This window comes from Rhizobium sp. NZLR11 (assembly GCF_019685115.1).
Classification (GTDB): Bacteria; Pseudomonadota; Alphaproteobacteria; order Rhizobiales; family Rhizobiaceae; genus Rhizobium.
This window is the reverse complement of record NZ_JABDWD010000010.1, coordinates 110,939-168,486: the sequence shown is the minus strand read 5'-3', so window position 1 is coordinate 168,486 and position 57,548 is coordinate 110,939. Positions and strand designations below refer to the sequence as shown.

The window sequence follows — 57,548 nt, the reverse complement described above, 5'->3', positions numbered from 1 at the left end:
AAGGTTTTGTCGGCGCCATGCGCACGCCGACGGCAGCGTCGAACGGCCGCTATACGCAGGGCCAGGCTTGGCTCGCGCCCGGCGGCCCGAGTGCCAAGTTCGGGCTGCCCGAGGATACATTCTGGCTGACGGGGCATGACGGGCAGAGCATGGCGATCGTGCCGTCCGCCAATCTGGTCGTCATCCGGCTCGGGCTGACGCCGAGCCGGCTCGGTTATCAGCCGCAGACGCTTCTCAAGGCGGTCCTGGCGACCTTGCCGCAACCGGGAGAGCCACAACAGCAGGCGGGATCGCAACGGCCAGCGCAGCCGCAGCCATAGGCGGCCTTCGTCGTTTCAGTCGTTCTATTGCTTAATAGTTGCCCTGGGCGATGTCGGTCATGCCCTTGCGCTTGGCGTCGTAATAATAGCCGCGCGCATAGAGGCGCACGGCATCGTCTTCCTTGCTGTCGGAGACGAGCCAGGCGCCGCGCAGATATTTCGCGGCATATTTGATGTTGGTCTCGGCATCGAAAAGACCGCCGGGGGCGCCGTCATACCCCATGGATTTGGCGGTGTTGTACTTGATCTGCATGAGGCCGAAATAGCCGCGCTTGTTGTAGGCCTTGGCGTTGTAGCGGCTCTCGCGATGGACGATGCGGTGGAGCAGCGTCTCGGGAATTTCGTAGAGCTTCGAATATTTCTGAATGAGCTTGGTAACGAAGCTCTTTTCGACGGTCGGCGCATCGTCCTTGTCGTCGTCGCTAAACATCGGCGGCGCCGTCGGCGGATCGATCGGCCCGGATTCATCGAACCCGTAGTCCATGCTGGAACGCGGCGTCGTGTCGACTGCGGCAAGTGCCGCAAGCGCGCCGTTCTGCGGTGTCGCGGCAAAGGCAAGCTGCGTCGTCGGCTGCGCAGGGGATCCTGGACGCGGCGTCGGCACCACCGACTGGATCGCCGTCATTTCGGGCGTCAGCGGAATTTGCGCATAGGCTGCCGGCTGTATGGCGAGGTCGGCAGGCTGAGAGGCTGTCACGGTCGGCATCGCCGTCGCGGTCAGGGAAGGGGATGCCTGGGGAAGGGTGGCGCCGGCGACTGCCTGACCGGCTGTGCCTTCGGCTGTCGGAATCGCAGCAAGCGTGGCGTATTCACCGGGTTTAGGCATCGGCACAACGGTCTGGGCGGCTGTCAGTTCGGCCTGAGATGTGTATTCGACGCTGGCGCATCCCGTCATCACGCCGCAGAGTATCGTCGAAACGACAAGACTGCGTTTCAGGCCGGACAATCCGATCGCTACCATTCCGCCACTTTCGTGAAATCGCGCCGCCCCGGCAGCGTATAAAAGTTACTAAAAACCTTAAGCCCTGGTGACCCCATTAACCTATTTGTGACATTCCGGCAACCACGCAATGTTACTAGGCTGCAATACGGCGATACCCGGCCGTTACGGCGCCTGCAGCGATGAGCAGCGTGCCGCCGGTACGGTTTACGGCGCGCTGGATGCTCGCCTTGCGAATCAGTCCGCGCGCGGTATGGGCGAGAAACGCATAGGTGGAAGCGTTGAGGATCGCCAGTACGAGGAATGTGGCCTCCATGATCGCCATCTGACCGACGAAAGGCAGGGCCGGATTGAGGAATTGCGGCACGAAGGCGACGAAGAAGATAATGCTCTTCGGATTGAGGGCGGTGACGACATAGGCGTGGAGGAAGATCTTGAGCGACTTCTCTTCCGGCAGATTGTCGTTGTCGGCAACCGGTTCGCCGATGATGGGAGCCCGCCAGAGCTTGATTCCCAGCCAGATCAGGTAGGCGCCGCCGATCCACTTCAGGACGGTGAAAAGGGTGGCGGAGGCGGCCAGGACGGCGCCGAGACCAAAGAGAGACGCCGTCATCGCGGTGAAGTCACCCAGCGCCACGCCGCTCACCGTTGCAAACGCAGTCCTGCGGCCATGACCGAGCGCATAGGAAACGACGAGCAGTATCGTCGGCCCCGGTATGGCCAGCATAATGGCGGATGCGGCCGCAAAAGCGAGCCAAGCTTCAAGTGACATGGTGTCTCCTCCCTATTCCTCGGGAACAAGCAAAGACATCATATTAACCATCCGTCAATCACGCTTCTTTGTATTTCTGACCTATATTGTCCATGACTTCGGCAAACCATGCCGTCGAAAGGTCAAAAGCCTTGCCGCCCTTGATGCGCGGAAATTCTATAGTGCGCAATTTACCGTTCTGCGCTTCATCATGGCCGGTGACGCCGGAGACTTTGTTGAGCGCGCTTTCGACGGCGAGATCGACCATGCTTTGGATCAGCCGGAGATCGTCGCCGTTGGCCGGCGCCGATCGGGCGAAGTAGCCTGATTTCTGCACGAGCGAACGTTCGGCGTTCAACAGGCTGGCGAACTGCTTCTGGAACCAGGCGCCGACATTGATCGTGTCGATCTTCACATGGCCGAAGGCGTCGCGCTTGACGGTCTCGCCGGCGGCTTCGCGCTCCGTGACGATGGCGTCGAGGCAGGCGCCTTCGGAGACGAAGACCGTGGCGTGGCCGTTGCGGTCCATGCTCTCCTTCAGGCGGGCAGCCTCGGCGTCGAGGTCGAAGGCCATCTCAGGCAGGTAGACGGCGTCGATGCTCTTCAGATGTGCGTTCATCATCAGTCCGTCGACATACTGATTGCGGCTGGTGCGCTGGAGATAGGCGCGGGCGGTAGCGGCCGTCAGCCAGCCGCAATGGCGGCCCATGACCTCGTGGATGACGAGGGTGCGGGGGGCGGCCGTCTGTTCGTTGCCGACATTGTCGAAGAAATGCGCGCCGACTTCGGCGGCCGTCCAGGCGCCGAGCGACTGGCGGATAGGCACGACGTCGTTGTCGACAGTCTTCGGCAGGCCGACGACGGTGAGGTTGTAACCGTTGGCGGCGAGATAGGCGGCAAGGTCGGCGGCCGTGGTGTTGGTGTCGTCGCCGCCGATCGTGTGGAGAATGGTGATACCATCATTGGCGAGGCGTTCGGCGGCAATCCGCAGCGGGTTCTCACCTTCCTTGACCAAGCCGCGCTTGACGCAATCGGCGGCGTTGGTGAGCTTGACGCGGCTGTTGCCGATCGGCGAGCCGCCGTAGCGATGCAGCAGCGGCGCCTTTTCGCGCATTTCGCGGGTGATCTCGATGCTGTCGCCGAGCAGTACGCCCTGGTAGCCGGACTTGTAGGCGACGATATCGAGGTCGGGGGCGATGTCGCTGTAGCGTTCGATGAGGCCGCCGACGGCGGAGGAGAGACAGGGCGCAAGGCCTCCGGCGGTCAGCATTGCAACTTTCTGCTTGGCCATGATCCCTCCTATGGCGTTTCGGTGCGGCGGCATCAGCTATAGGCGTCGCATCAAAGTCGATTCAAGCGATGCGCTTAGCTCATTGTTTTTATGCACGTCGTCATCCCGGAACCGCTGCACTTCCGGGCGAAATGCATGAGCGCATGGATGCGGCAGGGAAAGGAGCCTGTAAAGTAAAGAATTTACGAAATAGCGCCTTTCTGCCGCGTAGTGACCGGAAGAACTGATATAATCGTTTCAGGCTGGTTCTGACTGCCGAGAACAGTTGTGGAAATTGCCGGCGAGGCGCGCACCGTAGCGGAAGTGCCGAGTGCACGAGAATCCTTTGCTGCAGTGCGACAATTACAAAATCGTGAAAACTGTGTTCGGCCCTACGACCAATAGCCGCCTTGCAAAGGCTACGATTCTTTGGTCAAGCTGTTTGCATATAAGCCTATAATCATGCGAGAGATTTCGATGTCCTTCTGGGAAAAACTGTTGAATGCCATTGGCAATACCGCGGGCAATGCGCTGTCTGCGGTGGTCGAGGCTATCCGAACAGTTTTCGAAGGCGATCCCGAGACCCGGCGCAAAGTGGCTTTCTCCGTGGCGATCATCGCGCTGTCAGCCAAGATGGCCAAGGCCGACGGCATCGTCAGCGAGAAGGAGGTCGAAGCCTTCCGCGAAATCTTCGAATTCCCACAGGATCAGGCAAAGAACGTCGCCAGGCTTTACAACCTTGCACGCCAGGACGTCGCTGGCTACGAGGCCTATGCCGAACGGCTCTCGACGCTCTGCGTCACCTGCGCGGCCAATTGCACCGTGCTGGAAGACGTGCTCGACGGCCTCTTCCACATCGCCAAGGCCGATGGGCTGATCCACGAGAAGGAACTGAATTTCCTCAGCCATATCGGTGAGATCTTCCAGACGAGCGAGACCCGCTTCGAGCAGATCGCCGCACGCCATGTCTCGTCCGGCCGCGATCCCTATAAGGTGCTCGGCGTCTCGCCGTCGGATGATTTCCCGACCATCCGCCGCCGCTACCATGGCCTCGTCAGCGAACATCATCCCGACCGGCTGATCTCGCGCGGCGTGCCCAAGGAATTCCACGTGATCGCCAACGAACGCATGGCGGCGCTGAATGCAGCCTATGCGGCGATCGAGAAGGAACGCCGTGCCGCATGACCTCGTTCGAGGCCGACTGCCGCAGCGCCCGCGTGCAGCCTTCGCCAAACCACGGCGAGCGGACGGACGGGCGCCGTCCAGACATGGTCCTGTTGCACTATACCGGCATGCCAACGGCAGATGGCGCGCTCGACTGGCTCTGTCGCGTCGAAAGCCAGGTTTCCAGCCACTATTTCGTGCATGAGAACGGTGAGGTGGTGCAGCTCGTACCGGAGGCGCGGCGTGCCTGGCACGCTGGAAAGAGCAGTTGGCAGGGCGAGACGGATATCAATTCGCTGTCGATCGGTATCGAGATCGCCAATGCCGGCCATCCCGGCGGGCTTCCCGATTATCCGAATGAGCAGATCACCGCGGTGATCGAATTGTGTCGCGACTGTGTCAAACGTTGGTCGATCGCGCCGGAACGGGTCCTCGGGCACTCCGATGTAGCCCCGATCCGCAAGGTTGATCCGGGCGAAAAATTCCCCTGGGCCGAACTTCACCGGGCGGGCATCGGGCACTGGGTCGAGCCGGCAACGATCACCGGCGGACGCTTCTTCCAGCGGGGTGACGCCGGCCAGCCTGTCGAAGCACTGCAGTCGATGCTGTCTCTCTATGGCTACAGCACTGAAATCACAGGTCAATTTTCCGAAAAGACGGCAGGTGACGTGGAAGCCTTCCAACGCCATTTTCGTCCCGAACGGGTGGACGGCATCGCCGATTTCTCGACAATCGATACGCTGCACCGGCTGCTGTCGGCGCTGCCGCGTTATTCCTGAGCGGAAGAGCCGGACATCAGGGCGGATTTCTCGCGACCGGCGGGAAAACCACCTCGCCACATCATTTCCCTATTATCTCCTCATTGCGATGGTCTAAGAACGCCCGCTGAACAGCGCTCGCGGCCTTTCCAAGTGTAACGATGAGCGCCAAATGAAACGATAAGAATTGCTGCGGAACACGGTCAATCCTTGATCGCGTATAACCGGATGACGGCGAGGCGCGCAGTCCTGCAATTCTATGGGTCGGAGTGAATAGACTACATGAAGAATATGATTGTTGGTGCTGCGGCATGCGTTGGCATGCTGCTGGCGGGATATAGTTTTGCCTTGGCGGGGGATGACTGGGGTGCCAGGGCCGAAACCATCTCGTTGAAAACCGTCGATCGCCAGAGCGGTTACGCCATGCCGGATTTTTCCACGAGCACTCCCTATGCCGTGCTGATCAATAAATATGCCGCCGAATACAACGTGCCCGTCGCGCTCGCCCAGGCTGTCGTGCGTGTCGAGAGCAATTTCAATCCGAATGCCCGCGGCAGCGCCGGCGAAGTCGGCCTGATGCAGATCAAGCCGGCAACGGCGCGGATGATGGGTTACTCCGGTACCAAGAAAGGCCTGTTCGATCCGGAGACCAACATCAAATACGGGATGAAATATCTGGCGGCCGCCCATCAGCTCGGTGGCGGGCAGACCTGCAACACTATCCTGAAATACAATGCCGGCCATGCCGCTACCCGCATGAACCCGGTATCCAAGACCTATTGCGGCAAGGTGCTGGCGATGCTCGATTGAGCTTCGCCAGACGGGTCGGGAGAAATTTCTTTCCGGCATTTTTGCGATATGAATCAGGACGCTCGCCGTGATATCCCCACCTGAAACGAGGTGGGCTACCTCGATACGAGGTTAGATATGGCAGTCGATTTCAGGTTCATCATCATCGGACGCGGCATGATGGGTGCCGCTGCCGCACGACACCTCTCGTCGATGGCCGACGGCATTGCATTGATCGGCCCGCGCGAGCCGGAGCAACGCAACGCCCACGAGGGGATATTCGCCAGCCATTACGACGAAGCGCGCATCACCCGCACCTTCGACGGCAATCTGGCCTGGGGAAGTTTCGCCGCCCGGGCGCTCGACCGCTACGGCGAGATCGAGGCAAGGAGCGGCATTTCCTTCTATTCGGAGGTCGGCTGCCTCTTCACCGGTCCGACGGTGAAGGATGAGCGGGACTACATCAACCGGGCGCTGACTGTCAGCCGGACGCTTGGCAGCGATATCGAGACCATCGCGCCGTCGGAACTTCGCCAACGTTTTTCCTACCTTGCCGTCGATCCTGATTTCACGGGATATTTCGAGCGCAAGCGCGCCGGGCACATCAACCCGCGGGCACTGGTGCGGGCGCAGACGAGGCTTGCCGAACAGGGCGGTGTTGCGCTGATCGAGGCAACTGCGACATCGGTGCGCGATGCCGGTTCGCATGTCGAGGTGACGGTCGGCGACAGACGCTACAGCGCCGAGCGCGTGTTGGTCGCTGCCGGCGGTTTCAGCAATTTCCATGCCCTGCTGCCGCGTCCTGTCGACACCAGAGTCCTGGCGCGCACGGTCGCCTTCTACGAGATCGGCGAGCGCGAGATGGCGACCTTCGGTGATATGCCGTCGACGATCGTGCTCGGCGACCGGGAGGAGGACCACATCTATATCCTGCCGCCGGTGCGTTATCCCGACGGCAAGACCTATCTGAAGCTCGGTGGCGACACCGAGGCACTTTCCTTCGACAGGTTGGAGGATGTCGGCGCGTGGTTCCGTTCAGACGGCAATGCTGCCGAGCGCGATAATCTCTCAGCCATCGCCCTGCAACTGATGCCGGAGCTTGCCAGCTGCCCGGTCACTTCGGCGCCCTGCGTGGCGAATTTCACACCGACCGGTTATCCCTATGCCGGATATACCCAGTCGCCGCGCATCGCGGTGCTCACCGGCGGCAATTTCGTCGCGGCCAAATCCTCCGACGAACTTGGGCGGCTGGGAGCGGTGCTTCTTACGGAAGGGCAACTTGGCGACGCGGATTTCGGCAGTGAACTCACGCCGGTCTTCGTTTGAGGAGAAATGCGATGACAATCGATTTCAAATACATCGTCGTTGGGCGCGGGCTAATGGGGGCTGCGGCGGCGCGGCATCTGGCGCGCCAAGCGGACGGTGTTGCGGTGATCGGCCCGGACGAACCTGATGATCGCAAGGCGCATCAGGGCGTTTTCGCCAGCCATTACGATGAAGGGCGCATCACCCGCACCATCGATCCTGACCGCAACTGGGCGCTGCTCGCCAACCGCTCGATCGGTCGCTATGGCGAGATCGCCCGCGACAGCGGCATCGACTTTTATCGCGAGGCCGGCTGCGTCGTTGTCGCGCTTGATCGAAGCGATTATCTCGAAAAGACCCGGCAGGCTGCCGTTTTGCTGGACGTCGAAACCAGCCTTCTCGACGCGGCCGGGCTGAAGGCCGCCTTTCCCTTCTTCGCCTTCCCCGATGGCGCCGCCGGCGTCTTCGAGGCGAGAGGGGCCGGGCATATCAGCCCGCGCAAGCTGGTGAAGGCGCAGTCGCTGCTGGCTGAAAGGGCAGGCGCTGCCGTCATTTGCGACCATGTCGTCTCGATCCGCAGCGAGGGCGGATCGGCTGTCGTCGAGACTGCAGGCGGCCGGACCTATCGCGGTGAAAAGGTGCTGCTGGCTGCGGGCGGATTTTCTATTGCCGAGAATCTGTTGCCGAAGCCCGTTGCCATGACGGTTTATGGTCGGACCGTCACGCTTTTCGAAGTGAGCGAGACCGACGCGGCGCGCCTTGCGACCATGCCGTCGCTCATTCTAAATGTGCCCGGCCTCCATATCTATCTGCTGCCGCCGATCCGCTATCCCGACGGCAAACTCTACCTGAAGATCGGCGGTGATCCCGACGATTTGGCACTCGGCGACGAGGCGGCGATGCGGGCCTGGTTCAAAACAGAAGGGCGCGACAGCGTGGGGGCACACCTCAAGCGCATCGTTGAAGGTCTCGTGCCCGACTTGGTGCCGCTCTCGATTTCGACGGCCGCCTGCGTCGTGTCGCAGACGGCGAGTGGTTACCCGATGATCGGCTATACCTCATCGCCAGAAATCGCGGTGGCGACGGGCTGTGCTGGCACGTCGGCCAAGAGTTCGGACGAAATCGGCCGGCTTGGGGCCGAGCTGCTTTTGGCAGGCGGAATCAGCGAACAAGGCTACTCCACGGATTTCACACCGCAATTTCGCTAAATAAATTTTGATTTCGGTGGCAATTGCCCTCTCTCTCGTTTATGGGAGCCCTGCCAGTTGGCTGGGCAGCCGCGCTTTATCAATGCCGAAAGGCGGTAGGGTGAGGAAAGTCCGGGCTCCACGGAAACACGGTGCCGGATAACGTCCGGCGAGGGCGACCTCAGGGAAAGTGCCACAGAAAGCAAACCGCCTGTCATGACAGGTAAGGGTGAAAGGGTGGGGTAAGAGCCCACCGCATCTCCGGCAACGGAAATGGCACGGTAAACCCCACCGGGAGCAAGACCGAATAGGGATGACGTGGCAGGCCGAAAGGCCTTCCGGCCGGTTTCCAGGCCAGCCATCCGGGTGGGTTGCGCGAGGCAGCGTGCGAGCGCTGTCCCAGAGGAATGGCTGCCACGTTCCGGTTCACGCCGGAGCCATACAGAACCCGGCTTACAGGCCAACTGGCGATTAACTTTTGTGGCGCGATCAAGCCGCAATTTCAAGAATCACTTCCAGATAAGTTGCTGAAACTGAAAGTTTTCAAGTGGATGCTCATGCAATCCGCCGGGCGAAAATTCTTTTTGCGAAAGCACGGTTGCGCGCCATCGTGAGAGGGTGATCCTAACCCTTTGTTAAACTTAACGGCTTATAAATTTTTGATCATGCGTCCACTGCAAAATGGGCGCATCCCATTGACGCCCATATGGTCCCATGCTATCCCAAATGCGCACTGCACCGGGGCAATCATCTGCCCATTCATCGCAAAGCAAAGGCGTCTTCCTTTCCGGAAGCGTCGGAGGGGTTTTTGCTCATCCGGCTTGCGAAGCTGTGTCTGATATCGGGAGTTTCGGGCGTCTTCTGGTCCGGATCCCTGCGGGAACGGATGTTTCGTGTGATGAGCCGCTTCCTTTCGAGTGCGACCAACAGGATCGATGCCAAAGGCAGGGTTTCCGTGCCTTCCGCGTTCCGTTCCGTGCTGGCGCAGCGCAATGTTCAGGAGCTCTATTGCTTCCAGGACTTTGTGTTTCCGGCGATCAGCGTCGGCGGTCCGGATCTTCTCGAAAGATTCGAACGGCGGATTGCTGCGGAGGATCCGTTTTCGCCGGATGCGAACGAGATGTCGCTTCTCATTCATGGAGGCGGGGTCTTCATGAAGCTCGACGCCGAGGGACGGCTGATGGTCACGGATTTCATTCGCGGCTTTACCGGCATCTCGGACGAAGTGACCTTCGTCGGTCGGGCGGACTATTTTCAGCTCTGGCAGCCGCAGGCTTTTGTGGCTGCGCAGGTGCAGGCACGAGGGGAGCGCAAGCTGGCGGGCAAGCGTTCCTGAAAGAACGAGGGAACGGAATGGTGGCGAATCCTGGCGGAGGTTCAACTGATGCCGGTGGCGGACCGGTTCGTCACATTCCTGTCCTTCTCGATGAAGTGCTTTCAGCGCTGGCGCCCACGCCCGGCAAGCTCATTCTCGACGGTACCTTCGGTGCGGGCGGTTACAGCTCGGCCATCCTTGCTGCCGGCGCCGAGGTGATCGCGCTCGACCGCGATCCAACGGCGATTGCCGCTGGCCAGGCAATGGTCGCCGCCCATGGTGACCGTCTCAAGCTCGTTCATTCGCAATTCTCACATCTTGCCGATCATGTGCCGCAAGGCGGACTTGACGGCGTCGTGCTCGATATCGGCGTTTCCTCCATGCAGATCGATGAGGCCGAGCGCGGTTTCTCCTTTCAGAAGAATGGACCGCTCGACATGCGCATGTCGGCGACAGGCGTTTCGGCCGCCGATGTCGTCAATCGCGCCAAAGTCGCCGATCTCATCCGCATTTTCCATTTTCTCGGCGAGGAAAGCCAGTCGCCGCGCATCGCGCATGCAATCGAGAAGCGCCGCGAGGAAAAGCCGTTCGAGACGACGCGCGATCTTGCAGGTCTCATCGAGCTCGTCACTCCACGTAAGATGAAGGACAAGATCCATCCGGCAACGCGCGTCTTCCAAGCCTTGCGCATCTTCGTCAACGATGAGCTCGGCGAACTGGCGCAGGCACTGTTTGCGGCGGAAGCAGCGCTGAAGCCGGGCGGGAGGCTCGTCGTCGTCACCTTTCATTCGCTCGAAGACCGCATCGTCAAAAAATTCTTCTCCGATCGTGCCGGCAAGGCGGCGGGGTCGCGGCATCTGCCTGTCGCGCATGAGCGGGCGGCAACCTTTGCGGCGATCGGCAAGCCGATGGTTTCGGCAAGCGATGCGGAGGCGGAGATCAATCCGCGCGCCCGCTCCGCCAAACTGCGCGCCGGACTGAGGACGGAGGCTGCGGCCGAGGCCGCGGATATGTCGCTCTTTGGGTTTCCCAATCTCGCCAGTCTCGGAAAGCTTGGAGGTTGACATGTTGAAAACGTTCGATCTCGTGCTCATCGGCGTCATGACGGCCACCGCCGCCGTCACCTATACGATCAAGCATCGCGCCGAATTGAAGCTCGAGGAGGTTCATCGCCTCGAAGCGGAGATCAAGCTCGAAGAGGACACCATCGACCTTCTCAAGGCCGACTGGGCGCTGCAATCGCAGCCGAACCGTCTTGAACGGTTGGTCAAGGCCTATGATGACGAATTGCAGCTGCAGCCGACGCAATCGACGGCGCTGGTGCATGCCAAAGAATTGCCGATGTTGAAGTCTGAGGTTCCGGTGCCCGACGTGACGGAGGCCAAGGCCAGCGCGAAAAGCGCGACCGAGCCCAGCGCCAAGGGCGCGACCGAGGCCAACGCCAAGAGCGTTACCGAGGCCGGCGCCAAAGGCGCGGCTCTTGCCGGGGCGACCGTCACGACGAAGGCGCGGCCTGTTCCAAAGCCCGCGCCGCGCGTCGAGCCGGAAGATGATGCAGATGAGATCGAAACGGGGTCGGTGGAATAATGTCGTTTCTTTCCCGCATCATGGTCTTGAAGAGCCAGGCGCATTTTTCTGCCGGCGTCTATAATCGGTTCGGCGGTCCTTCCCCTGCCGGCCTGGCGATCGAGGGCTCCCGCAAGAAGAAATCAGGGCAGGCTAAAAGCCGCGTCGGCCTGCTGATCCTCGGCTTCATGGGTGTCTACGTCATTATCGGCGGCCGTCTTGTCGAATATGCAATGAAGGATCAGGAGGTCGTCTCCAGCATCCTGCCGCCCGATCGGCTGATGGCCTCGCGCCCCGACATTCTCGACCGCAACGGCGAAGTGCTGGCGACCGACATCCGCACCGTCTCGCTGTTTGCCGAGCCCAACAAGATCGTCGATGCCGACGAGGCGGTCGAGAAGCTTGCGACGGTGCTGCCCGAACTCGACGTCAGGGACACCTATAAAAAGCTCTCGGCGAAGACCTCGCATTTCGCCTGGTTGCGCCGGCAGCTGACGCCGAAGCAGCAGAGCCAGATCCTGGCCCTCGGCATTCCCGGCATCGGCTTCCGGCCGGAGAAGCGCCGGTTCTATCCGGGCGGCTCTACCGCCGCGCACATCCTCGGCTACGTTAACATCGACAATCGTGGCGTTGCCGGGATGGAGAAATATATCGACGACCAGGGGCTCGCCGACCTCGCCTCGGTCGGCATGACCAGCGACCAGCCTCTCGAGCCGGTGCGGCTTTCGATCGACCTGCGCGTCCAGAACATCGTCCGGGACGCGGTCGTCAACGCCGTCAACAACTTCCAGTCCAAGGGCGCCGGTGCCGCTGTTATCGACGTGCATACCGGGGAAGTGCTGGCGATGGCCTCGGCGCCGGATTTCGATCCGAACGATCCGCAGCAAGGGGCCAAGGAGGGTTGGCTCAACCGGATGACCAACGGCACCTTCGAAATGGGATCGACTTTCAAGACCTTTTCGCTGGCGATGGCGCTCGACAGCGGCAAGGTCAAGATGACCGACAGTTTCGATGCCAGCAAATCGATCTATATCGGCGGCTTCACCATCCACGATTTCCATGGGCAGCGCCGCTGGCTGACCGTGCCTGAGATTTTCCAGTATTCGTCGAATATCGGCACGGCGCGCGTCATCGACATTGTCGGCATCGACGCGCAGAAGGATTATCTGACCAAATTCGGCCTCTTGACGAAGATGCAGACCGAACTGCCTGAGGTGAAGATGCCGAGCCAGCCGCGCGTCTGGAAGAAGATCAATTCTATCACGATTTCCTTCGGCCATGGCGTCTCGACGACGGCGCTGCAGACAGGCGTGGCGGCGGCCGCCCTCGTTAACGGCGGCAAGCTGATCGAGCCGACATTCCTGCCGCGCAGCCGCGAACAGGCCGATGAGATCGCCACGCAGGTGATCAAGAAGACGACCAGCGACGAGATCCGCTATCTCCTCGATTTCAACGGATACAAGGGATCGGGCCGCGTCGCCCGCGTGCCGGGCTTTGCCGTCGGCAGCAAGACCGGCACGGCCGACAAGGTGGTGAACGGTCGTTATTCGGCGACGCTGAACTTCAATTCCTTCATTGCCGCATTCCCGATCAACGATCCGAGATATGCCGTGATCACCTTCTGCGATGAGCCGAAAACCGGCGAGAAGGCCTATGGCGGAACGATCTCCGCCGGTACCGCAGGCCCGATCGCCCGCGAGATCATCAGCCGTGCGGCCCCCATTCTCGGCATCGAGCCGAAATTCGGGGAGGGCGGATCGGCCTTGCTGGTGTCTTATTGAGTGTGAATGAATATCGGCGCCGATTCGCGAGGGGTGAACCGGTTTCAAGAGAGAAAAGTGCATTCGATGAAATTGCGAGACCTGGCCGGAGATCAGTTTCCGGAACTTGAAGCACAGCTCGAAGGCCCGGCAGGCTTGCTTGACATCTCAGGCCTGTCTTCGGACAGCCGCCATGTGGCGCCGGGCAATGCCTTCGTCGCGGTTGCCGGCACCAAGGCGGACGGCGCGGGCTTCATCGCGGATGCCGCCGGCCGGGGCGCTGCCGTCGCGATCGCCTCCCAAGCCATCGATGCCTCCATCCCGGTGCTTGCGGTCAAAGAGCCTCGCCGTTTCCTTTCGATCGCCGCTTCGCGCTTCTTCGCCAGGCAGCCCGAGACCATAGTCGCCGTCACCGGCACGGCGGGCAAAACTTCCGTCGCCTCCTTCACACGGCAGATCTGGGCGCATGCGGGTCATGCTGCGGCAATGATCGGTACGACCGGCGTCGTCTCGCCGACGCGCAACGAATATGGTTCGCTGACGACGCCCGATCCGGTGTCGCTGCACAAGCTCTTGGCCGAACTTGCCGATGAAGGTGTCACGCATGCGGCGATGGAGGCTTCCAGCCACGGCCTCGACCAATGCCGGCTCGACGGCGCTAGGCTTGCGGCGGCCGCCTTCACCAATCTCGGCCGCGACCACATGGATTATCATCCGACCGTTGAAGAATATATGGCCGCCAAGATGCGGCTTTTCGATGTGCTGCTGCCGAAGGGGTCGCCGGCGGTGATCTTCGCCGATGATCTGTGGTCGGCGCAGGCGATCAAGGCTGCGACCGATGCCGGTCACGACGTCCGCACTGTCGGGCGCAAGGGCGATTACCTCGCCTTGAAACGCGTCGAGCACTTCCGCCACAAGCAGACCGCCGAGATCCATATCGACGGCGAGATCTTCGAGGTGGACATTCCGCTGGCCGGCGATTTTCAGGTCGCCAACGCGCTGGTCGCGGCCGGGCTTGCCATGTCGACCGGCGTTGCGGCGAAGGTTGCGATGGCCGCGCTCGAAAAACTCATCGGTGCGTCCGGCCGTCTCGAACTGGTCGGCCATACGAAAGATGGCGCGCTCGCCTATGTCGACTACGCCCACAAGCCGGATGCGCTGGAAAACGTGCTAGGCTCGGTCAGACCCTTCACCACGGGCCGCGTCGTCGTTGTCTTCGGCTGTGGCGGCGACCGTGATCGCGGCAAACGGCCGATCATGGGCGAAATCGCCTGCCGACTTGCCGACGTCGTCATCGTCACCGACGATAATCCGCGCTCGGAGGAGCCGGCCTCGATTCGGGCGGAGATCATGGCGGCAGCACCCGGCGCCTCGGAAATCGCCGATCGCGCCACGGCGATCCGCGAGGCGGTTGGCATGTTGAGATCCGGCGATACGCTGATCGTCGCCGGCAAGGGGCATGAGGAAGGGCAGACGATCGGCAGCGTTACCCTGCCGTTTTCCGATCATGCGGAGGTGCGCAAGGCCTTGGAGGAACCGCAATCTTGAGCTGGCTCTGGACGACCGAAGATATGATCGCAGCAATGGCGGGGCGCCCCTTCGGCACTCCGCCCGAAGGCATCACCGGCATTTCCATCGACAGCCGCTCGATCACTCCGGGCGAAGCCTTCTTCGCGATCAAGGGTGACCGTGTCGACGGTCATGACTACGCATCGATGGCGACGGCAAACGGCGCCTCCCTTCTTGTCGTCAGCGAGGCGAGACTTCCGGCCATGGGCCGCCTGACGGTGCCGATGATCGTCGTGGAGCACGTGCTCGCAGCACTCGGCCGGCTCGGCCTTGCTTCGCGCGAGCGCTCTAAGGCCCGGATCATCGCGGTGACGGGATCTGTGGGAAAGACGACCACCAAGGAGATGCTGCGGCACGTGCTGTCGCCCTCCGGCAAGGTGCATGCTTCCGTCGCCTCCTTCAACAATCATTGGGGTGTGCCGCTGACGCTGGCGCGCATGCCTGAGGATACGGATTACGGCGTCTTCGAAGTCGGAATGAACCATCCCGGTGAGATCCGGCCGCTGGTAGCGATGATCCGTCCCGATGTCGCCATCGTCACCACAATCGCGCCGGCGCATCTCGGCAATTTCAAGAACATCAAGGAAATCGCTGCCGCCAAAGCCGAGATCTTCGAGGGGCTCGAACCGGGCGGCCATGTCGTGCTCAACCGCGACAATGACCAGTTCAATTTCCTCGACCGCACGGCGCAGTCGCTCGGCGTCGAGCATATCCATTCCTTCGGCCAGCATGCCAAGGCCGAATTCCGGCTGGCGGAATTCAACGGCTCGGACGAGAACTCGACGCTGTGGCTGACGATCGGCGGTGAGACGCTGGAGGTCGCGATCGGCGCGCCCGGCCGCCATATCGCCGAGAATGCTCTCGCAGCGCTCGGCGTCGTCAGGATCGTCGGCGCCGACATGGAAAAGGCGATCGAAGCGCTCACGACTCTGAGGCCTGAAAAGGGCAGAGGCAAGCGCCACCGGCTTTCGGTCGGCAGCGGCCGCTTCACGCTGATCGACGAGAGCTACAATGCCAATCCGGCTTCGATGCGCGCGGCGATCGCACTGCTGGCGGCTTCCGAGCCGACCGGCGGCGGACGCCGTATCGCCGTGCTCGGCGACATGCTGGAGATGGGGGAGTACGCGCAGAAGGTTCATACCGATCTTGCCGTACCGGTGCTTGCGGCCGGCATCGAACATGTCTGGCTCGCAGGAGCAGAAATGGCTGCGCTCAAGGAATCGCTGCCGGAAAGCGTCCATGTCGAATATCGCGAGAACACTGGCGAATTGACGGATTATGTATTGAACTCGGTCGCACCAGGCGACGTGTTGATGGTGAAATCGTCTCTGGGCATCGGTTTCGGCAAGATCGTCGCCGCGCTCCTTGACAAGTTCCCGCCATTTTCCGACACGCAACGCGAACTTTGATCGGGTAAACAAGGGGCCCTGAATGCTGATCTGGCTTGTCGAACTGTCGGAATATTTCAAATTTCTGAACTTGTTCAGATATATTACCTTCCGCACAGGGGCCGCTCTGTTCACCTCGGCGCTGATCGTCTTCCTGTTCGGGCCGACAATCATCAATTCGCTGCGCATCCGCCAAGGCAAGGGCCAGCCGATCCGTGCCGACGGGCCGCAGACGCATTTCAAGAAGGCCGGCACCCCGACCATGGGCGGGCTGATGATCCTTGCCGGCATCGTCGGCGCGTCGCTGCTGTGGGCCGATCTTTCCAACGTTTATGTCGTCGCCACTTTGCTGGTGACGCTCGGCTTCGGCGCGATTGGCTTCTACGACGATTATCTCAAGGTCACGAAGCAGAGCCACATGGGCTTTTCCGGCAAGGCCCGTCTCGGCATCGAATTTGTCATCGCCGGCATTGCCGTCTATTTCATGATGCGCACCGCCCTTGCCTCGGGCATTGCCGGTTCGACCTTCGGTTCTTCGATCGCCTTTCCTTTCTTCAAGGACTTCATGATCAATATCGGCATCATGTTCGTCGTCTTCGGCGGCTTTGTCATCGTCGGCGCCGGCAATGCCGTCAACCTGACTGACGGCCTCGACGGGCTTGCCATCGTGCCTGTGATGATCGCTGCCGCCTCCTTCGGCGTCATTGCCTATCTCGCCGGCAACGTGGTGTTTGCGAACTACCTGCAGATCAATTTCGTGCCCGGCACCGGCGAGCTCGCCGTCGTCCTCGGCGCGGTCATCGGCGCCGGTCTCGGCTTTCTCTGGTTCAATGCGCCGCCGGCCGCCATCTTCATGGGCGACACCGGTTCGCTCGCACTCGGCGGCACGATCGGCACCGTTGCCGTCGCCACCAAACACGAGATCGTCATGGCGATCATCGGCGGCCTCTTCGTCATCGAGACGCTCTCGGTGATCATCCAGGTCGGCTTCTTCAAGATGACCGGCCGGCGCGTGTTCCTGATGGCGCCGATCCATCATCACTTCGAGAAGAAGGGCTGGACCGAGAGTCAGGTAGTGATCCGCTTCTGGATCATCGCCGTCGGCCTTGCCATGCTTGGCCTCTCGACGCTGAAACTGCGGTGAGCCGACGATGATCCCGGTCACGACGCTCAAGGACAGGAAGGTCGCGCTCTTCGGGCTCGGCGGCTCCGGCTTTGCCACTGCGCGGGCGCTGGTCTCAGGCGGCGCCGAGGTAACCGCCTGGGACGACAATCCCGACAGCGTCGCCAAGGCTGCAGCCGAAGGCATCCGGACGGAGGACCTGCACACTATCGACTGGAGCCAGCAGGCTCTGTTCGTACTGTCGCCCGGCGTGCCGCTCACCCATCCAAAGCCGCACTGGACCGTCGATCTTGCGCGCGCCGCCGGCGTCGATATCGTCGGCGACGTCGAGCTCTTCGTGCGCGAGCGCCGCGCCCATGCGCCTGATTGCCCGTTCATTGCCATCACAGGCACCAACGGCAAGTCGACGACGACAGCATTGATCGCCCATATCCTGAAATCATCAGGCTACGATACGCAGCTCGGCGGCAATATCGGCACGGCGGTCTTGACGCTCGATCCGCCGAAGGCCGAGCGCTATTACGTCGTCGAATGCTCCTCCTATCAGATTGATCTGGCGCCGACGCTGAACCCGTCCGCCGGCATCCTGCTCAACCTGACGCCTGATCACCTCGACCGCCACGGCACGATGCAGCATTATGCCGATATCAAGGAACGGCTGGTTGCCGGCAGCGATGTCGCGATCGTCGGCGTCGACGACAGCCATTCGGCGCTGATTGCCGACCGCGTCGAGCGGGCGGATGTCAAGGTAGTCCGCATTTCGCGCCGCAGCGTAGTGGCATCAGGCATTTATGCCGAGGCAAGCAGGCTCATTCAGGCCGCCGGCGGCGCCATGCTGCCCTTCGCCGATCTCGACGGTATCCAGACGCTGCGCGGCAGCCATAATGCGCAGAACGCCGCCGCAGCTGTGGCCGCCTGCCTTGCCGTCGGAATTTCCGCTGACGACATTCGCACCGGCCTTGCCTCGTTTCCCGGCCTCAAGCATCGCATGCAGCCTGTAGGGCAGCGCGGCCGCGTCGTTTTCGTCAATGATTCCAAAGCAACCAATGCGGATGCTGCAGCGCCGGCCCTTTCGAGCTATGATCGCATCTACTGGATCGCCGGCGGCCTGCCGAAGGCTGGCGGCATTACAACACTCGCTCCCTATTTCCCGCGCATCGCCAAGGCCTATCTGATCGGCGAGGCGGCGGCGGAATTCGCTGCGACGCTCGGCGAGGCTGCGCCCTACGAGATCTCCGGCACGCTGGAGCGTGCGGTTGCGCATGCGGCAGCCGATGCCGAGCGCGACGAGAGCAGCGCTTCGGCCGTGATGTTATCCCCGGCTTGCGCAAGCTTCGATCAGTATAAGAATTTCGAAGTCAGGGGCGATGCCTTCGTCGGCCACGTCGCAGCGCTTGACGGAATTGCGATGCTGATCGGTTCGGCAACAGGAGAGAAATGACATGGTAAGCCGCGCGGAACGTGGGCCTCTGGCCGATTGGTTCTGGACCATCGACCGCTTCTTCCTGGCGATGTTCATCTTCCTGATGGGCATCGGTTTCATGCTGTCGTTCGCGGCATCTCCGGCTGTCGCCGAGCGCATCGGGCTCGAGCCTTTCCACTTCGTCAAGCGCCATGCAGCCTTCATGATCCCTTCGATCTCCGTCATGCTCGGGCTGTCGTTCCTGACGCCACGCCAGGTGCGGCGAACGGCGATCCTGCTGCTGATCATCTCGATCGCCATGATGGTGCTGGTGCTGTTCGTCGGGCAGGAGGTCAAGGGCGGCAGGCGCTGGATCTGGATCGCCGGCCTTTCGATCCAGCCGTCGGAATTCATGAAGCCGGCCTTCGTCGTGGTTTGCGCCTGGTTGTTTGCCGAACATGCGCGCCAGCCGGAGATCCCCGGCAATCTTTTCGCCATCATCCTGTTTGCCATCGTCGCCGCTCTGCTCGTCGCGCAACCCGACCTCGGCCAGACCATTCTGACGACGGCCGTCTGGGGCGGGATGTTCTTCATGGCCGGCATGCCGTGGATATGGATCATGCTGCTTGGCATCGGCGGCGCCGGCGGCCTGCTCAGCGCCTATTACGTCTTCCCGCACGTTGCGCTGCGAATAGACAAGTTCATGACCGGCGAGGGCGACACGTTCCAGATCGACACCGCGCGCGAGGCGATCATCCGCGGCAGCTGGTTCGGCCAGGGGCCAGGCGAGGGTATCGTCAAACGGATCATCCCGGATGCGCATACCGATTTCATCTTCTCGGTCGCGGCCGAGGAATTCGGCATCGTCTTCTGCATAGCGCTGGTTGCGCTGTTTACCGTGCTGGTGCTGCGCGGCCTCTCTCATGCCTACCGCGAGCGCAACGACTTCAACCGTTTCGCCGTTGCCGGCCTGGTGCTGCAGATGGGCATCCAGTCGATCATCAATATCGGCGTCAATCTCGAGCTTCTGCCGGCAAAGGGCATGACGCTGCCGCTGATTTCCTACGGCGGCTCGTCCATGGTGGCGATCTGCGTCACCGCCGGCTTCATTCTGGCGCTGACGCGCCATAGACCGGAAAAACGCGCGCAGGACCGGAGCCTTTTCCGCGTCCCGCACGGCATGCCGGCGGAGTAAAAACCATGAGCAAAGGCATCGTGCTGCTTGCCGCCGGGGGAACCGGTGGTCATGTGTTCCCGGCGGAGGCGCTGGCCTTCAAGCTGAAGGAGCGCGGCTACGCGGTGCATCTCGTCACCGACAGCCGGGCCGAGCGTTATGCCGGCAAGTTTCCGGCCGAGGAGATCCATGTCGTGCCGTCGGCGACGATCGGCTCGAAGAACCCGATCGTCGTCGCCCGCTCACTGTGGACGCTCTGGAGCGGTATGCGGGCGGCAAAGAAGCTGATCCAGCGGCTGAAGCCGGTTATCGTCGTCGGTTTCGGCGGTTATCCGACAGTGCCGCCGCTGCTCGCCGCCACCCGGCTCGGTGTGCCGTCGATGATCCACGAGCAGAACGCCGTGATGGGCCGGGCCAACAAGGCCTTAGCGACCCGCGTGCAGGGTATCGCCGGCGGTTTCCTGCCGGAGGGCGGCGGCGCCTTCCCGGACAAGACGGTGACGACCGGCAATCCGGTCCGCCCGGCGATCATCGCAGCCGCCGAGGTGCCTTACACGCCCTCGTATCCCGGCGAAGCCTTCAACCTCGTCGTTTTCGGCGGCAGCCAGGGCGCCCAATATTTCTCCAAGGCGCTGCCGACGGCGATCAGCCTGCTCGACGACACGCTTCGCGTGCGCCTGCGCATCACCCAGCAGGTGCGCCCCGAGGATATGGAAATGGTCGGCGGCTGCGTCGCCAAGCTGGAGATGGGCGCCGATATCGCCCCCTTCTTCACCGACATGGCCGAGCGGCTGGCAAGGGCGCATCTCGTCATCTGCCGTTCGGGCGCTTCGACGGTTTCGGAAATCTCCGTCATCGGCCGGCCGGCCGTGCTGGTGCCTTACCCGCACGCTCTCGATCACGACCAGGCGGCGAACGCCGCAGCACTGGCTGCGACCGGCGGGGCCAAGGTAATTGCCCAGTCGCAGCTTTCGCCGGAGAAGATCGCGGCGATCCTGACGGCTGTGATGAACGATCCGGAAAAGCTTTCGCACATGGCAGCGGCGGCGAAGCTGGCCGGGAAACCCGATGCCGCGAACTTGCTTGCCGACATGGTTGAGGCTATTGCCGCCGGACGGACAATTGCGGAATTCAAGAGGACACGCGCATGAAACTGCCGAAGGCGATCGGTCTCGTTCATTTCATCGGCATCGGCGGCATCGGCATGAGCGGCATTGCCGAGGTGCTGCACAATCTCGGCCACAAGGTGCAGGGATCTGACCAGGCCGACAGCGCCAATGTCCAGCGACTGCGCGACAAGGGTATCGAGGTGTTCGTCGGCCACCGGGCCGAAAACCTGGGCGAGGCCGAAGTCGTCGTCGTTTCGACGGCGATCAAGAAGAGCAATCCGGAACTCATCGCCGCGCGCGAAAAGCTGCTGCCGGTGGTGCGCCGCGCCGAAATGCTTGCCGAGTTGATGCGCTTCCGCAATGCGATCGCCATCGGCGGCACGCATGGCAAGACGACGACCACTTCGCTGGTCGCGACGCTGCTCGAAGCCGGCGGGCTCGACCCGACCGTGATCAACGGCGGCATCATCAACGCCTACGGGACCAATGCCCGCATGGGCGAGGGCGAGTGGATGGTGGTCGAGGCCGACGAATCGGACGGCACCTTCCTGAAGCTTCCCGCCGATGTCGCCGTCATCACCAATATCGATCCGGAACATCTCGACCATTACGGCAATTTCGATGCCGTGCGCGCCGCCTTCCGGCAGTTTGTCGAGAACGTGCCGTTCTACGGCTTCGGCGTCATGTGCCTCGACCATCCCGAGGTGCAGTCGCTGGTCGGCCGCATCGAGGATCGCAAGATCATCACCTATGGCGAGAACCCGCAGGCCGACGTGCGCTTCACGAATGTGCGCATCGACGGCACGCGGTCGATCTTCGACGTCGAAATCCGCCGCCGCCGCACCGGCCAGGTGATCGAGCTCAAGGGGCTGGTCATGCCGATGCCCGGGCGGCATAATATTTCCAACGCGACGGCGGCGATCGCTGTTGCCAACCGGCTCGGCATATCGAGCGCCGATATCGCCAAGGGGCTTGCGTCCTTCGGCGGTGTCAAGCGCCGTTTCACGCTGACCGGCGAATGGAACGGGGTGCAGGTCTTCGACGACTACGGCCACCATCCCGTCGAGATCAAGGCGGTGCTGCGCGCTGCCCGCGAATCCTGCAAGGGGCGGGTGATCGCGGTCCACCAGCCGCACCGCTATAGCCGCCTTGCGAGCCTATTCGAGGAATTCGCCGCCTGCTTCAACGACGCCGACAGCATTTTCCTCGCGCCGGTCTATGCGGCGGGCGAAGATCCGATCGCGGGTATCGATTCCGTGTCGCTGGTCTCGCGGATAAAATCCGGCGGCCATCGCGACGCCCGCTTTCTCACCTCGGCGGAGCTTCTACCGCAGATGGTTGCGGAGGTTGCAAAGCCTGGCGATTTCGTGGTTCTGTTGGGGGCTGGCAGCATCACATCCTGGGCGGCGGCGCTGCCCACGCAACTGGAAGGCCTATCGGGAAAGTCCGTATGAAACAGGTGAATGGGGAAAAGCTTCTCGCGTCTCTCGGAGACGGTGTAAAGGATATCCGCGGGCGCATCACGCCGGATGCCCCCATGGACCGCGTCACCTGGTTCAGGGCAGGCGGCCTGGCCGAGCTGATGTTCCAGCCGCATGACATCGACGATCTCGTCGCCTTCCTGAAGATACTGCCGGAAGAGGTGCCGCTGACGGTGATCGGCGTCGGCTCCAATATCCTGGTGCGTGACGGCGGCATTCCCGGCGTCGTGCTGCGCCTGTCCGCCAAGGGGTTCGGCTTTGTCGAGCTTGCCGGCGAAAACCGCATTCTTGCCGGCACCATCTGCCCCGATAAACATGTGGCCGCGATGGCGATGGATAACGGCATTGGTGGCTTTCATTTCTTCTACGGTATTCCAGGCAGCATCGGCGGCGCGGCGCGTATGAATGCTGGGGCAAACGGCGTGGAGACACGCGAGCGGCTGATCGAGGTCAACGCCGTCGACCGCAAGGGCAATAAGCATGTGCTTTCCAATGCCGAAATGGGCTATTCCTACCGGTATTCCGCAGCACCCGCCGAGCTGATCTTCACCTCGGTGCTATTCGAAGGCTATCCGGAAGAGCGCGCGCAGATCCGCGCCGAGATGGACGCCGTGCGCAATCACCGCGAGACGGTGCAGCCGGTGCGCGAAAAGACTGGCGGCTCGACCTTCAAGAACCCGAAGGGCCATTCGGCCTGGAAATTGGTCGACGAGGCCGGCTGCCGCGGCCTCGTCATCGGCGGAGCCCAGATGTCGTCGCTTCACTGCAACTTCATGATCAACATGGGGCAGGCGACCGGCTACGATCTCGAATATCTCGGCGAACAAGTGCGCCGCGAAGTCTTCGAGAAAGAGGGCATCAAGCTCGAATGGGAAATCAAGCGCCTCGGTGTCTTCATGCCCGGCCGCGAAGTGCGCCCGTTCCATGGCGTCACCAGCGAATAATTCTTACTTCACAGCGATCTTCAGACCTTCGCGTGGCGTGACGATGGGTGACCAGCCGAGCACGTCGCGGGTGTGGGATATGTCGACCTGCAGCGAACCGCAAAGACGCTGGTAGACGGCGTCTTTTCCGGTCAATCGCGCGCCCAGCTGCAACAGAGCGGGGGGGAAGGGAAGCAGCATTGGTTTGACACCCAACCCTGCGGCAATTCCCTCGATGAGCCCGGGCGTTGAGAGATCTTCTCCGTCGCCTGCGAGAAACGTCTGGCCGGCAGCGCCCTGATGCGTCATGCCCGTGATAATCAGATCGACGAGGTTCGGAAGCGCAACCAGCGTCCGGTGGTTTTTCAGTGACGCGAAGGGGAGCGGTATCTTCTTCCTGACAAGTCCGACGAGCAGCGCGAAGTTGCCCCTGGCGCCCGGCCCATAGACGAGCGGCGGTCGAATGACGACGACTTCGATGCCGGTTCGGGCGGAGATTTCATGCAGCCCGATTTCGCTTTCCAGCTTCGAAACACCATAGGGATCAAGCGGCATCGGCGTGTCGTCGTGGCGGAATGGCCGATCGTTCTCTTCACCATTGACTTTGATGCTGCTGATGAAAACGAGCCTTTTTACCCTGGCGCGTGCTGCCTGTTCGGCGAGATTCAGAGTGGCGGCGGTGTTGATCCGGCGGAATTCCGTCAGTGGATCGGCTGCGCGGTCATTCATGATATGCACGCGGGCGGCGAGATGGACGACGACGTCAACACCGTGAAGAGCTGCCGTCCAGTCAGTTTCGCTGGATATCTCGATGGGGAAATGCCGCACACCTTCCGGAAAGCTGGCGGCTGAAGATCGCGTGGTTACCTGAAGCTCGCATAGCCGCTCTCTGTGCAGTCTTTCGACGAGAGGCCCACCGACAAAGCCGGCTGCGCCGGTAATGAGGCATCGCATGATCTGTTCCCCGTTTACCTTGAGTACTCCGGTTAGCCGGAAGTGTCGACCGCATCAATAAAAAAGCCGCGACAGTGGCCGTCGCGGCTTCCGGTTCATTTGCTGTCCGAGGCTCAGACCTCTTCGCGGCCCGACAGCCGGATGCAGACCAGCGAGATCACAGCCGAGGCGGCGAGGTAGTAGCCGACATAGTCCAGGCTGTAGTGGGTGGCGAGCCGGGTGGCGATAAAAGGGGCGAGCGAGGCGCCAAAAATGCCGCCGAGGTTGAAGGTCATCGAGGCGCCGGTATAGCGGATCATGGTCGGGAAGGGGGCGGCAAGGGCCGCGCCGATCGGACCGTAGGTGAAGCCCATCAAAGCAAGGCCGATGATCGAGCAAAGGAAGGCGCCGGTCAGGCCGCTGGTCAACAGCGTCGCATAGAAGAAGCCGAAGATCGCAATGGCAATCGTCGTCAGCGTCAGGATGAGGCGGCGCGAATAGCGGTCGGAGAGCCAGCCGGAAAGCGGGATGGTCAGGCCGAAAAAGACGACGCCGACAAGCTGGACGACCAGGAACTGCTCGCGGGAATAACCGAGCCCGCCCTTTTCCAAAGGTGTCGTGCCCCAGGAGAGCGTGAACACCGTCATCAGGTAGAACAGCACGAAGGTGGCGACCGCGATGAAGGTGCCGAGGATCAGACTGCGCAGATGACCGCGGAAGACGACCGCGATCGGCACGGCGACGCGTTCGTGCTTTTCGACGGCTTTGCGGAATTCCGGCGTTTCGGCGATCTTCAGGCGGACATAGAGGCCGACGGCGACCAGGGCGAGGCTGGCGATAAAGGGGATGCGCCAGCCATAGTCGAGGAAGTCCTCGTTGCTCATCGTTTCCGCCAGGATGAGGAAGAAGCCGGAGGAAAGGATAAAGCCGATCGGGGCGCCGAGCTGCGGGAACATGGCGTACCAGCTGCGCTTGCCGGGAGGAGCGTTTTCGGTGGCGAGCAGGACGGCGCCGCCCCATTCGCCGCCGAGGCCGAGGCCCTGACCGAAGCGGCAAAGCGCCAGCAGCAAGGGTGCCGCGATGCCGATCGAATCATAGCCCGGCAGCAGGCCGATCAGAACGGTCGAAAGCCCCATCGTCATCAGCGCAGCAACCAGTGTCGCCTTGCGGCCGATGCGGTCGCCGAAATGGCCGAAAATTACAGCGCCGATGGGGCGGGCGAAAAAGGCGATCGAGAAGGTGACGAGCGACTGCAGCGTTGCGGCGTTCGAATCGCTTGCCGGGAAGAAGAGATGCGGGAAGACGAGGACGGCTGCCGTCGCGTAGACGTAGAAGTCGAAGAATTCGATCGTGGTGCCGACGAGGCTGGCGATGAGAACGCGTGCCGGGGAATTGACTTGCGCGCTCGAGGCAGGGGTCGGCGATGCGGAGATCGCGTCTGTCATTTTCTTTCCAATCAGTATTTCAATGAAACGGCTTGGGAGATCGGCGGGTCTTAACGCAATTTCAGCTCTGAGAAAACGTCTTCTCGCGTCGCACATATCGTATCTCGAACCCGCGGTTTCTTGCGTGGAGCTTGCCGCAGCATTTGCCGCCGGCTTGACTGGAATCGAATTGTGGCAGATTCACTATAAACTCTGTGGTTGAGGCTTAGGAGGGGCGCATGCAAAAGAGTCTTGTTGCCGAGTTTCTCGGCACATTCTGGCTTGTCTTCGGTGGATGCGGCAGCGCCGTCCTTGCGGCGGCCTATCCCGAGCTGGGTATCGGTTTTGTCGGCGTGGCCTTTGCGTTCGGCCTGACCGTGCTCACCATGGCCTATGCCGCGGGCGGCATTTCGGGTGGCCATTTCAACCCCGCCGTCTCGCTCGGCCTGACCGTTGCCGGACGGTTTCCCGCGGCGCGTCTCGTTCCCTATATCGTCGTCCAGGTGCTCGGCGCCATCGCCGCGGCCGCGCTTCTCTATCTCATCGCCAGCGGCAAGGCGGGTTTCGAACTCGGCGGCTTTGCCGCCAACGGATATGGCGATCATTCCCCGGGCGGTTATTCGCTGCTTTCGGCGCTGCTGATCGAAGTGCTGCTGACCATGTTCTTCCTCATCATCATCCTGGGGTCGACCAGCAGCCGGGTGCCGGCGGGCTTCGCGCCGCTTGCGATCGGCCTCGGACTGACGCTGATCCATCTCGTTTCTATTCCCGTGACAAACACCTCGGTCAACCCGGCGCGTTCCACCGGCCAGGCGCTTTTCGTCGGCGGTTGGGCACTGCAGCAGCTCTGGCTGTTCTGGATTGCACCGCTCGCGGGCGGGGCGCTCGGCGGGCTAGTGTGGAAGTTCCTCGACGACGCCGACTGACTATAGGATCCAGAGTTATCTCATTGAGCCCGCGTGGTTTTTCCGCGCGGGCTTTTCTGTTCTCGCGGATCGGTGGGCATGTTCGCTCCAACATTCCCGAGGCGTGGGGGGTGGAGAAATGAAGCGCGCACCACGGACAAATGCCGCGCTTGGGAAGGCGGAGTTAACGAAAGTAAACACTTCATTAACCATAATGATGCTCTAATGCATCCAGATCGGACAAAGGCCTGAAACGGCGCGGACAGCTTGGCGCAAGCGTCGATTTCGAAAACGGAAGTTATTTTTGGGGGTGTTGATGAGCCGCAAGCACGTTGCTGTCCTGATGGGCGGATTTTCCTCGGAAAGGCCTGTCAGCCTTTCCTCGGGAAAGGCTTGCGCAGAGGCCCTCGAAGCAGAAGGCTTCGACGTGACGCGCATCGACGTCGCCCGCGACGTTTCCGAGAAGCTCGCCGCGTTGAAGCCCGATGTGGTCTTCAACGCGCTGCATGGGCCGTTCGGCGAGGATGGTACCATCCAGGGCATCCTGGAATATCTCGAGATCCCCTATACGCATTCGGGCGTGCTTGCCTCGGCGCTGGCGATGGACAAGGACAAGGCGAAGCTTGTTGCTGCCGCCGCCGGCATTCCGGTCGCCGAATCACATGTGGTCAACCGTTTCGCCTTTCCCTCGACGCATCCGATGAAGCCGCCCTATGTGGTGAAGCCCGTCCGAGAGGGATCGAGCTTCGGCGTCGTCATCGTCACGGAAGATCAGGCGCATCCGCCGCAGATCGTCAGCTCGCCCGAGTGGCGCTACGGCGAGGAGGTGCTTGTCGAGCGCTATGTCCATGGCCGTGAGCTCACCTGTGGTGTCATGGGCGAGACGGTGCTCGGTGTCACGGAAGTGGTGCCGCAGGGACACAATTTCTATGATTACGATTCCAAGTATGCGGCGGGCGGTTCAAAACACGTCATCCCCGCGAAAATTTCACCGAATATTTACCAAAAAATACAAACATTGGCCTTAAGGGCGCATCAGGCAATCGGTTGTCGCGGCGTCAGTCGGTCCGACTTTCGTTACGACGATCGTTTGTCCGAAGACGGCGAAATCATCTGGCTGGAGGTCAATACCCAGCCTGGTATGACTCCAACCTCGCTCGTGCCCGAAATGGCCGGTCATGCCGGCTATTCCTTTGGTCGGTTTCTCCGGTGGATGGTGGAGGACGCGTCGTGTTTGCGTTGACAGTCAAGAGGATTGGGCGTCCGAGCCATCATGCCGTGCTTCCGATCATGGAAGCCGAAGAGCGGTTCGTCCTGCCGCGTCCGCTGCGCCGCGTTACCCGCTTCCTGGTCAGTCTCGGCAGCGGCCGCATTTACATTCCGGCCCATACGGGCACGGTTTCTGCACTCGCTCTCCTGGCTGCGACCGGGCTTTACGGCATGTCGCTCGGCGGCCACACCGAAGCTGTCGCGCAGGCGACGACGACGGCGGCGGGTTTTGCGATCGAGGATGTGAAGGTCTCCGGCAACTCGGAGACTTCCGAAATCGAGATCCTGCAGCTGATCGGTCTCGATGGCACGACCTCGCTGGTCGCCCTCGACGTCGATGCTGCCCGCCGCAAGATCGTGCAGCTTCCCTGGGTCGAAAGTGTCGAGGTTCGCAAGGTCTATCCGAAGACGATCGAGGTCAAGCTCAAGGAGCGTCAGGCCTATGCGATCTGGCAGCACGGACAGGAGCTTTCCCTGATCGAGAAGAACGGCAGCGTCATTGCGCCGCTGCGCGACAACAAATTTTCGTCGCTGCCGCTCGTCGTCGGCCGCGATGCGGAAACGGCTGCGGCTTCGCTCGACGACGCCTTCTCGAAGTGGCCCGACGTGAAGGCTCGCGTGAAGGCCTATGTCTGGATATCGGGCCGTCGCTGGGATCTGCACATGGATAATGGCGTCGTCGTCAAGCTGCCGGAAGTCGGTATCGATCAGGCGCTGGCGACGCTTTCGAAGTTCGACAAGGAGCACCAGCTCCTGGAGCGGGATATTGCTGCGGTCGATCTCAGGCTGTCCGACAGAACCGCGATCCAGCTGACGCCGGAGGCGGCGGTTCGCCGGCAGACGGCGGTGACGGAACGTACGAAAGAACTGAAGAAGGCGGGGCAGAATATATGAGCTTGTTCGGTTCATCCCATTTCGGATTGCCGCGCCTGAAGCCGCTTTCGTCGAAGCGGTCGCATGTCGTTTCGGTGCTCGACATCGGCTCGACCAAGGTGGTCTGCATGATCGGCCGGCTGACGCCGCGCGAGGAAAGCCAGATCCTGCCGGGCCGGACGCACAATATCGAAATCATCGGCATCGGTCACCAGCGTTCCCGCGGCATCAAGACCGGCGTGATTGCCGATCTCGACGCGTTGGAAGGCGTCATTCGTCTCGCCGTCGACGCGGCTGAACGCATGGCGGGGCTGACCGTCGAGAGCCTGATCGTCAATCTGACGGCCGGCCGTCTCGGCAGCGATATCTACACCGCGACGATCGATCTCGGCGGCCAGGAAGTTGAACTCAACGATCTGAAGAAGGTGCTGTCGGCAGCCTGCCAGCAGTCGTTGCGCCAGGACCGTTCGGTGCTGCATTCGCTGGCGACCGGGTTTTCGCTCGATGGCGAGCGCGGCATCCGCGATCCGCTGGCAATGTATGGCGATGCGCTCGGCGTCGACATGCATGTCGTGACGGCGGAGCGCTCGGCGCTGAAGAACCTCGAACTCAGCGTCAATCGCGCGCATCTATCGGTTGAGGGCATCGTTGCAACGCCCTATGCATCGGGCCTTGCGGCGCTCGTCGACGACGAGGTCGAGCTCGGCTGTGCGGCAATCGATATGGGCGGCGGCACGACGACGATCTCGGTCTTTGCCGAAGGCAAGCTCGTTCATACGGATGCCGTCGGCCTCGGCGGCCATCACGTCACCACCGACCTTGCGCGCGGCCTTTCGACCCGCATCGAGGATGCGGAGCGGCTGAAGGTCGTGCATGCCACGGCCCTTTCGAATTCTTCTGACGAGCGCGAGCTGATCTCGATCCCGCCGATCGGCGAGGACGATCGCGACCAGCCGTCGCAGGTGCCGAGGGCGCTGGTTTCGCGCATCGTTTCGGCCCGAATCGAAGAGACAATGGAACTGATCCGCGACCGCATCCAGCGCTCCGGCTTCAGCCCGATCGTCGGCAAGCGCGTCGTCTTGACCGGTGGGGCCAGCCAGTTGACCGGCCTTGCCGACGTGGCGCGGCGCATCCTTGCCCGCAACGTCCGCATCGGCCGTCCGATGGGCGTCTCGGGATTGCCGACGGCGGCCAAGGGGCCGGCCTTTTCGACGGCCGTCGGCCTGATGATCTATCCGCAGGTCGCGGACATGGAGACACATGCGTCACAGAGCGGTCTGCTCCTGTCGCTTGGAGGAAATAACAGCCGCATAGCCCGGATGGGCCAGTGGCTGAAGGAAAGCTTCTGAAAATTGAGTAATTGGCCGGCGTGGCGATGCGGCCAGAGAGAGAAGGAACAGGTACAATGACCATCAAGCTGCAAAAGCCTGACATCACAGAGCTGAAGCCGCGCATCACCGTATTCGGCGTTGGTGGCGGTGGCGGCAATGCCGTCAACAACATGATCACCGCCGGCCTCCAGGGCGTCGACTTCGTCGTTGCCAACACGGACGCGCAGGCGCTGACGATGACCAAGGCCGAGCGCATCATCCAGCTCGGCGTCAATGTCACCGAAGGTCTCGGTGCAGGTTCGCAGCCGGAAGTCGGCCGCGCGGCGGCCGAAGAGTGCATCGATGAGATCGTCGATCACCTGAACGGCACGCATATGTGCTTCGTCACCGCCGGCATGGGCGGCGGCACCGGCACGGGTGCAGCTCCCGTCGTCGCGCAGGCCGCCCGCAACAAGGGCATCCTGACGGTCGGCGTCGTCACCAAGCCGTTCCACTTCGAAGGCGGGCGCCGCATGCGTCTGGCCGAGATGGGCATCCAGGAACTGCAGAAGTCTGTCGATACGCTGATCGTCATTCCGAACCAGAACCTCTTCCGTATTGCCAATGATAAGACGACCTTCGCCGATGCCTTCGCGATGGCCGACCAGGTTCTCTATTCTGGCGTTGCCTGCATCACCGACCTGATGGTGAAGGAAGGTCTCATCAACCTCGACTTCGCCGACGTCCGCTCGGTGATGCGCGAAATGGGCCGCGCGATGATGGGTACCGGCGAAGCCTCCGGCTCCGGCCGCGCGCTGCAGGCCGCAGAGGCTGCAATCGCCAACCCGCTGCTCGACGAGACCTCGATGAAGGGTGCCCAGGGCCTGCTGATCTCCATCACCGGCGGTCGCGACCTCACCCTCTTCGAAGTCGACGAAGCCGCGACCCGCATCCGCGAGGAAGTCGATCCCGACGCCAACATCATCCTCGGCGCCACCTTCGACGAATCGCTTGAAGGCATCATCCGCGTCTCGGTCGTCGCGACCGGCATCGATCGGGCGATGAACGAGGCTGCCGAGCGCAACCTCCAGCCAGCCGCAAGGCCGGCTATCCGTCCCTCGGCGGCTGTTGCTCCGGCAGCGGCCGCAGTTCAGCCTGCCGCCGTGATGCAGGCACCGAAGGCCATGGATCCGATCGCGCAGACCATCCGCGCAGCGGAGATGGAACGCGAGCTCGAAATTCCGGCCCCGCGCGCCGCCGCACCGCTGCAACAGCCGGTGACACAGCAGGAAACCTTCCGTCCGCAGAGCAAGATCTTCGCGCCTGCGCCGGAAGCTCCGGCAATGCGTCCGGCACCGGCGCAGCAGCAAGCTCCGGCGCCAGTCATGAGCCAGCCGGTGATGAGCCAGCCCGTCCAGCAGCAGCCAGTTCGGCAGGAGCCGATCATCCGCCAAGCGCCCGAACCGATGCGCATGCCGAAGGTCGAGGATTTCCCGCCGGTCGTCCAGGCCGAACTTGACCACCGCACGCAGCCGGCTTCCGCACATGCGGCGGAAGAACGCGGTCCGATGGGGCTGCTGAAGCGAATCACCAATTCGCTTGGCCGCCGCGACGACGACGCCGTTGCTGCCGACATGACTGCCGCACCGGCAGCCGCTTCGCAGCAGCGCCGTCCGCTGTCGCCGGAGGCCAGCCTCTACGCACCGCGTCGCGGCAACCTCGACGACCAGGGCCGGACGGTTCCGCAGGCCCGGATGATGCAGGAAGACGACCAGCTGGAAATCCCGGCATTCCTGCGTCGCCAGTCGAACTGAAGGCGTGCTTCGGCACCATTTATGCCCGGGATCAAGGTCCCGGGCATTGCTGTTTTTCAGCCCACGATTCGCAAGCGATTTCAATTGCCTGACTTCGTAACAAAGCGAAAGAAACAGTGATTTGGATTGGAGCGCCGTGGCACGTAAGTATGGTGCAACGAATCTGCCCTAGGAGACTTTTCGTGTGGCTCCTTGTGCAGAAAGAACGGTGACCGCGCCGATCGGACAGACCGCCGGTGCGGAAGAATAAAGGCAGATTTTATGGCAATTGGCTTGCTGGGTTTTCAAACGACGGTATCGCGTCCCGTGTCGCTTTCGGGCATCGGGGTGCATTCGGGCGCTAATGTCTCGATCACGCTGAACCCGGCCGAATCGGACACCGGCGTCGTTTTCCAGCGCCTGCATGACAATGGCGACATCACCGAACTCAAGGCTGTCTCCTCGCAGGTCGGCAATACCGACCTCTGCACCGTGCTCGGCTTCTCGCCCGCCCATTCTGTCGCGACGATCGAACATGTCATGGCGGCGATCTATGCGCTCGGCCTCGACAATGTGGTGATCGAGGTGCAGGGCTCCGAAATGCCGATCATGGACGGCAGCTCGCTGCCTTTCGTCGAGGCGATCGAGCAGGTCGGTCTGGTCTCGCTCCGCGTCAAGCGCCGCTACATCCGTATCACCAAGCCGGTGCGAATCGAGCATGGCGGCTCCTGGAGCGAATTCCGCCCCTATGACGGTACGCGCTTCGAAGTCGAGATCGATTTCGACTGCCCGCTGATCGGCCGGCAGAAGTGGGCCGGCGACATGACCGCCGCCGTCTTCAAGGCCGAGCTTTCCCGCGCCCGCACCTTCGGTTTCATGCGCGATGTCGAGCGTCTCTGGGCCTCGGGCCACGCGCTCGGCTCCTCGCTCGAAAATTCCGTCGTCATCTCGGACGACAATACCGTCATCAACGTCGAAGGGCTGCGCTACGCCAAGGACGAATTCGTCCGCCACAAGACGCTCGATGCCGTCGGCGATCTGTCGCTTGCCGGCGTCCAGTTCATCGGCTGCTACCGTTCCTATCGCGGCGGTCACAAGATGAATGCCAATGCGCTGAAGGCGCTGCTCGCCGATTCCTCCGCCTACGAGGTGGTCGAGACGTCGACACCGCGCCAGCGCGTCGCTGCCCGCGAACTGATCGCGGTCAGTGCTTCGGAATTCGCTCCCTGGTCGGCATGACCTCCAGCACATTCTCAAGACCAGGCCGCCTCTTTCCCGGAGGCGGTTTTTTTATGTCCAGCTGGGTCAGGTGCTTAACTGCCACAGCTCGGGGAAGAAGATGAAAAGCCCGTCATTCCCCGGCCGCTGCCACAAAAATGCGTTAATGCCTTATCATTGCGTTGCTCTTGATGCACATTTGTGGCTAGAAACGCCAGAGAGGCGTGGCTGCCGTGGAGCGAGCGGCGGCAGTGGGGTTCTTTCGAATGGGTTATGCAGGATCTGAAGGTATGATGAAGACAGCGCGTGCTTTGTTCGCATCGCTTCTGGTGCTCAGCGCAGGCGCCTCGATATCCGGTTGCCAGTCGGATCCCGATATCGACATCACCAAGCTCGGCCTCGAAACCGATCCGCCGGATGTGCTCTACACCCAGGGCCTTGCCAACATGAAGGCTGGCAACATGGCGGAAGCGGCGCGCAAGTTCGACGCAATCGACCGCGAGAACCCGTTCTCCGAATGGGCGCGCAAGGCGCTTGTGATGAGCACCTTCGTCAAATACCGCCAGGGCCGCCTGGATGATGCGCTTGCATCAGGCAACCGCTACATGTCGCAATATCCGAAATCCCCGGATGCGGCCTATGTGCAGTATCTCATCGGTCTCACCTATTCCAAGCAGATCGTCGACGTGACGCAGGACCAGCGCGCCTCGGCAAAGACGATCGAAGCGATGCAGGCCGTCATCGACAATTATCCGAATTCCGAATATGTCGACGACGCGCAGGCGAAGATCCGCTTCTCGCGCGATCAGCTTGCCGGCAAGGAAATGCAGATCGGCCGCTACTACATGGAGCGGAAGGAATATCTCGCCGCGATCTCGCGCTTCCGCATCGTCGTCGAGAAATATCCGAACACGAACCAGATCGAAGAGGCCCTAGCGCGTCTCGTCGAAGCTTATTATTCTATGGGCATTGTCGACGAGGCGCAGACGGCGGCTGCCGTTCTCGGCCACAATTATCCCGACAGCCAGTGGTACGCCGATTCCTACAAGCTGCTGCAGAGTGGCGGTGCCGAGCCGCGTGAGAACAAGGGCTCGTGGATCGCTGCGGCAGGCAAAAAACTTCTTCTTGGTTCCTGAGGCCAATGCTGATCCAGCTTTCGATCCGCGATATCGTCCTGATCGAGCGGCTGGATCTTGCCTTCGAGACCGGCCTCTCCGTGCTGACGGGCGAGACCGGGGCGGGCAAATCCATCCTGCTCGACAGCCTGTCGCTGGCGCTCGGTGGGCGCGGCGACGGCGGCTTGGTGCGCCATGGCGAGGATAAGGGCCAGGTGACGGCGGTGTTCGACGTCGGCATGGACCACGGCGCCCGCACCCTCCTGCGTGAAAACGGCATTGACGACGAGGGCGACCTGATCTTCCGCCGCCAGCAATCGGCGGACGGACGCACAAAGGCCTATGTCAACGACCAGCCGGTCAGCGTGCAGCTGATGCGCCAGGCCGGCCAGATGCTGGTCGAAATCCACGGACAGCACGACGATCGCGCCCTTGTCGACACCAATGCCCACCGCACTCTGCTCGATGCCTTCGGCGGTCTTACCGATGAGGTTTCCGAGGTATCCCGGCTGTATCGCCTGTGGCGCGACAGCGAGCGGGCGCTGAAGAAGCACCGCGAGAAGGTGGAAGGTGCGGCGCGCGAAGCCGACTATCTGCGTTCCTCCGTCGAGGAACTCGAGAAGCTCTCGCCGCAGGATGGCGAGGAGGACGAACTCGCCGATCGCCGGCAGAAGATGATGAAGGCCGAGCGAATCGCCGGCGATATTGCCGAGGCGTCCGAGTTCCTGAACGGCAATGCCTCGCCAGTGCCCCATATCGCCTCGCTGGTGCGCCGGTTGGAGCGCAAGAGCCATGAGGCGCCGGGCCTGCTCGAAGACACCGTGACGCTGCTTGATGCCGCGCTCGACCAGCTTTCCAACGCGCAGATGGAAGTCGAGGCAGCGCTGCGCAGGACCGAATATGATCCGAGGGAACTGGAGCGGGTCGAGGAGCGGCTTTTCGCGCTCAGGGCCGCCTCGCGCAAATACTCCGTGCCGGTCACTGAGCTGCCGGCGCTTGCCGTCCGCATGATCGCCGATCTCGCCGATCTCGACGCGGGCGAGGAGCGGCTTGCCCGGCTCGAAGCCGAGGTAGGCCTGGCACGGGAAAATTACGATGCGGCGGCGCGCGCGCTCTCCGACAAACGCCATCACGCCGGCACCGCACTGGCTGCGGCTGTGATGACGGAACTGCCGGCGCTGAAGCTTGAACGCGCCCGTTTCATGGTCGAGATCACCACGGATGCGCAGGAGGCGCTCGCCGAGGGCATTGACGTCGTCGAGTTCCATGTCCAGACCAATCCGGGCACGCGGCCGGGCTCGATCATGAAGGTCGCCTCCGGCGGCGAGCTGTCGCGTTTCCTGCTGGCCCTGAAGGTGGCGCTCGCCGATCGCGGATCGGCTCCGACGCTCGTCTTCGACGAAATCGATACCGGCGTCGGCGGGGCGGTGGCCGATGCGATCGGCCAGCGGCTGAAGCGGCTGTCGGAGCGTGTGCAGGTGCTGTCGGTCACGCATGCGCCGCAGGTCGCCGCAAGGGCGGCGACGCATCTTCTGATCTCCAAGGGGCCGGCGGCCGAGGGATCCGAAAAGATTGCCACGCGCGTGGCGACGATGGCGCAGAAGGACCGCACCGAAGAGATTGCCCGCATGCTGGCGGGCGCCTCGGTGACCGAAGAGGCGAGGGCGGCGGCGAAGCGGCTGCTGGCCGGCAACGGCTGATCGCCAATCCAGCCGCTGTGACAGGCGTTCCGATTCACGCTATGCGAGTCACTCGATCAGCGGTGATCTCTTGCCATGCGTCTTTTCCATTTCAGCGATGATCCCGATATCGCGGTCTTCGAACCGCGCCCGGTCCGCATCCCCTCCCTTCGCCCGGCCGGCCGGGAATTGCTGAACGGTCCGCTCGTCTGGGCGATCGATGGCGATCATGACTTCATGTATCTCTTTCCACGTGACTGCCCGCGGATCCTGATCTGGGCGAAACCCGAGACACCGGAGACGGAGCGGCGGCGCTGGCTCGGCGATTGGCGGGCTGCGGGCTTCGTCGAGCGCCATTGGCTGGAAAGGCTCGAGTCGGAAACGATTCATCGTTATGAGATGCCGACCGACGATTTCGTCGACCTTGATGATGCGGGTATGTGGGTATGCGACCGGCGCGTCATTCCGATTGAGCGGACTGCTATCTCGTGGCTGGATCTGGCGTTTGCGCCGCGCGGTGTGGACCTGCGGGTCGTCGATAGCCTGCGGCCGCTGAAGGGCCTCTGGAACACTGGACTGCATGTCAGCGGCATCCGGCTGCGCAATGCGAGGGATTGGGAATAGGGCGGGCAGGGTATTCCAATGCTATCCGTCTGTGCGATGCTCCGACGTGTCAATGCAGCCCAGAGCAGAGCGATCTTCCCGACGCGACAGATACTGCCTCTCTTTTCATCCGGAAATTTTGCTCTAAAACCAATCGAGATTTTTTGGCCAGATTCCCTGGAGTAATATTCCATGTCCACCGAAGGTTTCGCCGTCGACACGTTGACGATCGAAGAGGTTGCCGCCGAACTCGAACGGCTGGCAAAGGAGATCGCGCATCACGATGCGCTCTACCACGGCAAGGACCAGCCGGAGATCTCGGATGCCGATTACGACGCGCTGAAGCGCCGCAACGATGCGCTGGAAGTGCGGTTTCCCGAGCTGATCCGGGAAGATAGCCCGTCGCGGCGTGTGGGCGCTGTGCCTTCCGTCACCTTCTCGCCGGTCGTTCATGCGCGGCCGATGTTGTCGCTCGACAATACTTTCTCACAGGAGGACGTGCAGGATTTCGTCGCCGGCGTCTATCGCTTCCTCGGCCGTCTGCCGGACCAGTCGATTGCCTTTACCGCCGAGCCGAAGATCGACGGTCTGTCGATGTCGATCCGTTACGAGAATGGCAGTCTGGTGACGGCTGCTACGCGCGGCGACGGCACGACGGGGGAGAATGTCACCGCCAACATTCGCACCATCGCAGAAATCCCCAACAAGCTGCCGAAGGGCGTGCCCGCCGTCGTGGAGATCCGCGGCGAGGTCTATATGGCCAAGAGCGACTTTCTGGCACTGAATCGGCAGATGGAGGCGGAGGGCAAGCAGACCTATGTCAATCCGCGCAATACGGCGGCCGGGTCGCTGCGCCAGCTCGACGCCAAGGTGACGGCGAGCCGCAAGCTGAAATTCTTCGCCTATGCCTGGGGCGAGATGTCGGAGATGCCTGAAGATACGCAGTTCGCAATGGTGCAGACTTTCAAGGATTGGGGATTTCCCGTGAACCCGCTGATGAAGCGGCTGAATTCCGTCGCCGACATCCTGGCGCATTATGACGAGATCGGCCTTGAGCGTCCGGATCTCGACTACGACATCGACGGCGTCGTCTACAAGGTCGACAGTCTCGAGCTGCAGGCCCGTCTCGGCTTCCGCTCGCGCAGCCCGCGTTGGGCGACGGCGCACAAATTTCCGGCCGAACAGGCCTTCACCGAGGTCGAGAAGATCGAGATCCAGGTCGGCCGCACCGGCGCACTGACGCCGGTGGCGCGGCTGAAACCGATCACCGTCGGCGGCGTCGTCGTTACCAATGCGACGCTGCACAACGAGGACTACATCAAGGGTCTCGGCAATAGTGGCGAGCGCATCCGGCCGGAGGACCACGATATCCGCGAAGGCGATACCGTCATCGTCCAGCGCGCCGGCGACGTCATTCCGCAGATCCTCGATGTGGTGATGGAAAAACGCGCCGCCGATGCCGCCGCATACGAGTTTCCGACGACCTGCCCGGTCTGCGGTTCGCATGCGGTGCGCGAAGTCAACGAGAAGACCGGTAAGATGGATTCGGTGCGCCGCTGCACCGGCGGCTTTATCTGCCGAGCGCAGGCGACCGAGCATCTGAAGCACTTCGTCTCGCGCAACGCCTTCGATATCGAGGGGCTCGGTTCGAAGCAGATCGACTTCTTCTTCGAAAACGAGGATCCGTCGCTGCAGATTCGCACGGCGCCTCAAATCTTCACGCTGGAGGAGCGGCAACTGCAATCGCTGACCAAGCTCGAAAATATCGACGGCTTCGGCAAGGTCAGCGTCGGCAAGCTTTATACGGCGATCAACGAGCGGCGCAGCATTGCGCTCCATCGCTTTATCTACGCGCTCGGCATCCGCCACATCGGCGAAACCACGGCGAAGCTGCTGGCGCGCTCCTATGGCACCTACGAAGCCTTTGAAACGGCTATGCGGGAGGCTGAGACGCTTTCCGGCGACGCCTGGAACGATCTCAACGCCATCGACGGCATCGGCGATGTCGTTGCCCGCGCCATGGTCGAATTCTACAAGGAACCGCGCAACGTTGCGGTGATTTCGGAGCTGATCAGGCAGGTGAAGCCACAGGAGGCCGAACAGCCGGTCACCTCAGGCAGTCCGGTCGCCGGCAAGACCGTGGTCTTTACCGGCTCGCTGGAAAAATTCACTCGCGACGAGGCGAAGGCGAGGGCGGAAAGCCTCGGCGCCAAGGTGGCGGGATCGGTCTCCAAGAAGACCGACATCGTCGTTGCCGGTCCCGGCGCCGGTTCCAAGCTCGACAAGGCGCGAGAGCTCGGCGTGCAGACGATGGACGAGGACGAGTGGCTGGCATTGATCAGTGGGTGAAGGGCTGACGGCAAGCCGCCAGCCCACGCTCATAGCCTGAGCCGCGCCATCGTATAGGCGTCGACATACTCCCCTGAGCGGAAGCCGAAGGCCCTCAGCAGACCTTCGCGCTCGAAGCCGAACTTTTCGTAGAGGCCGATGGCGGCGTCATTGTCGGTGTAGACGGTCAGTTCCAGCCGTTTGACATCGAGCCAGTCGTCGGCAGCGTCGACCATCGCGCCGAGCAGGATCCGTCCGAAACCGTGGCCGGTGAAATCGTCATGCACGCCCATGCCGAGGCTCGCAACGTGCTGCCTGCGGCCGGAGAGGCGATTGAGGCCGCAATTGCCGACGATCCTGCCATCCAGGGTAACGACGAGGTTCAGCGCGCCCGGCGTCGGGTTTTCCATATTTCTGCGAACCTCTTCGACCCTCTGGTACGGCGGCCGCAGGGTTCCGGCCCGATAGCCCGGCAGATTTATCAGATCGGTGATTTCCTCCGCATCGGAAAGGCGCACGGCGCGCACGAGAACTCCGTCCGGCAGGCGCGCTCGGCGGCCAGGTTCACTCTCTTCGTTTTCAGACATTGGCTGCTCTCCGTTGGTTTCAGGAGGAGAGCCTGAGTTTCGGAAAACCCTGCTCGCCTCGGCAGGGTTTTCGGGATGATCGGATCGCTGTTAACGCGCCATCGCTCCCGCGTACCCTTCAAGGGTCGTGGTGTGATGAATAAGCGCTGCCATGGTCATGGAACCAATCATGGCGAGAAGTTTCGATATGCCGGTTGAAAAGTCAACCATGCGTCGTGTCGAATTTGCGCGGCCGGGAGCGGGACGGTATTTCTGTTCCCGAAGAAATGATTCGGGTGCTGATTTGAAGACCATCGCCATTGACTTCGAGACGGCGAACGAACAACGCGGCAGCGCCTGTTCTGTCGGCCTTGCCTGGATCGAGGACGGCAGGGTCACGCGCGTCGAGGAGCGGCTGATCCGGCCGCGGGACATGCGCTTTTCCGCGATGAACATTGCGATCCACGGCATCCGGCCGGAACATGTCGAGGATGCACCGGAGTTTCCCGAGGTGATGGACGAATTCCACGAGGATATCAGCGGTGCGACAATGATCGCCCACAACGCCGCCTTCGACTTCAGCGTCTGGCGGGCGAGCCTCGATCTCTATCGGCAATCCTACCCGGAGCTTTCCTATCTCTGCAGCCTGAAGATGGCGCAGCGGATCTGGCCGCACTTCTTCTCACACCGGCTGAACCTGATCGCCGAGCATCTCGGCCTGCGGTTCGTTCACCACAATGCTGCCGAGGACGCCGTCGTCTGCGCTGCTGCAGCCATCGAGATGGCAAAAGCGGTCAAGGCCAACGCCGTTCACGCCATACCGGCGATGATCGGTATGAAGCCCGGCCGGCTGACGGCGCGGGCCTACGAGCCCTGTACCTGCCGGAAGGGCTGATCGTTTCCCGCCGTCGGCCTTTCTTGCAAAGCATCGGGACGCACTTATCTAGAACGCGGATCAGCGCATAACCCCTAAAATCGGAATCGATTTTCGGAAAGGATTATGCGCAGATTCAAAGCGATAGAGCGTCCTTAGCGCGTCCGGTCGGACGCGCGGCGCTCTAAGGAGCCGCCATGTCCAAGCCGCGCAATCTTCTCCTCGCCGCCTTTTCTTTCGCCGCCCTTTCCGCCGGCGCCGTCTCGGCCGAGGTCGTCGGCAAGGTCGGGGTCGACTGGATCGGCAACGACATCATCGTCGAGGCAGTCTCCGATCCTGAGGTCAAGGGCGTCACCTGCCACGTCACCTATTTCGACCGCAGCCTGATCGACCGGTTCAAGAACGGCAACTGGTTTGAAGATCCCTCCAACAATTCCATCGCCTGCCGGCAGACGGGGCCGATCGAGATCGGCAGTATCGACCTGTCCAAGGATGGCAGCGAAGTATTCCGGCAAGGCATGTCGCTGATCTGGAAGACGCTGGTCGTCAACCGCATCTACGACAAGACCAATGACACGCTCATCTATCTCGCCCATTCCAGGGAGCTGACGGACGGCTCGGCGAAGATGTCGATTTCGACGATTCCCTTGTATGGGCAGAATGTGACGTGGAAGAATGGGAAGCCGCAATAAGGCTGCGGGTTGGTGTGCAACGCGCGTTTCATCTTGAGTAGTGCATCCCTCGGAGCTCCCTCATGCCTGTGCTTGTCACAGGCATCCAGCGTGTCCAAGTCTTTGGGCGCGGGAGACTCTTCTTGACAAGCGAGTCATTCACCGCGCGGACGCGCCGTGGCTGGATCTCTGTGACAAACACAGAGATGAGGGAGGAGAGGGTGTGCCACGCGGCTTGGAGAGATTGGCGGCGAGTCGGTCTTCTTCAAATATAAAAAGGCCCGGACGAGCCGGGCCTTCCAACGCCAGAATGGAAAAGTATCAAGCCGCCTGAGTCAGTTCGTCGGCGATAACCGTATCGAGATTCAGGAAGCAGACCATGGTCTTTTCGAGCGCGACGATGCCGCGGCAGAAGGCGCGCTGGGCTTCCGGGATGATTTCCGGCGGCGGCTGCAGGTCTTCGCTCTTAATGGTCATCATGTCGGAAACCTGTTCGACCAGCAGGCCGACCAGCTTGCCGGCGATGTCGGTGACGATGATCGCCGAGCGCTCGGAGGGCTCGGTCATCTTCATGCCGAGACGGCAGGCCATGTCGATGACGGGGATGACCGCACCGCGCAGGTTGATGAGGCCGAGCACGTAGGGCGGAGTGTGCGGCATCGGCGTCACCGGCGCCCAGCCGCGGATTTCGCGGATCGCCATGATGTCGATGCAGAATTCCTGGTCGCCCAGGTGGAACGAGACGATTTCGAGATAAGCGCCAGACTGCTTGATGGCGTTATTGTTGTTCATGATCAGAATTCTTCCCAGTTGTCCCCGGCGGGAGAAGCGATGGCTTTGGCGGTGGAGCCGTTGAATGCGCCCGCGACTATGCCGATCAGGCGGCGCGCGGGAGATGGTCTCGAATGCGAGGCGGCATTTGCTTCTCGCGGCGTTTGCCGGGCGCTCATGCCCTCGCCGGTCTTGAACTGCTTGATCAGTTGCGTTAGGGTTTCGGCGTCGATGGCGAGCGTGTGGCTTGCAGCCTTTGTCTCTTCCACCATGGCCGCGTTCTTCTGCGTGACCTGATCCATTGCCTGATCGACGTATTGATTTCGTTCAGTCAAACCGATTGTTCCCCCCCAGAGGTTACGATTGATTTAACATGTTCGCCGATGCACAAAACATCTTTGCTGGCGAACGTTGCCAATTCGCCGCCGATCTGCATCTTGTCGGCGAATTTCCCGATTAAGGTCTTGATATTCTTACGGCGCCCGCGGTGCGACCGTCGAGTTCGCGCGGTTCCACCGTCGCGGCCGATTTGAACACGTGAGGCAATTCATCACGGCTCGGAAAACGCATTGTTGAATTGCGCGCGTCCGGTCGAGACTATAATCACGCGGGGGCTAAGGGGCGGCGGTACATATCCGCCTGGATCGAGGATCATGCCAATGAAGTCATTTCGCATCGCCATCTGGGTCGGCGTCCTGATACTTGCCGGGGTTCTCGGCGGGTTAACGCTGTACCCCATGAAATCGAAGGATGTGGCGGTGGAGGCGCCCTTCGGCGTGCCCTTTACACTGGTTTCGCAAAGCGGACAGCCGATCACTGAGCAGGCGCTGCGCGGCAAGCCGACGGCGCTGTTCTTCGGCTTCACCCATTGCCCCGAAGTTTGCCCGACGACGCTTTTCGAGCTCAACGGCTGGATGGAGAAGGTTGACCCGAAGGGCGACAAGCTACAGGCCTATTTCGTGACCGTCGATCCGGAGCGTGACACGCCCGAGATCATGAACGGGTACGTTTCCAACGTCTCCAAGCGCATTACCGGCATATCAGGCGCGCCTGACAAGATTGCCGAAGTCATCAAGGGTTTCCGCGTCTACGCCAAGAAGGTGCCGATCGACGAAAAGGATCCGAACGGCGACTATACGATGGATCACACCGCCTCGGTCTTCCTGCTCGATTCGGCCGGGCGGTTTGCCGGAACGATCGCCTATGGCGAAAACCCGGACACGGCGGTAAAGAAGCTGGAGAATCTCGTCAGCAAGGGGTGATGGTTTCAGCGTGATGGGGCGTTGGCTCGACCGGTGGCGGGCAACGGAAACGGGAAAGACCGCCTATCGTGAGTGAAATCCGCCTTTACGTGACGACGACCGAAAGCAGGGCCGAAGAGATCCTGGACCTTCTGAGCGCGGTCTTCGGCGAAGAAGACTTTGCCATCGGCACCACCGAGATCGATGAAAAGAAGGACATCTGGGAAGCCTCGATCTATATGATGACCGAGGACGAGGCTGAAGTGCACTCCCGCGTCGAGGACGCATTGAAGGCTTCTTTCCCCGATGCCCGGTTGGAGCGGGAAGTCATCCCTGACGTCGACTGGGTGGTAAAGTCGCTGGAGGGGCTGAAGCCCGTCAGGGCAGGGCGCTTTCTGGTGCACGGCTCGCATGACCGCGACAAGATCCGCCCGGGCGACATCGCCATCGAGATCGATGCCGGCCAGGCCTTCGGCACTGGCCATCATGGCACGACGGCTGGTTGCCTCGAGGTGATCGATGCCGTGGTGCGTTCGCGCTCGGTCCGCAACGCGCTCGATCTCGGCACCGGCAGCGGCGTGCTGGCGATCGCGGTGCGCAAGCTCAGGAACATACCGGTGCTCGCGACCGACATCGATCCGATCGCGACGCGGGTGGCGGCCGAGAATGTACGCCGCAACGGCATCGCGTCTGGCATTGTTACCAGGACCGCGCCCGGTTTTCATTCGACGGCGTTTTCCGAGCATGGTCCTTTCGATCTCATCATCGCCAACATTCTCGCCCGGCCGCTGATCCGTATGGCGCCGAAGCTTGCGACACATCTGGCACCCGGCGGATCGGTCATTCTCTCCGGCATTCTAGCCACTCAGCGATGGAAGGTTATCGCCGCCTATAGCGGTGCAAGGCTTCGTCATGTCAGGACGATTTGGCGGAATGGCTGGGTGACGATCCACTTCGATCGGCCATGATTTTTGGCAATTGCAAGGTGAAGGGCTTGCCCTGGAACGGTGTCTTGCGTGAGGCGTCACGTCTCCTCTCCACCCTCACCAAGTCAGTCCATGCGGATAGGAGCAAGCACCTCGCCTCCCCCATTCCTGTGCTCGTCACAGGAATTCAGCCACCGCGCGTCTGCGCGGTGAATGACCTCATATCTTGAAAAGAGTCTTTCGCGCCCAAGGACTTGGGCGCACTGGATTCCTGTGATGGGCACAGGAATGAGGGAGGTCGGGGCTGGCGCGGCAGTCTATCGAAACCGCCGGGCACTTTCCCAAACCAACAAAAAAGGCGGTGCCGATGGCACCGCCTTGGACCGGTCTATCCGGCCAATGCCCGCGAGCTCAAGGGGAGGAGCGCTCGAGCGGGCTCTACTGCATTCCAATAGGCCGGTCCGGGAGGGAGGAGACGGACAGGCTTTCAGGCTTAGAACGCGTAGCTGGGAGCGCCGTTGTGGCGCGTGGCGCGCTGGCCGGCGCCGAGCAGCTTGAGGCTGTCGTCGTTCTGTGGCCGGCGGGCGCCGATGACGTGACGCACGGTCTGGCGTTCGCCAGCCTGCAACGGGCTGCTATATGCGAAGCGCGAGAGAGAGGCGGTCATTTCAAAAATTCCTTTGTTTCAGGTTCATCGCGAACCGTTCGATGGCGTCTATATAGCTATTCTGAAATGCGGAGGCAGAGGGTTTCGCTCATGGGAGCCATGCGGCAAATGCATAAAGCGTGCCAAATTAACTTTTCGCGTCACAGTTCTGTCAAAATGTTGGGCGGCACGACGGGTTTTGACTCGTTTCGTCGCTTTTTCTCCCCATCGATTGAAATTTCGCTAACATGGCCGGCATCCCATTCACCGGATTCGTCTCAATCATTCGGGTTTTCAGCATGTTCCAGTCCTTCGACGTCACCTCCACGCCGCAGTTCGGCAGGGATCGGGTATCGGCGCTGCGCGCTACTTTCGATTCGCTCGGTATCGACGGCTTCCTGGTGCCGCGTGCCGATGAGTTCAACGGCGAATATGTTCCCGCCGGTTCGGAGCGCCTCGCATGGCTGACGGGCTTCACCGGCTCGGCCGGCATTGCGCTCATCCTACGCACGCAGGCGATCGTTTTCGTCGACGGGCGTTATGTGACGCAACTTGCCGAACAGGTCGACGGGTCGGTCTTCTCGGGCGGCGATCTCGTCAACGAGCCGCCGCATCTCTGGCTGGCTGCAAACGGCGCCAAGGGCTTGCGGCTCGGAATCGATCCCTGGCTGCATGCGGGCGCCGAGGTGCGCCGTCTGGAAAGAGCGCTTTCAGAGGTCGGCGGCACGCTGGTCTTCCTGCCGCACAATCCGCTGGACAGGCTCTGGAGCGACCGGCCGGCCGAGCCGTTCGGCGCGGTCAGCATCCAGAATGTGGCGCAGGCCGGCTTGCTGGCGAGCGACAAGATTGTCACGATCGCCGCCGACCTTGCGAAGAAGAAGCTCGCGGCGGTGCTGATCGCCGATCCGTCCTCGGTCGCCTGGACCTTCAACATTCGCGGCGCCGACGTGCCGCACACGCCGCATCCTTTGGCCCGCGCCATCGTCCATTCCGATGGGCGGGCCGAACTCTTCCTCGACAAGCGCAAGACCGGCATCGAGCCCGAAGCCTATTTGGCACAGATCTGCGCGCAGATGCCACCCTCGGCGCTGGAGGAGAGACTCACTGTCGTTTCCACGGATGGCGGCCGCGTGCTGATCGACCCGGATATCGCCTCCTATGCGCTGGCGGAGATCATCCGCAAGGCAGGCGGCGAAGTGGTGGAGGGCGCCGATCCCGCCAAGCTGCCGCGCGCGGTGAAGAACGACGTCGAGATCAACGGCTCGGCCGCCGCGCATCTGCAGGATGGGGCAGCGATGGTGGAATTCCTCTATTGGCTGTCGCAGACGAAACCCGGGACGGTGAGCGAGATCGCTGCCGCCGAGCATCTCGAAGCGTCGCGTGCCCGCGTCGGGCAGAGCATGCAGAACCCGCTAAAGGACATTTCCTTCGACACGATTTCGGGTGCCGGCGAACATGCGGCGATCATGCATTACCGCGTGACGACCGAGACCAACCGGATGATCGAGGCCGGCGAACTCTTTCTGATCGATTCCGGCGCGCAATATATCAATGGCACGACCGATATCACCCGTACCGTCGGCATCGGCACTGTCTCGGAACAGCATCGCCGCTTCTTCACGCTGGTGCTGAAGGGAATGATCCAGATCAGCACGGCGCGTTTCCCAAAGGGCACGCGCGGCTGCGACCTCGATCCGCTCGCCCGCATCGCGCTGTGGCGGGCAGGCGCCGATTTCGCCCATGGCACGGGCCATGGCGTTGGCTCCTATCTCTCGGTGCATGAGGGGCCGCAGCGCATCTCCAGGCTTTCGACGCAGGAACTGCTGCCCGGCATGATCCTGTCGAACGAGCCGGGCTATTACCGGCCTGGCAGCTTCGGCATCCGCATCGAAAACCTGATCTATGTGCGCGCGGCCGAGGAGATCGACGGCGGCGATGCGGCGATGCTCGGCTTCGAGACGCTGACCTTCTGCCCGATCGACCGCAGCCTCGTCATTGCCGAGCTTCTGACCCATGACGAGTTACACTGGTTCAACGACTATCACCGCCGCACATGCGAGGCGCTGATGCCGCTCGTCCACGATCACGATGTCAGGGCTTGGCTCGAAAATGCGACGCTGCCGCTAGAACAGGATGATTTTAGGCCGGGTCGGCCTAAAATCTGAATCCTGTTCTACATTATCGAGTTGCAGCATGATGTCATGAGAAAACCGCTCAGACTTTTCGGCATCATGCTCTAGAATATTGAGATGCCGGCCTTCGGGCCGGTGCTCAGACGCCGATCGTGTGGCGCCACGCCATCACGACGATCCAGGCGGCGACCAGCATCCAGCTATGCGAGACGCGCAGGCCGACGAAGAGGGCGACGACCAGCGCCAGCTTCGAATCCCAGCCTCCGATGAAGAAGGCGGGGGCGACCAGCGTCGTCAGCACGGCGGCCGGCACGGCGTTCAGCGCCGCCTCCATGCGCGGCGGGATGTGCTTCATCCTGGTGATGAGGATATAACCGCCGATGCGTGTGGCGTAGGTGGCGACCGCGGCTGCCAAGATGACGAGCGCCATGTGAAGGTCGAATTCCATGGCTCAGACCTCGTGAATTTCGGATTGAAGGGCGTCGGCCTCGAGATCACCCGGTTGCGGCAGCGGTAATAGAGCGGCAAGCACGATGCCGGCGGCGGCGCCGAGGCTGACATGCCAGGGCGAACCGACATAGCGATAGGCAAGCACCGACGCGACCGCGCTGACGAGTGCCACGGGCAGGAAATTGTCGCGTTTGCGGAAACCGAGGACGATGCCGAGGAAATAGGCCGGCAGCAGGATATCGAGGCCGATCGCTTTGGGATCACCGATGAAGCCGCCGAGCAGGCCGCCGCCGACGCTGATCAGCACCCAGGGGATGTAGATGATGATGCCGAAGCCGAGATACCAGGCGAAGGTCACCGGCAGGCCGGCCTCGCCGCGTTTCACCGCTTCGGCAAACTGCGGATCGACGAGCAGGAAGAAGGTGAAGAACTTTTGGACCGGCGTGAAATCGCCGATATAGCGCGCCATCGCCGCCGAATAGAGCACGTGGCGAAAATTGACGGCAAGGATCGACAGCACGATCAGCCAAGCATGGACATTATGCCCGAAAAGTTCGATGCCGACCATCTGGCTGGCGCCGGCATAGACGGTGCCGCTCATAAGGGCGATCTCGGGAAGCGACATGCCGTTTTCGACCGCAAGCGCTCCGAACAGGGCGGCAAAGGGCGCCGACGCCAGCGCAACGGCGAAGCCGCCCCGCAAACCTTCAACAAAGTCGGCGCGAGTCATGCGATCTCATCCTGTTGGAATCCAAGGTTTCCCTTATGGTCTATGGTCTGCGTCGGCAATTGAATTTCATTGATTGACCAATCGATTTCGCTGAACCATCAAAGTCCTGATCGCATCCGGCAAAGAGGAAACCATGAAGAAAATCGAATTTTCGAAAGAGGCGAAGACGACGATCGTTTCCAGCATCCGCCGCTATTTCGAAACGGAACTCGACCAATCGATCGGTGTTCTGCCGGCAGAGTTCCTGCTCGACTTCTTCGCCGATGAGATCGGCGCTCATTATTACAATCAGGGCCTGCGCGACGCGCATGCGGCGCTTCTCAAGAAGATGGAGGACCTGGCGGAAGATATCTATCTGCTGGAGCGAGATGAGAAGAGCAAGGGCACGATCCCGTAAACGGCGCGCGGCGACGCGGCCCAAGATTTCAGAACGAAGAGGCGTTCAGCCCTCGCGCTTCATCCGCTCCCGGCGGGCGATTTCGGCTTCGGAGGGCTGCGCCAGCTCGAACGTTCCCGTCTTGATTGCGCCTCCACGCGCGTAGACGCTCATGATGACGCCGGTCGTCGAAACCGTGTTGGCGGTGAGCTTCAGCGCCTCCGGCTTGGCACCCTTGCCGAACAGGCGCTTGCCTGTGCCGAGGATCAGCGGGAAGGTCAGGAGCCGGAACTCGTCGATCAGGTCGTGCGTCAGCAAGGTTTGCAGCAGGCCACTGCTGCCCTGTGTCAGGAGGTCGGGGCCGTCCTGCTGCTTCAACCGGGCGATTTCGGCGGCGGCATCGCCGCGCAGCGCAACGGAATTTTCCCAGGTCAGCGGCTTTTGCGAGGTGGTCGCGACATATTTGGTCACGGCGTTGAAGACCTTGCCAATCGGATCGTCTTTCCCGACGAAGGGCCAGTGCGCGGCGAAGATCTCGTAAGTCTTGCGGCCGAGCAGCAGTTCGAAGGGATCGGTAAAGATCCCGCCCATGAACTGGCTCATCGGCTCGTCCCAATAATTGACGGTCCAGCCGCCTAGGGTGAAGCCGCTGGTCGGATCCTCCCGCGGCCCGCCAGGCGCCTGCATGACGCCATCCAAACTCACAAAGGCTGCGGCAACAACTTTTCTCATCACGCCGCTCTCGTCATCGGTGTATCTCCAGCAAGGACGATGCGGCAGGTGCCGATCCGACATACGATGCGGTCTTTTTTCGAGGCATCGAGCTACCTAACCAGCACCTCGGCGCTGTCGATGATGGCGATACCATGCGTCCGCATCTCGTCGATGGCGGCGGCGACGCCTTCGGGGGTGATGCCGCGGCTGGCGTCCTCGATGAAGCGGACGCGGACACCCGGCATCATCTCCAACGCGTCGAGCGCGGAGAATTTGACGCAGTAATCGGTCGCCAGCCCGCAGACGTCGAGGTCGGTGACACCCTGGTCCTCAAGGAAATCGGAAAGGCCGGTCGAGGCATCGCGGTCATTGTCGCGGAAGGCCGAATAGCTGTCGATGTCGGGATCCTCGCCCTTCTGCTGGATCAGGTCGATCTCTTCGGATTTGAGCGCGGGATGCAGTTCAGCATCGAGCGTCCCCTGGATGCAGTGGTCGGGCCACATCATCTGCGGCTTACCCGACAGTTCCCCCATCTCGAAAGCTGCGGCGTCCGGATGGGCGGAGGCGAAACTGCCGTGGCCCGGCGGGTGCCAATCCTGCGAGGCAACGATCAGATCGTATTTGCCGCTGTCGATCAGGCGGTTTGCGACGGCAACCACCTTGTCGCCATCCGGTACCGGCAGGTTGCCGCCCGGACAGAAGCCATTCTGAATGTCGACGAGCAGCAGCGCTTTTATCAAAGCCAATCCCTTCGCTTGTTCCAGTATCAGACGCCAAGCACATTGAACGCATCAACTAGTGGATTTCCAGACGCCGACGCGCAAGCGTTAATTCTCGTACTAGCGGTAGTAACCGGCTGTAAAAGAATGATCTAATACAATCAGTGAGAGAATTGCCGGCGACTCTCGTGTCGAAACGGAAGGGGAGACGTAAGACGCTTTTGCATCTGGCGGATCGAGGCTCCCCCGGCGGAGCCCCATGCCGAACTACGCCGCGGTCACGTCGTCGGCGGGATCACTTGCTGCGGCGGAAGCGCCGTAGGTATTGCGGTGGGCCTGGAGAGCCGTCTGCATGTCGCTCAACACTTTGGTGAGGAGCGGATCGCTATCGCCTGACGCATTGATTTTACTTGGATCGGCGGCGAGGAATTCGGACTCGGTCAACTTGCCGTCGCCATTGGTATCCATTGCGGCGAGGACGCCCTTGGAATCGTCGCTCTGATCGCCGCCGTCGCCCTGATTGTCGCTGTCGTCGGTTTTCTGCAAGGACAGCATCAGAGACAGGATGTCGGCGGTGATCTTCTTGGCGATATCAGTGCTGCTGTCGTCGCTATCGCCGTCAGTCGCGGTCGTGCCTGATGTCGAGGACTGTGATGCGGCGGCGAGCTCGTCTGGTGAAATGACGCCGTCGCCATTCTTGTCGAGACTGGAAAGCGGAGACTGGTACTGGGTTAATGTGCTGCCGAGAGATGAAACACTGGTCACTTGAACCTCCTTTAAAAAGTTCGTCGTGAAGCCCGCCTTTCATGGACGGGCAGCTTCCGAGCTAAGCTGATTTGCAGAAAGCGTCAAAGCGACGTTTTGACACGTTAACTTTTCGGTTACCAAATATATCCTATTGGAATTGTTGTATTTTTATCGACAGATGGGTTCTGTCGAATTGGGTTCCGCGTCGGCGATCACATGAGACCGCGCTGGCGGTGCTCGCGGAAAGGGCCTTGAGCGCTGCGCCGGCTCTCCGCCGCGACGGCATTTCGTCCGCCCTTCCGGACGCGCGATGCGAGGGCGATCTTGCTCCCGGGCGCGATTTCTGCCTTTCTTGCTCAGACGCAAGCCGGAAGCGAAACCATGTCCGAGCCAGAGCCGAACGAGAAGATCGATGCGACGTTCCGAAACGGATCGCTGACGGCGACCGGGATCATCCTCGGTTTCTCCCTTAATTTCATCAGCGTCTGGGTTTCCAATCCCAATGACTGGAGCCGCATCGATATCCTGCCGATGCTGTTCCTGACCATCGGCATAGCCATTCAGGTGAAGGTCTTCGCCGATTTGCTGGCGCGCAATTCCCTCATCGCCGTCAAATATGATCGGTCGCGCCGGCTCTTTCTAATCGGATTGGGAGTCGTCGCCGCGGGGATCGGCATCGCCCTCGTCAATGATATCCTGGGTCTTGGAAGGATGCGGATGCTCGGGTGAGCGTTTTCCCGCCATGCTGACGCGACGTCAGACGCGCTCGACGAACCCGTCCAACACCCGCTTCTGTCCAGCTCGGTCGAACTCGATCGTCAGCTTGTTGCCTTCGATGCCGGTGATGTTGCCGTTGCCGAATTTCAGATGGAATACGCGGTCGCCGAGCGTGAACTTCGACGGTTCCGACGAGGTGGATTTTGCCACCAGTTCGCCTTCGATCGTGCGCCCCTTCGGGCCGCTTTCGCCATAGCCGATACGTTCGACGGCGTGGCCGGAGCGGGAGCCCCAATTGTCGCGCGTGGCGTCGGTCTTGTTGGCCTGGGCGCGTTTCCAGCCGGGGGTGGAATAGGAATTGGCGAAGGGTTCTGATTTGTCGAAGCGGGACTGGCCGTAGCCGCCGCGGCCATACCCACCATAGCTCTGCTCCATTTCGGCGACCTCGACATGGGTTTCCGGCAGTTCGTCGAGGAAACGCGAGGGCAGGGTTGACTGCCAGAGGCCGTGGATGCGCCGGTTGGAGACGAACCAGATATGGCAGCGGTATTTGGCGCGGGTGATGCCGACATAGGCAAGGCGGCGTTCCTCCTCCAGGCCGGCGCGACCGCTTTCATCCAGCGCGCGCTGATGCGGGAAGAGGCCTTCCTCCCAGCCGGGGAGGAAGACGGTGTCGAATTCCAGCCCCTTGGCCGAGTGCAGCGTCATGATCGAGACGGCATCGAGATTCTCGTTGGTCTCGGCGTCCATGACCAGCGATACGTGCTCAAGGAAGCCGCGCATCGACTCGAAGCTATCCATCGAGCGGATGAGCTCCTTCAAGTTCTCGAGGCGGCCGGGGGCTTCGGCACTCTTGTCGTTCTTCCACATGTCGGTATAGCCGGACTCTTCGAGGATCTGCTCGGCAAGTTCGGTATGCGGTGTGTTTTCAAGCAGTTCCTGCCACCGGCGGAAAGATTGAATCACATCGAAGAGTGCCTTTCGCGCCTTCGGCTTCAGCTCATCCGTTTCGATGATGTCGGCGGCTGCCGCAAGCATCGGGATATCGCGGGCGCGGGCGTAGTCATGCAGCGCGCGCACCGTCGTATCGCCGAGGCCGCGCTTCGGCGTGTTGACGATGCGTTCGAAGGCCAGGTCGTCGGCGGGCTGGGCGACCATGCGGAAATACGCCATCGCATCGCGGATCTCCAGGCGCTCGTAGAAGCGTGGGCCGCCGATGACGCGGTAATTGAGGCCGAGGGTGACGAAGCGGTCTTCGAATTCGCGCATCTGGAAAGAGGCGCGCACGAGAATCGCCATATCGTTCAGCAGATGCTTGCCGCGCTGAAGCTGCTCGATTTCCTCGCCGATGGCGCGGGCTTCCTCTTCCGAATCCCAGGAGGCGTGGACCTGCACCTTGACGTCGTTTGGATCGGAGCGGTCGGTAAACAGCGTCTTGCCAAGCCGCCCTTCATTATGGGCGATCAAATGGGCAGCAGCCCCGAGAATATGTTCGGTCGAGCGGTAGTTGCGCTCGAGCTTGATGACCTTGGCGCCGGGGAAATCCTTTTCGAAGCGCAGGATATTGTCGACCTCGGCGCCGCGCCAGCCATAGATCGACTGATCGTCGTCGCCGACGCAGCAGACATTCTGCTTCTCGCCCTTGGAGCGCTGGGCGAGAAGCCTCAACCACATATACTGGGCGGTGTTGGTGTCCTGGTACTCGTCGACGAGGATATAGCGGAAGCGGCCGTGATATTCCTTCAAGAGATCCGGGTTCTTGCGGAAAATCGCGATCGGATGCATCAGCAGGTCGCCGAAATCGCAGGCGTTCAGCGTCGTCAGGCGTGCCTGATAGGCAAAATAGAGATCGCGGCCACGGCCATTGGCAAAGGCGCGGGCATCGCCCTCAGGGATATCGGCAGGGCCTAGACCCTTGTTCTTCCAGGTGTCGATCATGCCGGCGAACTGCTTGGCCGGCCACCGCTTGTCGTCGAGGCCTTCGGCCTGGATCAGCTGCTTGATCAGACGGACGACGTCGTCGGTATCGAGAATGGTGAAATCGGAGCGCAGGCCGACGAGCTCGCCGTGGCGGCGCAGAAGCTTGACGCCGATCGAGTGGAAGGTGCCGAGCCAGGGCATTCCCTCGACGGCGCCGCCGACGAGCAGTGCGATGCGCTCCTTCATCTCGCGGGCGGCCTTGTTGGTGAAGGTGACGGCGAGGATCTGCGACGGGAAGGCGCGGCCGGTATTGAGGATGTGGGCAATGCGGGTGGTCAACACGCGCGTCTTGCCGGTGCCGGCGCCTGCAAGCACGAGGACCGGGCCTTCCAGGGTTTCGACGGCTTCGGTCTGCTCGGGGTTCAGTCCGGTAAGATAATCCGGCCGGGCGCCGCCGTCGCGGGCCGCCATCGCGCGAGCGGCAATGCCGCCGCCGGGGGCGGGCGCTCTTGCTGCGGGCGCGGCAGGCGGCTGCGGCTTGCGCGCCATCTCGTCCGGCTCTTCGTCGAAGAAGGGAATATCGTCGAAACTATTGCTCATGGCGCGTAATGTAGTGATTCGGGAAGGAAAGACCAGAAAAGATGTTCTGCTTTCATTCCCGAGCCACCGCTAATCCAAGCGGGTTACTGCGGGCGGCAAGGCCGCCGGCCGGCGCGGCTGCGCTCGCCATGTCGGCTGGAATGGGGCGAAAATTTCTAATCGCAGTCTGTCGGAACCGGCGCCGGCCGGGCGTCCTTGGATCGGGCTTGGATCATCGGGCAGTAGTCTGGGGACATGCTCATCAACAACAAGGAGGCTGTTGCATGGCGAAGGTCGTTTCAAATCTTTGGTTCGCGGGGGAAGCCCGTGAAGCTGTCGAATTCTACGTGTCTGTTATTCCCGACTCCAGGATCGGCCGCACCACCATATTGCCGGCGGAGACGCCGAGCGGACCTCCCGGCAGCGTCGAGCTGATTGAGTTCACACTCGGCGATCAGGCCTTCCTGGCAATGAAGGCCGGCCCGCTCGATAGCTTCAACCATTCCTTCTCGATCGCGATTCTCCTGGAAGGCCAGGCCGAGATCGATCGGATATGGGAAGCATTCCTAGCCAATGGTGGCACGCCGGAGGCCTGCGGCTGGCTGAAGGACCGCTGGGGCCTGTCCTGGCAGATCGTGCCGCGCATGCTTGCCGAGATGATCGCTGACGACAACCGCGAGCGGGCCAGGCGCGTGACCGAGGTGATGCTCGGCATGGTCAAGATCGATGTCGCTGCGCTGGAGAAGGCATTCAACGGCTGAATTGCCGCGGCGGGGACGGTCGCGACGATTGGCTCACGGCCCGGATGCGCCCGTTTCCATCATGTCAGGAGCGGGTCGGCACGTGCTGGCCAGCATCGACTCTGCGCAGATTTGGCTGCCAATCGCCGATTTTTCCAGAGTTCGAATCACGGGCGACATTGCACACCCTTTTCATCTTTCTGTCACGTCGCGAAATGTGCTGATACCGCAGGGGTGCTTTTTTCAACTATAATGAGAAACAGTTTCGTAGAGTAAAAATAACCGGTGCATGCACGTTTTTGTGCGTTGCAAGAAACAGCCGGTGAGCGTCGAATATACCTACGAAATTATTGATTCTTAGGAACGTCGTAGCCATCTCGATGGTTATACGACTTTGAGCCTGCGGCATAACCTTAATGGAGGGCCCATGCTGAACGAATCCGTATTCGATGCGTTTACGCGCAGTTACGAAGCACGCCGCGAAACCGATATGTCGGTGGCCGAGTATCTCGATCTCTGCAAAAAGGACCCGATTGCCTATGCCAATGCGACGGAGCGCCTGCTCTCCGCGATAGGCGAGGCGCAAATGGTCGATACCGCCAAGGATACGCGGCTTGGCCGGATCTTCATGAACAGGACCATCCGGATCTATCCGGCCTTTACCGGTTTCCACGGCATGGAAGAGACGATCGAGCGCATCGTTTCCTTCTTCCGGCACGCGGCACAGGGGCTCGAGGAGCGCAAGCAGATTCTCTATCTGCTCGGCCCGGTCGGCGGCGGCAAGTCTTCCTTAGCGGAGCGGCTGAAGCAATTGATGGAGGTTCATCCAATCTATGTGCTGAAGGCGGGCGACGAGATCAGCCCCGTTTTCGAAAGTCCGCTCAACCTCTTCGATCCGGAGACGATGGGGTCGCTGCTCCAGGAGCAATACGGTATCCCGCTGCGGCGCCTGAACGGGCTGATGAGCCCGTGGTGCCTGAAGCGGCTCGACGATTTCGGCGGCGATATTTCCCGCTTCCGTGTCGTCAGAGTTCAGCCTTCGCGGTTGCGCCAGATCGCCATCGCCAAGACCGAGCCCGGAGACGAGAACAATCAGGATATCTCGTCGCTGGTCGGCAAGGTCGACATCCGCAAGCTGGAGACCTACTCGCAGAACGATCCCGATGCCTACAGCTATTCCGGCGGGCTCAACCGCGCCAATCAGGGTATCCTTGAATTCGTCGAGATGTTCAAGGCGCCGATCAAGATGCTGCATCCGCTGCTGACGGCGACCCAGGAGGGGAACTATATCGGTTCCGAGAATATCGGCGCCATACCCTTCTCAGGCGTCGTCCTTGCGCATTCGAACGAAGCCGAATGGCAGACCTTCAAGGCCAACAAGAACAACGAGGCCTTCATCGACCGCATCTGCGTGATCAAGGTGCCCTATTGCCTCAGGGTGATGGAGGAGCAGAAGATCTACGAGAAGCTGATCGAGGGATCGGAGCTGGCGGATACGCCATGTGCCCCGGCAACGCTCGAAATGCTGGCCCGTTTTTCCGTGCTCTCACGCCTGCGCAAGCACGAGAACTCGACGTTCTTCTCGAAGATGCGCACCTATGACGGCGAGAGCCTGAAAGAAACCGACCCGCGCGCCCGCAGCGTTCAGGAATACCGGGATGCTGCCGGCATCGATGAGGGCATGGACGGCATATCGACCCGCTTCGCCTTCAAGGTGCTTGCCTCGACCTTCAATCACGACACCACGGATATCGGCGCCGATCCTGTCCATCTGATGTATGTGCTGGAACAGTCGATCCGTCGCGAGCAGTTTTCCGACGATGTCGAGAAGCGCTATCTGGAATTCATCAAGGCCGATCTTGCGCCACGTTATGCAGAGTTCATTGGCAATGAGATTCAGAAGGCCTATCTTGAATCCTATGCGGACTACGGACAGAACCTGTTCGACCGCTACGTCGATTATGCCGATGCCTGGATCGAAGACGTCGACTTCAAGGATCCCGATACTGGCCAGCTTCTCGACCGCGAGCTCCTCAATCAGGAATTGACGAAGATCGAAAAGCCGGCAGGCATTGCCAATCCGAAGGATTTCCGCAACGAAATCGTCAAGTTCTCGTTGAGGTCGCGGGCATCCAATGGCGGAAAAAATCCGTCATGGACAAGCTACGAGAAGATCCGGGAAGTGATCGAGAAGCGTATGTTCTCGCAGGTCGAGGATCTTTTGCCGGTCATTTCCTTTGGATCGAAGAAGGACTCGGAAACAGAAAAGAAGCATAGCGAATTCGTCTCGCGCATGGCCGCGCGGGGTTACACGGAGAGGCAGGTTCGGCGCCTCGTCGAATGGTACATGCGCGTCAAACAGGCAAGTTAATGCGGAGCCAATATGCACATTGTCGACCGTCGGCTAAATCCGCGCGGTAAAAGTCTCGAAAATCGGCAACGGTTTCTTCGGCGCATGAAAGGTGCCGTGCAGCAGGCGGTAAAGCGTTCTCTGCAAAACCGAAACATTCGCGATGTGCTCGACGGTGGTGAGATCAGCCTGCCGATCGACGGAATGGCCGAACCGAGCCTTCGGAGGGGCGACGGCGGCACCGCCGATCACATCCTGCCGGGAAACAGAGCCTTCGTAGAAGGCGACATCATTCCGCGGCCGCCGAGCGCGAGGGGCGGAAAACCAAAAGATGCGGGCGAAGGCGATGGGGAGGACGGTTTCCGCTTCGTGCTCACCCGGGAGGAATTCCTTGATGTATTTCTCGATGACCTGGAACTTCCAGACCTTGCCAAACGGCGTCTAGCCGAAACGGAAGAGGAGACTCCGGTGCGGGCCGGCTATTCCGTATCCGGATCGCCGTCCAACATCGCCGTCGGCCGCACAACGAGACTTGCAATGATGCGCCGCGTCGCGCTTCACCGTCCGCGTCGCGAAGAGATTGAAGCCCTGCAGCGGCAGATCGAGGAGTGCGAGGACGACGAGAGCCGCCTGGCGCTTGAGTCAAAACTCAAATCCCTAACGGAAAAAAGCCGGCGCATTCCCTATATCGATCCGCTCGACGTACGATATCGCCGTTTCGAGAACGAGCCGAAGCCTGTGGCCAAAGCCGTGATGTTCTGCCTTATGGACGTCTCCGGCTCCATGTCGGAACACATGAAGGATCTTGCCAAGCGGTTTTACCTGCTGCTCTATCTTTTCCTGTCGAAGCGCTACAAGAAAGTGGAGATCGTCTTCATCCGCCATACCGACAAGGCCGAGGAAGTCGACGAGGAAACCTTCTTCTACGGTCCGGC

At 61.4% G+C, this 57,548-nt stretch carries 52 protein-coding genes, 1 other RNA gene and 1 pseudogene (2 of these 54 running past the window's edge); 39 read left to right on the top strand and 15 right to left on the bottom strand.

Annotated elements, in window-relative coordinates; translation table 11 throughout:
- Positions 1-320, top strand: the 3' end of a protein-coding gene (locus HJB83_RS18990; protein ID WP_221115806.1) for a serine hydrolase. The gene continues 1,105 nt to the left of window position 1, outside the view; only the last 320 of its 1,425 coding nucleotides appear in the window; its start codon lies beyond the left edge, outside the window; it ends in the stop codon at positions 318-320.
- A gap of 31 nt (positions 321-351) precedes the next feature.
- On the opposite strand, the gene HJB83_RS18985 is transcribed toward HJB83_RS18990, so the two are convergent.
- The 3 genes from HJB83_RS18985 to HJB83_RS18975 form a co-directional block, all read right to left on the bottom strand.
- Positions 352-1,281 (bottom strand): lytic transglycosylase domain-containing protein, encoded by a 930-nt coding sequence (locus HJB83_RS18985; protein ID WP_207581142.1) that lies wholly within the window; start codon positions 1,279-1,281, stop codon positions 352-354.
- A gap of 115 nt (positions 1,282-1,396) precedes the next feature.
- Positions 1,397-2,032 carry a LysE family translocator gene (locus tag HJB83_RS18980; protein ID WP_017965118.1) on the bottom strand — a complete coding sequence of 212 codons (636 nt, stop codon included), beginning with the start codon at positions 2,030-2,032 and terminating at the stop codon, positions 1,397-1,399.
- 58 nt (positions 2,033-2,090) lie between these two features.
- Positions 2,091-3,302 (bottom strand): pyrophosphate--fructose-6-phosphate 1-phosphotransferase, encoded by a 1,212-nt coding sequence (locus HJB83_RS18975; protein WP_207581141.1) that lies wholly within the window; start codon positions 3,300-3,302, stop codon positions 2,091-2,093.
- 456 nt (positions 3,303-3,758) lie between these two features.
- On the opposite strand from HJB83_RS18975, the gene HJB83_RS18970 reads away from it, so the two are divergent.
- From HJB83_RS18970 to murB, 18 genes are all read left to right on the top strand, one after another.
- The gene (locus tag HJB83_RS18970; protein WP_221159577.1) at positions 3,759-4,466 is read left to right on the top strand and encodes a DnaJ family molecular chaperone; all 708 of its coding nucleotides are present in this window, start codon (positions 3,759-3,761) and stop codon (positions 4,464-4,466) included.
- The gene (locus HJB83_RS18965; RefSeq protein WP_221115802.1) at positions 4,463-5,224 is read left to right on the top strand and encodes an N-acetylmuramoyl-L-alanine amidase; all 762 of its coding nucleotides are present in this window, start codon (positions 4,463-4,465) and stop codon (positions 5,222-5,224) included. The genes HJB83_RS18970 and HJB83_RS18965 overlap by 4 nt, the downstream gene beginning before the upstream one ends.
- A gap of 261 nt (positions 5,225-5,485) precedes the next feature.
- Entirely contained in the window at positions 5,486-6,013 is a 528-nt protein-coding gene (locus tag HJB83_RS18960) for a lytic transglycosylase domain-containing protein (RefSeq protein WP_007630080.1), read from the top strand.
- Positions 6,014-6,130: 117 nt separating this feature from the next.
- Entirely contained in the window at positions 6,131-7,318 is a 1,188-nt protein-coding gene (locus HJB83_RS18955; RefSeq protein WP_207581138.1) for an FAD-binding oxidoreductase, read from the top strand.
- 11 nt (positions 7,319-7,329) lie between these two features.
- Complete coding sequence (locus HJB83_RS18950) at positions 7,330-8,505, top strand: FAD-binding oxidoreductase (RefSeq protein ID WP_207581137.1); 1,176 nt, start codon at positions 7,330-7,332, stop codon at positions 8,503-8,505.
- Positions 8,506-8,558: 53 nt separating this feature from the next.
- Positions 8,559-8,956, top strand: an RNA gene (gene rnpB / locus HJB83_RS18945) — RNase P RNA component class A.
- Between the two features lie 426 nt (positions 8,957-9,382).
- Positions 9,383-9,820, top strand: a complete 438-nt coding sequence (gene mraZ, locus HJB83_RS18940; protein ID WP_221115800.1) for a division/cell wall cluster transcriptional repressor MraZ — start codon at positions 9,383-9,385, stop codon at positions 9,818-9,820.
- 17 nt (positions 9,821-9,837) lie between these two features.
- Entirely contained in the window at positions 9,838-10,863 is a 1,026-nt protein-coding gene (gene rsmH, locus HJB83_RS18935) for a 16S rRNA (cytosine(1402)-N(4))-methyltransferase RsmH (RefSeq protein ID WP_221115799.1), read from the top strand.
- A 1-nt stretch (position 10,864) separates the two neighbouring features.
- The gene (locus HJB83_RS18930) at positions 10,865-11,386 is read left to right on the top strand and encodes a hypothetical protein (RefSeq protein ID WP_207581134.1); all 522 of its coding nucleotides are present in this window, start codon (positions 10,865-10,867) and stop codon (positions 11,384-11,386) included.
- Complete coding sequence (locus tag HJB83_RS18925) at positions 11,386-13,146, top strand: penicillin-binding protein 2 (RefSeq protein WP_164011719.1); 1,761 nt, start codon at positions 11,386-11,388, stop codon at positions 13,144-13,146. The genes HJB83_RS18930 and HJB83_RS18925 overlap by 1 nt, the downstream gene beginning before the upstream one ends.
- A gap of 6 nt (positions 13,147-13,152) precedes the next feature.
- Positions 13,153-14,673 carry a UDP-N-acetylmuramoyl-L-alanyl-D-glutamate--2,6-diaminopimelate ligase gene (locus HJB83_RS18920; protein ID WP_221132098.1) on the top strand — a complete coding sequence of 507 codons (1,521 nt, stop codon included), beginning with the start codon at positions 13,153-13,155 and terminating at the stop codon, positions 14,671-14,673.
- Entirely contained in the window at positions 14,670-16,103 is a 1,434-nt protein-coding gene (locus HJB83_RS18915) for a UDP-N-acetylmuramoylalanyl-D-glutamyl-2,6-diaminopimelate--D-alanyl-D-alanine ligase (protein ID WP_221132097.1), read from the top strand. Before HJB83_RS18920 ends, HJB83_RS18915 begins: the two co-directional genes overlap by 4 nt.
- 22 nt (positions 16,104-16,125) lie before the next feature.
- Positions 16,126-17,226, top strand: a complete 1,101-nt coding sequence (gene mraY, locus HJB83_RS18910) for a phospho-N-acetylmuramoyl-pentapeptide-transferase (RefSeq protein ID WP_207581131.1) — start codon at positions 16,126-16,128, stop codon at positions 17,224-17,226.
- Positions 17,227-17,233: 7 nt separating this feature from the next.
- On the top strand, positions 17,234-18,646 hold the full coding sequence (gene murD / locus HJB83_RS18905; RefSeq protein ID WP_221132096.1) for a UDP-N-acetylmuramoyl-L-alanine--D-glutamate ligase: 1,413 nt from the start codon (positions 17,234-17,236) through the stop codon (positions 18,644-18,646).
- Position 18,647: 1 nt separating this feature from the next.
- The gene (gene ftsW / locus HJB83_RS18900) at positions 18,648-19,802 is read left to right on the top strand and encodes a putative lipid II flippase FtsW (RefSeq protein WP_164011711.1); all 1,155 of its coding nucleotides are present in this window, start codon (positions 18,648-18,650) and stop codon (positions 19,800-19,802) included.
- 5 nt (positions 19,803-19,807) lie between these two features.
- Complete coding sequence (murG, locus tag HJB83_RS18895; RefSeq protein WP_221132095.1) at positions 19,808-20,932, top strand: undecaprenyldiphospho-muramoylpentapeptide beta-N-acetylglucosaminyltransferase; 1,125 nt, start codon at positions 19,808-19,810, stop codon at positions 20,930-20,932.
- Complete coding sequence (gene murC / locus HJB83_RS18890; protein ID WP_207581128.1) at positions 20,929-22,344, top strand: UDP-N-acetylmuramate--L-alanine ligase; 1,416 nt, start codon at positions 20,929-20,931, stop codon at positions 22,342-22,344. Before murG ends, murC begins: the two co-directional genes overlap by 4 nt.
- A complete protein-coding gene (gene murB / locus HJB83_RS18885; RefSeq protein WP_207581127.1) occupies positions 22,341-23,315 on the top strand; it encodes a UDP-N-acetylmuramate dehydrogenase in 975 nt (324 codons plus the stop codon). Before murC ends, murB begins: the two co-directional genes overlap by 4 nt.
- A 3-nt stretch (positions 23,316-23,318) precedes the next feature.
- Here the strand turns inward: murB and HJB83_RS18880 are convergent, their stop codons facing one another.
- Together HJB83_RS18880 and HJB83_RS18875 are read right to left on the bottom strand one after the other, a co-directional pair.
- On the bottom strand, positions 23,319-24,248 hold the full coding sequence (locus HJB83_RS18880) for an SDR family oxidoreductase (RefSeq protein WP_221132094.1): 930 nt from the start codon (positions 24,246-24,248) through the stop codon (positions 23,319-23,321).
- 113 nt (positions 24,249-24,361) lie between these two features.
- A complete protein-coding gene (locus HJB83_RS18875; protein WP_221115794.1) occupies positions 24,362-25,672 on the bottom strand; it encodes an MFS transporter in 1,311 nt (436 codons plus the stop codon).
- 218 nt (positions 25,673-25,890) lie between these two features.
- Here HJB83_RS18875 and aqpZ point away from each other — a divergent pair, with 218 nt between their 5' ends.
- From aqpZ to ligA, 10 genes are all read left to right on the top strand, one after another.
- Complete coding sequence (aqpZ, locus tag HJB83_RS18870; protein WP_207581124.1) at positions 25,891-26,577, top strand: aquaporin Z; 687 nt, start codon at positions 25,891-25,893, stop codon at positions 26,575-26,577.
- Between the two features lie 295 nt (positions 26,578-26,872).
- The gene (locus tag HJB83_RS18865; protein ID WP_207581123.1) at positions 26,873-27,799 is read left to right on the top strand and encodes a D-alanine--D-alanine ligase; all 927 of its coding nucleotides are present in this window, start codon (positions 26,873-26,875) and stop codon (positions 27,797-27,799) included.
- Positions 27,787-28,719 (top strand): cell division protein FtsQ/DivIB, encoded by a 933-nt coding sequence (locus HJB83_RS18860; protein WP_207581122.1) that lies wholly within the window; start codon positions 27,787-27,789, stop codon positions 28,717-28,719. The genes HJB83_RS18865 and HJB83_RS18860 overlap by 13 nt, the downstream gene beginning before the upstream one ends.
- Positions 28,716-30,047, top strand: a complete 1,332-nt coding sequence (gene ftsA / locus HJB83_RS18855; RefSeq protein WP_007630115.1) for a cell division protein FtsA — start codon at positions 28,716-28,718, stop codon at positions 30,045-30,047. Before HJB83_RS18860 ends, ftsA begins: the two co-directional genes overlap by 4 nt.
- 56 nt (positions 30,048-30,103) lie before the next feature.
- Positions 30,104-31,822 carry a cell division protein FtsZ gene (gene ftsZ / locus HJB83_RS18850; RefSeq protein ID WP_207581121.1) on the top strand — a complete coding sequence of 573 codons (1,719 nt, stop codon included), beginning with the start codon at positions 30,104-30,106 and terminating at the stop codon, positions 31,820-31,822.
- 261 nt (positions 31,823-32,083) lie between these two features.
- Positions 32,084-33,040 (top strand): UDP-3-O-acyl-N-acetylglucosamine deacetylase, encoded by a 957-nt coding sequence (gene lpxC, locus HJB83_RS18845; protein WP_207581120.1) that lies wholly within the window; start codon positions 32,084-32,086, stop codon positions 33,038-33,040.
- Positions 33,041-33,285: 245 nt separating this feature from the next.
- Entirely contained in the window at positions 33,286-34,155 is an 870-nt protein-coding gene (locus tag HJB83_RS18840; protein ID WP_207581119.1) for an outer membrane protein assembly factor BamD, read from the top strand.
- A gap of 5 nt (positions 34,156-34,160) precedes the next feature.
- The gene (recN, locus tag HJB83_RS18835; protein ID WP_221132092.1) at positions 34,161-35,834 is read left to right on the top strand and encodes a DNA repair protein RecN; all 1,674 of its coding nucleotides are present in this window, start codon (positions 34,161-34,163) and stop codon (positions 35,832-35,834) included.
- 75 nt (positions 35,835-35,909) lie between these two features.
- Entirely contained in the window at positions 35,910-36,437 is a 528-nt protein-coding gene (locus HJB83_RS18830; RefSeq protein WP_221132091.1) for a DUF6886 family protein, read from the top strand.
- 171 nt (positions 36,438-36,608) lie between these two features.
- Positions 36,609-38,765: an NAD-dependent DNA ligase LigA gene (gene ligA / locus HJB83_RS18825; protein WP_221132090.1), complete on the top strand. Its 2,157-nt coding sequence runs from the start codon at positions 36,609-36,611 to the stop codon at positions 38,763-38,765.
- Positions 38,766-38,794: 29 nt separating this feature from the next.
- On the opposite strand, the gene HJB83_RS18820 is transcribed toward ligA, so the two are convergent.
- Complete coding sequence (locus tag HJB83_RS18820) at positions 38,795-39,331, bottom strand: GNAT family N-acetyltransferase (RefSeq protein ID WP_221132089.1); 537 nt, start codon at positions 39,329-39,331, stop codon at positions 38,795-38,797.
- Positions 39,332-39,614: 283 nt separating this feature from the next.
- Between HJB83_RS18820 and HJB83_RS18815 the strand changes: the two genes are divergently transcribed.
- Both HJB83_RS18815 and HJB83_RS18810 read left to right on the top strand, forming a co-directional pair.
- Entirely contained in the window at positions 39,615-40,205 is a 591-nt protein-coding gene (locus HJB83_RS18815) for a 3'-5' exonuclease (RefSeq protein WP_221132088.1), read from the top strand.
- Between the two features lie 176 nt (positions 40,206-40,381).
- Positions 40,382-40,876, top strand: coding sequence for a CreA family protein (locus HJB83_RS18810; RefSeq protein ID WP_207581113.1), 495 nt, complete (start codon positions 40,382-40,384; stop codon positions 40,874-40,876).
- Positions 40,877-41,176: 300 nt separating this feature from the next.
- Here HJB83_RS18810 and HJB83_RS18805 read toward each other — a convergent pair whose 3' ends face one another.
- Both HJB83_RS18805 and HJB83_RS18800 read right to left on the bottom strand, forming a co-directional pair.
- Positions 41,177-41,647 (bottom strand): chemotaxis protein CheW, encoded by a 471-nt coding sequence (locus HJB83_RS18805; protein ID WP_003541378.1) that lies wholly within the window; start codon positions 41,645-41,647, stop codon positions 41,177-41,179.
- A 2-nt stretch (positions 41,648-41,649) separates the two neighbouring features.
- Positions 41,650-42,139, bottom strand: a pseudogene (locus HJB83_RS18800) (methyl-accepting chemotaxis protein); the annotation flags it as partial.
- Positions 42,140-42,285: 146 nt separating this feature from the next.
- Here HJB83_RS18800 and HJB83_RS18795 point away from each other — a divergent pair.
- On the top strand, positions 42,286-42,888 hold the full coding sequence (locus HJB83_RS18795) for an SCO family protein (protein ID WP_207581112.1): 603 nt from the start codon (positions 42,286-42,288) through the stop codon (positions 42,886-42,888).
- Positions 42,889-42,956: 68 nt separating this feature from the next.
- Positions 42,957-43,835 carry a 50S ribosomal protein L11 methyltransferase gene (locus HJB83_RS18790; RefSeq protein WP_221115791.1) on the top strand — a complete coding sequence of 293 codons (879 nt, stop codon included), beginning with the start codon at positions 42,957-42,959 and terminating at the stop codon, positions 43,833-43,835.
- A gap of 451 nt (positions 43,836-44,286) precedes the next feature.
- Here the strand turns inward: HJB83_RS18790 and HJB83_RS18785 are convergent, their stop codons facing one another.
- Positions 44,287-44,460 (bottom strand): hypothetical protein, encoded by a 174-nt coding sequence (locus tag HJB83_RS18785; protein WP_207581110.1) that lies wholly within the window; start codon positions 44,458-44,460, stop codon positions 44,287-44,289.
- A gap of 278 nt (positions 44,461-44,738) precedes the next feature.
- On the opposite strand from HJB83_RS18785, the gene HJB83_RS18780 reads away from it, so the two are divergent.
- A complete protein-coding gene (locus HJB83_RS18780) occupies positions 44,739-46,604 on the top strand; it encodes an aminopeptidase P family protein (RefSeq protein ID WP_221132087.1) in 1,866 nt (621 codons plus the stop codon).
- A gap of 106 nt (positions 46,605-46,710) precedes the next feature.
- Here HJB83_RS18780 and HJB83_RS18775 read toward each other — a convergent pair whose 3' ends face one another.
- Positions 46,711-47,019 carry an AzlD family protein gene (locus tag HJB83_RS18775; protein WP_207581108.1) on the bottom strand — a complete coding sequence of 103 codons (309 nt, stop codon included), beginning with the start codon at positions 47,017-47,019 and terminating at the stop codon, positions 46,711-46,713.
- 3 nt (positions 47,020-47,022) lie between these two features.
- Positions 47,023-47,751, bottom strand: a complete 729-nt coding sequence (locus tag HJB83_RS18770) for an AzlC family ABC transporter permease (RefSeq protein ID WP_207581107.1) — start codon at positions 47,749-47,751, stop codon at positions 47,023-47,025.
- Positions 47,752-47,884: 133 nt separating this feature from the next.
- Between HJB83_RS18770 and HJB83_RS18765 the strand changes: the two genes are divergently transcribed.
- Entirely contained in the window at positions 47,885-48,148 is a 264-nt protein-coding gene (locus HJB83_RS18765) for a DUF2164 domain-containing protein (RefSeq protein WP_207581106.1), read from the top strand.
- A gap of 45 nt (positions 48,149-48,193) precedes the next feature.
- Here HJB83_RS18765 and HJB83_RS18760 read toward each other — a convergent pair whose 3' ends face one another.
- The 3 genes from HJB83_RS18760 to HJB83_RS18750 form a co-directional block, all read right to left on the bottom strand.
- Complete coding sequence (locus HJB83_RS18760) at positions 48,194-48,859, bottom strand: dihydrofolate reductase family protein (protein ID WP_207581105.1); 666 nt, start codon at positions 48,857-48,859, stop codon at positions 48,194-48,196.
- Between the two features lie 92 nt (positions 48,860-48,951).
- Positions 48,952-49,587, bottom strand: coding sequence for a bifunctional nicotinamidase/pyrazinamidase (gene pncA, locus HJB83_RS18755; protein ID WP_207581104.1), 636 nt, complete (start codon positions 49,585-49,587; stop codon positions 48,952-48,954).
- Between the two features lie 240 nt (positions 49,588-49,827).
- Positions 49,828-50,325, bottom strand: coding sequence for an EF-hand domain-containing protein (locus HJB83_RS18750; protein WP_207581103.1), 498 nt, complete (start codon positions 50,323-50,325; stop codon positions 49,828-49,830).
- Between the two features lie 363 nt (positions 50,326-50,688).
- Here HJB83_RS18750 and HJB83_RS18745 point away from each other — a divergent pair, with 363 nt between their 5' ends.
- Positions 50,689-51,036 (top strand): hypothetical protein, encoded by a 348-nt coding sequence (locus tag HJB83_RS18745; RefSeq protein WP_207581102.1) that lies wholly within the window; start codon positions 50,689-50,691, stop codon positions 51,034-51,036.
- Between the two features lie 27 nt (positions 51,037-51,063).
- Here HJB83_RS18745 and HJB83_RS18740 read toward each other — a convergent pair whose 3' ends face one another.
- Complete coding sequence (locus tag HJB83_RS18740) at positions 51,064-53,544, bottom strand: ATP-dependent helicase (RefSeq protein ID WP_221132086.1); 2,481 nt, start codon at positions 53,542-53,544, stop codon at positions 51,064-51,066.
- A 263-nt stretch (positions 53,545-53,807) separates the two neighbouring features.
- Between HJB83_RS18740 and HJB83_RS18735 the strand changes: the two genes are divergently transcribed.
- The 3 genes from HJB83_RS18735 to HJB83_RS18725 form a co-directional block, all read left to right on the top strand.
- Complete coding sequence (locus tag HJB83_RS18735) at positions 53,808-54,284, top strand: VOC family protein (protein WP_221132085.1); 477 nt, start codon at positions 53,808-53,810, stop codon at positions 54,282-54,284.
- A 406-nt stretch (positions 54,285-54,690) separates the two neighbouring features.
- Entirely contained in the window at positions 54,691-56,634 is a 1,944-nt protein-coding gene (locus HJB83_RS18730; protein ID WP_207581099.1) for a PrkA family serine protein kinase, read from the top strand.
- Between the two features lie 12 nt (positions 56,635-56,646).
- Positions 56,647-57,548 carry the 5' portion of a YeaH/YhbH family protein gene (locus tag HJB83_RS18725; RefSeq protein ID WP_221132084.1) on the top strand. The gene runs 373 nt beyond the window's last position, so 902 of the gene's 1,275 nt are visible here — the first part of the coding sequence; its start codon is at positions 56,647-56,649; the stop codon falls past the right edge of the window.

Bases quoted from the DNA above. Each gene is read 5' to 3' on its own strand.
- HJB83_RS18965 (WP_221115802.1), top strand. From the start codon at position 4,463: ATGACCTCGTTCGAGGCCGACTGCCGCAGCGCCCGCGTGCAGCCTTCG.
- HJB83_RS18975 (WP_207581141.1), bottom strand. From the start codon at position 3,302: ATGGCCAAGCAGAAAGTTGCAATGCTGACCGCCGGAGGCCTTGCGCCC.
- lpxC (WP_207581120.1), top strand. From the start codon at position 32,084: ATGGCAATTGGCTTGCTGGGTTTTCAAACGACGGTATCGCGTCCCGTG.
- HJB83_RS18780 (WP_221132087.1), top strand. From the start codon at position 44,739: ATGTTCCAGTCCTTCGACGTCACCTCCACGCCGCAGTTCGGCAGGGAT.
- ftsW (WP_164011711.1), top strand. From the start codon at position 18,648: ATGGTAAGCCGCGCGGAACGTGGGCCTCTGGCCGATTGGTTCTGGACC.
- HJB83_RS18840 (WP_207581119.1), top strand. From the start codon at position 33,286: ATGGGTTATGCAGGATCTGAAGGTATGATGAAGACAGCGCGTGCTTTG.
- HJB83_RS18820 (WP_221132089.1), bottom strand. From the start codon at position 39,331: ATGTCTGAAAACGAAGAGAGTGAACCTGGCCGCCGAGCGCGCCTGCCG.
- HJB83_RS18875 (WP_221115794.1), bottom strand. From the start codon at position 25,672: ATGACAGACGCGATCTCCGCATCGCCGACCCCTGCCTCGAGCGCGCAA.
- HJB83_RS18740 (WP_221132086.1), bottom strand. From the start codon at position 53,544: ATGAGCAATAGTTTCGACGATATTCCCTTCTTCGACGAAGAGCCGGAC.
- HJB83_RS18810 (WP_207581113.1), top strand. From the start codon at position 40,382: ATGTCCAAGCCGCGCAATCTTCTCCTCGCCGCCTTTTCTTTCGCCGCC.
- HJB83_RS18775 (WP_207581108.1), bottom strand. From the start codon at position 47,019: ATGGAATTCGACCTTCACATGGCGCTCGTCATCTTGGCAGCCGCGGTC.
- HJB83_RS18960 (WP_007630080.1), top strand. From the start codon at position 5,486: ATGAAGAATATGATTGTTGGTGCTGCGGCATGCGTTGGCATGCTGCTG.
- HJB83_RS18735 (WP_221132085.1), top strand. From the start codon at position 53,808: ATGGCGAAGGTCGTTTCAAATCTTTGGTTCGCGGGGGAAGCCCGTGAA.
- murG (WP_221132095.1), top strand. From the start codon at position 19,808: ATGAGCAAAGGCATCGTGCTGCTTGCCGCCGGGGGAACCGGTGGTCAT.
- HJB83_RS18765 (WP_207581106.1), top strand. From the start codon at position 47,885: ATGAAGAAAATCGAATTTTCGAAAGAGGCGAAGACGACGATCGTTTCC.
- recN (WP_221132092.1), top strand. From the start codon at position 34,161: ATGCTGATCCAGCTTTCGATCCGCGATATCGTCCTGATCGAGCGGCTG.
- HJB83_RS18760 (WP_207581105.1), bottom strand. From the start codon at position 48,859: ATGAGAAAAGTTGTTGCCGCAGCCTTTGTGAGTTTGGATGGCGTCATG.
- murB (WP_207581127.1), top strand. From the start codon at position 22,341: ATGAAACAGGTGAATGGGGAAAAGCTTCTCGCGTCTCTCGGAGACGGT.
- ftsA (WP_007630115.1), top strand. From the start codon at position 28,716: ATGAGCTTGTTCGGTTCATCCCATTTCGGATTGCCGCGCCTGAAGCCG.
- HJB83_RS18880 (WP_221132094.1), bottom strand. From the start codon at position 24,248: ATGCGATGCCTCATTACCGGCGCAGCCGGCTTTGTCGGTGGGCCTCTC.
- HJB83_RS18970 (WP_221159577.1), top strand. From the start codon at position 3,759: ATGTCCTTCTGGGAAAAACTGTTGAATGCCATTGGCAATACCGCGGGC.
- HJB83_RS18805 (WP_003541378.1), bottom strand. From the start codon at position 41,647: ATGAACAACAATAACGCCATCAAGCAGTCTGGCGCTTATCTCGAAATC.
- HJB83_RS18745 (WP_207581102.1), top strand. From the start codon at position 50,689: ATGTCCGAGCCAGAGCCGAACGAGAAGATCGATGCGACGTTCCGAAAC.
- mraY (WP_207581131.1), top strand. From the start codon at position 16,126: ATGCTGATCTGGCTTGTCGAACTGTCGGAATATTTCAAATTTCTGAAC.
- HJB83_RS18795 (WP_207581112.1), top strand. From the start codon at position 42,286: ATGAAGTCATTTCGCATCGCCATCTGGGTCGGCGTCCTGATACTTGCC.
- HJB83_RS18830 (WP_221132091.1), top strand. From the start codon at position 35,910: ATGCGTCTTTTCCATTTCAGCGATGATCCCGATATCGCGGTCTTCGAA.
- HJB83_RS18865 (WP_207581123.1), top strand. From the start codon at position 26,873: ATGAGCCGCAAGCACGTTGCTGTCCTGATGGGCGGATTTTCCTCGGAA.
- HJB83_RS18920 (WP_221132098.1), top strand. From the start codon at position 13,153: ATGAATATCGGCGCCGATTCGCGAGGGGTGAACCGGTTTCAAGAGAGA.
- aqpZ (WP_207581124.1), top strand. From the start codon at position 25,891: ATGCAAAAGAGTCTTGTTGCCGAGTTTCTCGGCACATTCTGGCTTGTC.
- mraZ (WP_221115800.1), top strand. From the start codon at position 9,383: ATGAGCCGCTTCCTTTCGAGTGCGACCAACAGGATCGATGCCAAAGGC.
- ligA (WP_221132090.1), top strand. From the start codon at position 36,609: ATGTCCACCGAAGGTTTCGCCGTCGACACGTTGACGATCGAAGAGGTT.
- HJB83_RS18785 (WP_207581110.1), bottom strand. From the start codon at position 44,460: ATGACCGCCTCTCTCTCGCGCTTCGCATATAGCAGCCCGTTGCAGGCT.
- rsmH (WP_221115799.1), top strand. From the start codon at position 9,838: ATGGTGGCGAATCCTGGCGGAGGTTCAACTGATGCCGGTGGCGGACCG.
- murC (WP_207581128.1), top strand. From the start codon at position 20,929: ATGAAACTGCCGAAGGCGATCGGTCTCGTTCATTTCATCGGCATCGGC.
- HJB83_RS18730 (WP_207581099.1), top strand. From the start codon at position 54,691: ATGCTGAACGAATCCGTATTCGATGCGTTTACGCGCAGTTACGAAGCA.
- HJB83_RS18930 (WP_207581134.1), top strand. From the start codon at position 10,865: ATGTTGAAAACGTTCGATCTCGTGCTCATCGGCGTCATGACGGCCACC.
- murD (WP_221132096.1), top strand. From the start codon at position 17,234: ATGATCCCGGTCACGACGCTCAAGGACAGGAAGGTCGCGCTCTTCGGG.
- HJB83_RS18925 (WP_164011719.1), top strand. From the start codon at position 11,386: ATGTCGTTTCTTTCCCGCATCATGGTCTTGAAGAGCCAGGCGCATTTT.
- HJB83_RS18980 (WP_017965118.1), bottom strand. From the start codon at position 2,032: ATGTCACTTGAAGCTTGGCTCGCTTTTGCGGCCGCATCCGCCATTATG.
- HJB83_RS18985 (WP_207581142.1), bottom strand. From the start codon at position 1,281: ATGGTAGCGATCGGATTGTCCGGCCTGAAACGCAGTCTTGTCGTTTCG.
- ftsZ (WP_207581121.1), top strand. From the start codon at position 30,104: ATGACCATCAAGCTGCAAAAGCCTGACATCACAGAGCTGAAGCCGCGC.
- HJB83_RS18770 (WP_207581107.1), bottom strand. From the start codon at position 47,751: ATGACTCGCGCCGACTTTGTTGAAGGTTTGCGGGGCGGCTTCGCCGTT.
- HJB83_RS18950 (WP_207581137.1), top strand. From the start codon at position 7,330: ATGACAATCGATTTCAAATACATCGTCGTTGGGCGCGGGCTAATGGGG.
- HJB83_RS18955 (WP_207581138.1), top strand. From the start codon at position 6,131: ATGGCAGTCGATTTCAGGTTCATCATCATCGGACGCGGCATGATGGGT.